The following is a 57,671-nucleotide window of genomic DNA, read 5'->3' on the forward strand; positions in this document are numbered from 1 at the left end:
GCCCCCGCCCCGCCGGGGGGGGCCGCCGCGGGGGGGGGGGGGGGGGGGGGGGGGGGGGGGGGGGGGGGGGGGGGGGGGGGGGGGGGGGGGGGGGGGGGGGGGGAGGGCGGATGGCTAGCGCCTTCGTGCCCGTGCCCCCGGCCCCGCCCCCACCCCACCCACACCCCCCAGCCCTCATGCCCACACCCACACCCGCACCCCCAGCACGCAGCCCACCCCTTGCCCTCACCCCCGGTCATCCGGCACTCACGAGCGGACGCCCCGGGCCCCCACCGGCCCACATCGCAAACGCAGTACGGGCTCGTGCCACGTCTCCCGTGGTCTTCGACTCGACCATGCGGTCCGTGGGTCCGTGGGTCCGCAACCCACGCGGCCCGCCCGGCCTGCGCGCCGGCCTGCGTCAGCCCCACCCACACCCCACGGCCCGCCCCGAAGCCGGCCCGCCCTCTCACTGCGCACGCCGGGTCGCGTCCGACCCGACGCCCGTTGCCATGCGGCTCCCGGCCCGACACCTCCCACCGCGGACCGGCGTGCCAATCCCACGTCATAGGAACTCCGGAGGCTCCTGCCTGCTCAGCCCCTCGCTCAGCCCGGCCACCTCCGCCTGCTCAGACCCCCATGTCAGCCGCTACTCGACCGCTCTTGACCGCCGCCACAAGGTCCGCGTGATCCGCTTCCATACGGTCCGCATACGCCACCGCGAACGCCGCTATCGCCTCGTCCAGTGCCTCCCCCTTGCCGCAGTACCCGGCCACCAGCCACGGGTCCACGCTGTGCGCATGCGCCCGCGCGAGGAGAGCGCCGGTCATCCGTGCGTAGTCGTCCATCTGGTCTTCGGTCAGCTGCGCCGGGTCCACGCTTCCCTTGCGGTTGCGGAACTGCCGGACCTGGAAGGGCACCCCGTCCGATCTTCCGCTCCCCGGTATGTCCTGCACCCTTGTCCAGCCCAGCAGCACGTCGCTCACGACCTGCATCTGGCGTTGTCCACGGACCACCCGACGGCCCTCGTGCGTGACCGACGGCACCGCAAAACCGGCCTTCTCCACGAAGGGCGCCAGCACCGAGGCGCGCGCCTCCTTCACCTGGAGCACCAACGGCTCGCCCCGGTGATCAAGGAGCAGCACCACGTACGAACGGAGCCCCACGCTGCCGGTCCCGACCACCCGGAAGGCCACGTCGTGCACGGTGTACCTGGCGAGCAGCGGCAGCCGGTCCTCGGGGAGCGTTTCCAGATAGTCGGTGAGTGAGGAGGCCACCGCCGCCGCTTCCGCGTCCGGCACCCGCCGCAGCACCGGCGGCGCGTCCACGAACCGCAGTCCGCCGTCCGGCCCCTGCTCGGTGGCCTTCGCCGCGAACCGTGCGCTGGTGTTCTTACGTGCCTTGGCTGAGACCCGCTCCAGCGTCCCCAGCAAGTCCCGGGCGTCGGCATGCGAGACGAGTTCCTCGTCCGCGATCGCGTTCCACGCCTCTATGACCGGCAACTTCGCCAGCAGCCGCATCGTGCGCCGGTACGCGCCCACCGCGTCCTGCGCCGCCTTTCGGCAGCCGTCCTCATCGACGCCCGCCTCCCGTCCCGCCAGGACCAGTGAGACCGCGAGCCGCTTCACATCCCATTCCCACGGGCCGTGCAGGGTCTCGTCGAAGTCGTTGAGATCGATGACGAGGCCGCCGCGCGCGTCACCGTAGAGCCCGAAGTTGGCGGCGTGGGCGTCACCACAGATCTGCGCGCCGATGCCGGTGACCGGGCCGGCGGCGAGGTCGTAGGCCATCAGGCCGGCTGAGCCGCGAAGAAAGGCGAAGGGGCTGGCGGCCATCCGTCCGACCCGTATCGGCGTCAGCTCCGGCAGCCGTCCGGCATTGGACTCCTCGACTGCCGCCACCGCGTCCGGCCGCCCGACCGGGGCCGGCAGCTCGGCCTGCTCGGAGCGGCGCAGCCGCTCCCGCAACGCGCGGCCGACGGCCTTGGGCGATTCCTCCTGCCCGTCCGTCTTCGCGAACCCCGGTACGTACGGCACACGCGACATCACGCGCCACCTCCCCCTTCACGGCCTGCGTCCATCCGGCCCGACCGGCCGGTTCCTTGCGTTCGTCCATGACCGTACCGACAAGGGGCAGGAGACGGCAGGGCCTGTGGATAACTCTCCAAGGAGGGTGCTCGGAGAAGGCTGTTGAGCGAGCCGGACGAGGCGCGACGCCATCGAAGCAAGAGGTCAGAAAGCCGGCACGGGGCAGTTCCAGGGAGGAGCGGACGAGGCTCGGAGCGGAAGCAGCGGACGCCCCGACGGAGCGAAAACCGGGGACGCCCCGGGCAACGCCAGGCGTGCGGCCGCCAACCCGATGCCGGACGCCAACTCGATGCGGGCCGCCAACTCGATGCGGGCCGCTGCCCGGAGCTACACCCCCACAGCCTCCTCCATCTCCTCCTCCGACTCAGCCGACCCCTCCATCTGCCCCGACTGCCGTGTCTGCCCTGTCTGCCCTGTCTGCCCTGTCTGCCCTGTCTGCCCCGACTGTTCCATCCGCCGCCGCTGTTCCGTCTCTTGCCTGGCGGCCCGCTCGGGCACCGTGGCCGCCACGGCGGCCGCCGCCACCGCCGCGGCATTGGCGGCCGAGGTCGCCTCGTCCGTACGCCGCTTCCTCTCGGCCAGGCCCGCCACGCCGACCATCAGCAGGCCGACGACCAGCCATCCGGCCAGCGTCCATATGTGTCCGGCCAAGCCGTGGTCGGCGAAGTAGACCTGGCTGCGGGTGCCCTCGACGAAGCCGGCGCCGTTCCAGAACGAGTGCAGCGCGGCGAAGAAGCCGTTCTGCATCTCGGGGCGGAAGATCCCGCCGGAGGAGGTGAAGTTGAGCATCACGAACAGCGCCATCACCCCGAGCGTGGTCCAGCGCTTGAGGAAGGTGTGCAGACCGGTGCCGATCAGCAGGATGCCTGCGGAGTACAGCCAGCCCATTCCCCACACGCCCCACAGGCCGTGGTCGACGAGGTGGAAGACCGGACCGGCGAACGCCGTCCCGATGAGGCCGACCACGAAGGACGTGCCGACCGCCAGCGCCGCGCGCAGCCGCAGCGGCAGTACGGCTCCGGCGCCGCCGATCACCGCGACCGAGGCGTAGGAGCCGATGCTGATCGCGACCAGCAGGAAGAAGATGCCCTGGCCGGTCGGATCGTCCTTGGCGGTCGGTGCCACGTCGGTCACCTTGAGCGGGGCGCCCTGTTGTGCGGCGAGCGGGGTGAAGATCTTCTGCACCACGGACGCGCTGGTGTCGGATCCCGCGGTCGCGACGAGCAGTTCGGGACCGGAGTCCCGCGCGTCACCGGTCGCGCCGCCGGTCGCGCCGCCGGCGTCCACCTTCGCCTTCATCACATACGCGCCGAAGATGTCCTGGTGCTTGAGCTGGTCCATGGCGGCCCCCCGATCGCCGACCGTCCTCACCTCGAGGTCGCCATGTGCCTTGTCGTTGATCGACTGGGCGAGCAACTGGCTGCTCCGGCCCGACCCGACGATGGCGACGGGCAGGTGGTGCGGTGCGGGGTTCGCGAAGGCACCGAGGTACGCCAGGCCCATGCCGATGCACATCAGCAGTGGCGTGATCAGGTGCGTCAGGACGTGGCGCAGCCCGGCGGAGTTGCTGGAGCGGTGTGCGGCCGGCCGCTCCGTCCGGAGGGCGGCTCGGTCGGCGCTGCGGGGATCGTTTCGGCGGTGGTCGGGACGGTGTGCCGAACTCATGGGCGGGCCTTCTCAGCTAGTCGAGTCGGTTGGGTCGAATCCGTTGGGTCGAGTCGGTCGGGTCGAGTCGGTTGGTCATCGGTGGCATGGGCTGTCGCGAGCGGCTGCCTGCTGCCTGCTGCCTGCTGCCGACCGCTGCCATCTGCCGGAACAGCGGTCACACCGCCGTACGCCGCCGCCGTACGCCGCCGTCGTGCGCCGCTGGGAGGGGCAACGCCCGGCATCGCGCGGGGGCGGGCGACACGGCGCGGCTTGGCGAGGGCGCGGCATACCCGCCGGGAGCTGACCGGCCCAGGCAGGCCGCCCCAGGCCCACAGAGTTGGCAATTACAACCATCAACTCACGTTGTACTATACAACTACTTCGACGAAAGGCAACTCCGTGCCCCACCGCGACACGTCCGTCGAGACCATCCAGCAGGAGATGACCGCGTTCGCCAGGCGGGCCCGCGCGACCGCCGCACGGATGCATCCCGAGCTGTCGCTGGTCTCCTACACCCTGCTTGCGCACCTCGACGACCAGCACGGATGCCGCGCCACGGACCTCGCGGCGCACTACCTCCTGGACAAGTCAACGGTCAGCCGACAGATCGCCGCACTGGAGAAGCTCGGCTTCGTCGAGCGCCGCGTCGACCCCGACGACCACCGCGTCCAGGTGCTGCACCCCACACAAAAGGGCGCCGAGGTGCTCGCCAATGTCACCGCCAGTCGCCGCCAGGCGTTCCACGAGCGGCTGGCTGACTGGGACCCGGCCGACCTCGACCGCTTCGCGACGTATCTGCAGCGCTACAACGCCGCACAGGAACGACTCGGCTGACCCGCCGAACCGACCCCACCGGGCACCGACCCGCACCGCCCCACCACACTCGAGCCTCGCACCCCGGACCCCGGACCCCGGACCCCGGACCCCGGACCCCGGACTCCGGGCCCGGACCGCGAGCGCCCTACCCCCGTCCCCGCCCCCGGAAGGCGTTACTTCCGAAACCTCTCCGGGCACTGACCGCCGTCGGCGAGGTACAGCTCGGCCCATCGCGACAGCTCCTGGAGCGCGGGCTCCATCGCCAGCCCGGCCTCCGTCAGCCGGTAGGCGACGCGCAGCGGCGGCCCCGCGTCCACCTCGCGTACGACCAGACCGGTGGCCGCCAGCTCCATGAGGCGGTCGGACAGCATGCGCTCACTGATCCCGGAGATCGCCCGCCGCAGGTCGGCGAAGTGCACCGGCCCCGGCATCAGGGTGGCCACGATCAGGCCCGTCCAGCGCTTCCCGAACAGTTCGAAGACGCGCGTCATACCGACGTCGACCTGTCTGCACGTCGTCTCACTGTGGTCCGCCATGAGCCCAGGGTACCGCTTTGATGTTGGCTGCTGCAGAAAAGTAAGGAGCTGTGCTATTAATAGGGACGTACGGAATTCAACAAGTGCGCCGAGCATCGCCCGGCCGCGACCCTAAGGACCGATCCCCATGGCGACCCTCCTGCACATCGACTCCTCCGTCTTCCCCGAGGGCGGCTCCGCCTCCCGCTCGGTGACCGCCGCCTTCCGCAAGGCTTGGGAGGAGCAGCACCCCGACGGCACCGTCATCTACCGCGACCTGGGCGCAGCCCCGCTGCCGCACCTCGATGCCACCGCCGCCTCCGCCGGCTTCGCCGACCCCGCCACCCACTCCCCCGAGCAGCAGACCGCCTTCGCCGTGCGCGTCGAGCTCGCCGAGGAGCTGGAGCGGGCCGATGCGGTCCTGATAGGCGCCCCGATGTACAACTTCACGATCCCCTCCACCCTGAAGGCGTGGCTGGACCAGGTGATCATCATGGGCCGCACGTCGGGCGCCGAACCGAGCGCCAAGGGCACCCCGGTCACCGTCGTGGCCAGCCGTGGCGGTTCCTACGCGCCGGGCACCCCCCGCGAGGAGTTCGAGTACGTGCAGAACTACCTCCAGGCGGTCCTGGGGGCCGGCCTGGGCCTCGACGTCGACTTCATCGTCCCCGAGCTGACGATGGCGCCCGTGAACCCGGCGATGGCCGACCTCGTCCCGAAGTACGAGATCTCCCGTGACAAGGCCCACGAGGACGCGGCGACCAAGGCCAAGGCCCTCGTCGAGCGCTTCACCGCCTGAAACCGTCACCGGAAACCGGCAAACCGCAATCCGACCGCCTGTCGCCTGCCGCTGCCGCCAACCACCAAGCGCCAAGCGCCAACCGGCGATGGGGCCCGGGCCCCGGGCCCAGACGGCCGCCCCACGTCGGCCCGCCCCGGCGCCCGGGTCGACAGACAGCCTCCCGGAGCACGCGGTGAGGGTGGGGGGTGACGACCGCGCCGCCCCCCCACTCCCACTCCCACCCCACTCCCACCCCCACCACACCCTCGGCCGGAAGGCTCACCCCGGCCCTATCCCAGCCCCTACCCCAGCCCCTGCCCCGGTGCCCGCCCCACGGCCACCGTCACCAGTGCCCCCGCCGCGAGCGCGCCGCCCAGCCACATCACACCGGTGGCACCCCAGCCGTCCGCCGCCCGGCCGCCGACCAGCGCGCCCAGCGCGATGGCACCGTTGAAGACCGCGACGAAGAGGCCGGAGGCCGCCTCCCCGGCGTCCGGTGCGGCGGCCATCAGCCAGGTCTGTGTGGCGACCGAGACACCCCCGTAGGCCAGCCCCCACAGGGCCACGACGAGCCCCGCCCCGGGCACCCCCGCGCCGCGCCCCAGCACCGGCAGCAGCAGCACGGCCACCGCCAGCACCGCGCAGATCACCAGCAGCGTGGCCCGCGGTGCGCGCGCCGCGCCGGCGCCGGCCACGAAGTTCCCGATGAGCCCGGCGACACCGAAGGCCAGCAGCAGCGTGCCGATCTGGCCGGCGCCGGCCCCGGCCACCTCTTCCAGCACCGGCCGCACATAGGTGTACGCGCCGAAATGCCCCGTCACCAGCAGGGCCACCAGCAGCAGTCCGGTGCGCACCGACGCCCGGCGGAAGAGCGTCAGCACCCCGCCCAGCCGTACCGCCCCGGTGGCCGGCAGCGGCGGCAGCAGTACGGCGATCGCCACGGCCACCGCGGCACAGACCGCGGCCACCGCCGTGAACGACGCACGCCAGCCGCCCAGTTCACCCACGAACGTCCCGGTCGGCACTCCGAGCACGGATGCCGCAGCGACTCCGCTGAACACCAGGGAGGTGGCCGCCGCCACCCGCCGCTCCGGCACCAGCCGCACCGCCAGCCCCGCCGCTATCGCCCAGACACCGCCCATCCCCACGCCCACCAGCACGCGCGCCGCCAAGAGCACCGCGACGTCGTGCGCGGCGGACGCGAGCAGGTTCGCCACCGCCAGCGTCGCCATCAGGGCGATCAGCACCGCCCGCCGGTCCAGCCGCCCCACCAGCCAGGTCACCAGCGGCGCCGCCACCGCCGCGACCAGCCCGGTGGCGGTCACCGTCAGACCCGCCGTCCCGTCAGAGATCGCCAGGTCCCGGCCGATCGGCGTCAGCAGCCCCACGGGCAGCATCTCCGACGTCACCACGGTGAACGTCCCGGCCGCCAGCGCACCCACGGCGGGCCAGCCGCCCCGCGCACACCCCAACCCCCTTGGCCGCGCGTCCCGTTCGACCGCCCGGCCCGTATCCTCCGTCTGCGTCATGCCCCCAGCCAACTCGCCCGCCGAGCCGGGAACAACGGCGAAGTCCTCAGCCTTCCATGAGCAGGACTCATCGACCGGACCCCCGGCCCGTCCGCCACCGAAGGACCCCATGACGCCATGCCCCCCGAGCGGCCCCCGCACGCCCGTCCCCGGCCTCGAACTCCGTGAGCTGGAGTGCTTCCTCGCGCTCTCCGAGGAACTCCACTTCGGCCGCACCGGGAAGCGCCTGTACGTCTCCCAGAGCCGCGTCAGCCAGCTGCTGAGCGCCCTGGAGTCCCGCATAGGTGCCCGCCTGGTCGAGCGCAGCAGCCGCCGCGTGCGCCTCACCCCGCTCGGCGAGGAGTTCCGTACGTCCCTGCGCCCCGCCTACGACGCGCTGCACGCCGCCGTCGGGTCCGCGCATGCGGCCGCCCGTGGCATCGAAGGACGGCTGACGATCGGCTTCCAGGGCACCGCGGACGAGGGGATCATGCGGGCGATCGACGCCTTCCACGCCCGCCACCCGGGCTGCGACACCGAGATCGTCGAAATACCCCTCTGCGACCCCTTCGGCGCGCTGCGCAGCGGCGCGGTCGATGTCGCCGTCACCCTGCTCCCCGTTGCCGAGCCGGATCTCGCCCTCGGTCCGGTCTTCGCCGCCCAGCCGCAGACCCTGGCCCTGTCCGTACGCCATCCTCTGGCGGCCAGGGAGCACCTCACCGCCGAGGATCTCGCCGAGGTCGCCCTGATCTCCCCGCACGCGCCCGCGCCCGCCTACTGGCGCGCGGCCCAGGCCCCCACGGCGACGCCCGCGGGCCGCCCGATACCCGCCGGCGCCGGCGTCAGCACCCTGCAGGAGGGCCTCACCCTCGCCGCGGCCGGCCGCGGCGGCATGCTGCTCTGCCGCCCCACCGCCGGCTATCACGGCCGTGGCGACCTCGCCTTCGTCCCCGTCATCGGCCTCCCGGACTCCGTCTTGGGCCTCGTCCACCACCCGGCCCGTGAGACGGCACGCATCCGCGCCTTCCGCGCGATCGTGACGGAGACCACACGCAGTCCGCAGACCCCGCGCCCCACGAACGACATGAACGCCCCACGCACCGTGGACGACTGGGATGTGATGAGCACCGCGCAGGCCCAAGGCTCCGCCGGCTCCGCCCTCGCCTGACGAGCCCCCACCGAACCGCTCGCCGCGCCCGTACCCGCGCCTGTGCCTGTGCCTGTGCCGCACATAACAGGTGACATACCCGACAACAAAAGACCCCCGGTCTCCGGATTTCTCCGGAGACCGGGGGTCTCATCTGTGCGCGAGGGGGGAGTTGAACCCCCACGCCCTTTCGGGCACTGGAACCTGAATCCAGCGCGTCTGCCTATTCCGCCACCCGCGCATGGGTGCTGCCGGTTGATTCTCTCACGTGATCCGGGCTGTTCCGTCCGGGTCTTGTTCGAGCGCCTGCCGACATCCAGAAGATTAGCACGGTGTTGAGGGTGCCTTCACACGCCTTTCCCCCAGTCCCCGCAGGTGCGGTCGCCGCCGGGCCGCCGGCCGCTCTCACCCGGGCATTCGCCGAGCACGCCCCCCAGGGTTCACACTCGCGGTGTCCGCCGCCGGGGGAAGCCACTCCCGGCGGGACGCACCGGGGCCGTGCCCCGGGGCGTGGCCGGAAGGGCGCTTCACCCCCGCCCGGCCGGACGGCTCGGCGGTTGCGGGACACTGTGTGGGGGGCACATCTACGATCGCAGTGCTTGAAGGCGGGCAGAGAGACAGGCAAGGTCCGGGCAACCCTGTGAGGGGCGACACTCGTCCTCCCAGCGGGAAAGGGGAACCAGCCGATTTCCCGACGCGTGGATACGATCAGTAAGCAGTATCAGGACGACCCGATCAGGCCGACCCAGACGAAGGCTGAGGAAGGAGGTGCCCCGTGGGAGTACTGAAGCGTTTCGAGCAGCGTCTCGAAGGTCTCGTCAACGGCACCTTCGCCAAGGTGTTCAAGTCCGAGGTGCAGCCCGTTGAGATCGCCGGCGCGCTGCAGCGTGAGTGCGACAACAACGCCACCATCTGGAACCGCGACCGCACGGTCGTCCCCAACGACTTCATCGTCGAGCTGAGCACGCCCGACTTCGAGCGGCTCAGCCCGTACAGCGGCCAGCTCGGCGACGAGCTCTCCAGCATGGTCCGCGACTACGCCAAGCAGCAGCGGTACACCTTCATGGGCCCGATCAAGGTTCATCTGGAGAAGGCCGACGATCTCGACACCGGCCTGTACCGCGTCCGCAGCCGTACGCTCGCCTCCAGCACATCCCAGGAGCCGGAACAGGCGGCCGGACAGCGCGCTCCCGCGGCGCCGCGGGGCGGTCAGCCCGGCGGCGGCCACGTGGCCGCGCCACCCATGCCGTCGTCCCCGCCTCCCGGCGGCGCACAGCCCGTACCCCGTGCGGCACCGCCCGGTGCAGGACCGCAGCCCCATGCGCAGACCCGGCGCTGGATCGAGATCAACGGCACCCGCCACCAGATCTCGCGACCGACGCTTGTGCTGGGCCGCAGCACCGACGCCGACGTACGGATCGACGACCCGGGTGTCTCCCGGCGTCACTGTGAGATCCGGGTCGGAACGCCCCCCACGATCCAGGATCTGGGTTCCACGAACGGCATCGTGGTAGACGGGCAGCACACCACTCGCGCTAGTCTCCGCGACGGCTCACGAATCGTCGTGGGCAGTACCACCATCGTTTACCGGCAAGCCGAAGGGTGAAGCGGGGGCAATGTCAGAGCTGACCCTCACGGTCATGCGGTTGGGTTTCCTCGCCGTACTGTGGCTGTTCGTCATCGTGGCCGTTCAGGTCATCCGCAGCGATCTGTTCGGCACGCGCGTCACACAGCGCGGTGCCGCGCGGCGCGGCGGGCAGGAGCAGCGCGCGCAGCGGCAGGCCGCCGCGCCGCAGCAGCAACAACCGCGCCGCCAGGAGGGCGGCCGGGGCAACAACCGCCAGCGCCGTGGAGCGCCCACCAAGCTGGTGGTCTCCGAGGGGTCGCTGACCGGCACCACCGTCGCCCTCCAGGGCCAGACGATTTCGCTGGGCCGTGCCCACGACTCCACGATCGTGCTGGACGACGACTACGCGTCCAGCAGGCATGCCAGGATCTACCCGGACCGTGACGGCCAGTGGATCGTCGAGGATCTCGGTTCCACCAACGGCACGTACCTGGACCGGACCCGACTGACGACCCCGACACCGATTCCGCTGGGAGCCCCGATCCGCATCGGCAAGACCGTCATCGAGCTGCGGAAGTAGTACGACAATGAGCGAGCGGAGCGAGCGAACCGAGGCGGTCCACTCGACGGACCCGGGTGTGCTCCCGACCGGAGGGTGGGCAGTGTGGCTCGAGGAGATCGGCCGTACCCCGAACCGACGGGTGAGGTGCGCATGAGTCTGTCACTGCGCTTCGCCGCCGGATCGCACAAGGGCATGATCCGCGAGGGCAACGAGGACTCCGGTTACGCCGGGCCACGTCTGCTGGCCATCGCCGACGGCATGGGCGGTCAGGCCGCCGGTGAGGTCGCCTCGTCCGAGGTGATCTCCACTCTCGTCCAGCTCGACGACGACGTTCCGGGTTCGGACATCCTCACCTCGCTCGGCACCGCCGTGCAGCGTGCCAACGATCAGCTCCGGGTGATGGTCGAGGAGGATCCCCAGCTGGAGGGCATGGGCACGACGCTCACCGCCCTGCTGTGGACGGGACAGCGGCTCGGCCTCGTCCACGTCGGTGACTCGCGCGCGTATCTGCTGCGCGACGGCGCACTGACGCAGATCACGCAGGACCACACCTGGGTGCAGCGGCTCGTCGACGAGGGCCGGATCACGGAGGAGGAAGCCACCACCCATCCGCAGCGGTCGCTGCTGATGCGGGCGCTGGGCAGCGGTGATCATGTCGAGCCCGATCTGTCGATCCGCGAGGTGCGGGCCGGCGACCGGTATCTGATCTGCTCGGACGGGCTGTCCGGGGTGGTCAGCCACCAGACGCTGGAAGAGACCCTCGCCAGTTACCACGGGCCGCACGAGACGGTGCAGGAGCTGATTCAGCTCGCGCTGCGCGGCGGCGGGCCCGACAACATCACCTGCATCGTCGCCGACGTCCTGGACGTGGACGGCTCGGACACGATGGCCGGGCAGCTCAACGACACCCCGGTGATCGTCGGTGCCGTCGCCGAGAACCAGAACCAGCTCAGCGACCCGAGCACCCTGCAGACGCCCGCCGCCCGCGCCGCCGAGCTGGGCCGCCGGGACGGCACCCCGACACCTCCGGGAGGCACCTTCGGTCCGCCCGGCAGCGGTGGCCCGGAGGTCGGAGGCCCACCGCAGGGGTCCTTCGGGGCATTCACCGACGAGGACTTCCTCAAGCCGCAGCGGCGAGGGAAGTGGCTCAAGCGGTCGCTGTTCATCGCGCTCGCGCTGGTCGTGGTCGGCGGCGGGCTCTACGGCGGCTACCGCTGGACGCAGACCCAGTACTTCGTCGGCGCCAAGGACAATCATGTGGCGCTGTACCGCGGCATCAGCCAGGACCTGGCGTGGATCTCGCTGAACGACGTGGACGAAGACCACCCCGAGATCGAACTCAAGTACCTACCGGTCTATCAGCGCAACCAGGTCAAGGCGACGATCCCGGTCGACACCCGTGTCCAGGCGGGCGAGAAGGTCACCGAGCTCGGCAAGCAGGCCAACGCCTGTCTGGCCAAGGAGCAGCGGGAGGCCGCCGCCGAGGAAGCGGCCCGCAACAAGGGCCGGGGACAGGCCGGCGGTACGTCGGGTGGCAAGACCGGTTCGGGTGGCAAGACCGGCTCGGCCGGCAGCACCCCGAAGCCCGGCGGCACCTCGAAGCCCGGCAGCACCACCAAGCCCGGCACGACCGACAAGACGAAGTCGGGCAGCAGTGTGCCCGACGCGCTCTCTGCGTCCGGCTCTCCCACACCCACCACCAGCCAGGCCCCCTCCGAGGAGCAGCAGAAGCTGGAAAAGAATTGCAGCACCCAGCAGTGAGGGCGTAGGGGGCCGGAGATCTCATGAGCAGTACCACCAACACCACGACCATCGGCACCATCGGAGCCCCGAGCCGCCGCAACACCGAGCTGGCCATGCTCGTCTTCGCGGTGATCATCCCGGTGTTCGCGTACATCAACGTCGGGCTGGCCAAGGAGGAGTCCGTCCCCGCGGGCGTGCTCGGCTACGCGCTGGGCCTCGGCCTGCTGGCAGGGGTGGCGCACCTGGTCGTGCGCAAGTGGGCGCCGTACGCGGACCCGCTGATGCTCCCGATCGCCACTCTGCTGAACGGTCTCGGCCTGGTCTTCATCTGGCGCCTGGACCAGGAGCCGCAGATCAGCACCCCCCAGCTGGGCGGCGCGATGGCACCCGGGCAGCTGATGTGGTCGACGCTGGGTGTCGCGCTCTTCCTCGGCGTTCTGATCTTCCTCAAGGACCACCGTGTCCTGCAGCGCTACACCTACATCTCGATGGTGGTCGCGCTGGTCCTGCTGATTTCGCCGATCTTCTTCCCGGCCCGCTTCGGCGCGCGCATCTGGATCACCATTCCCGGCGTCGGTTCGCTGCAGCCGGGTGAGTTCGCGAAGATCATCATCGCGATCTTCTTCGCGGGCTATCTGATGGTGAAGCGGGACGCGCTGGCGCTGGCCAGCCGCCGTTTCATGGGGCTGTACCTCCCGCGTGGCCGCGACCTCGGCCCGATCCTGGTCATCTGGGCGCTGAGCCTGATGATCCTCGTCTTCGAGACCGACCTGGGCACCTCGCTGCTCTTCTTCGGCCTCTTCGTGATCATGCTGTACGTCGCCACCGAGCGCACCAGCTGGATCGTCTTCGGTCTGCTGCTCAGCGGCGGCGGCGCGGTCGCCGTGGCCACCTTCGAGTCGCACGTGAAGGTCCGCGTCCACAACTGGCTCAACCCGCTGGAGCTGCTCAACGGCGGTGTCACCGAGACCGCGCAGGCGATGTACTCCTTCGGCTCCGGCGGCATCCTCGGTTCGGGCCTGGGACAGGGCTACTCCCGTCTCATCGGAGGTATCGCGCCGAAGAGCGACTACATCCTCGCCACCGTCGGCGAGGAGATCGGCCTGGCCGGGCTGATGGCCATCCTGCTGCTGTACGGCCTGCTCATCGAGCGCGGTATCCGTACGGCGCTGGCCGCACGTGACCCGTTCGGCAAGCTGCTGGCGATCGGTCTGTCGGGCGCCTTCGCGCTGCAGGTCTTCGTCGTCGCCGGCGGTGTGACGGGCCTGATCCCGCTGACGGGTATGACGATGCCGTTCCTCGCCCAGGGTGGTTCGTCCGTGATCGCGAACTGGGCGCTGGTCGCGATCCTGCTGCGGATCAGCGACACCGCGCGCCGGCCCGCTCCGGCGCCCGCCCCCTCCACCGACGCCGAGATGACCCAGGTGGTCCGCCCGTGAACAAGCCCCTGCGCCGGGTCGCGATCTTTTGCGGCCTACTCGTCCTCGCCCTGCTGGTCCGCGTCAACTGGGTGCAGTTCGTCCAGGGCGACGAGCTCAAGAACGATGCGCACAACCGCCGGGTGGCCATCGAGCGCTACAGCACGCCGCGCGGCGACATCATCGTCGACGGCAAGGCGGTCACCGGGTCGGCGACGACCGACAGTGGCGACTTCAAGTACAAGCGGACGTACAAGAACGGCAAGATGTGGGCGCCGGTCACCGGCTATGCCTCGCAGGCCTTCGACGCCAACCAGCTGGAGAAGCTGAACGACGGCATCCTCTCCGGCAGCGACGACAAGCTCTTCTTCAGCCGCACGGTCGACATGTTCACCGGCGGCAAGCAGAAGGGCGGCAACGTCGTGACCACGCTGGACGCCAAGGCCCAGAAGGCGGCCTTCGACGGGCTGAAGGGCAAGAAGGGCGCGGTCGCCGCGATCAACCCGGAGACCGGCGGGATCCTGGCGCTGGCCAGCACCCCCTCGTACGACCCCTCGACGTTCGCGGGCAACACCGACAAGGACGCCAAGGCGTACAACGCGCTGCAGAAGAAGAACGACTCGGACGAGCCGATGCTCAACCGGGCACTGCGCCAGACCTACCCGCCCGGCTCCACCTTCAAGGTCGTCACGGCCTCGGCGGCGCTGGAGAACGGCCTCTACGACGACGTCGACTCCAAGACGCGTTCGCCGCTGCCGTACACGCTTCCCGACACCTCGGGCATCGAGCTGAAGAACGAAGGCAACATCCCGTGCGAGAACGCCAGCCTGCGTGAGGCACTGCGGCTGTCCTGCAACACGGTCTTCGGCAAGATCAGCGCCGATCTGGGCAACAAGAAGATGAAGACCGAGGCGGAGAAGTTCGGCTTCAACAACTCGCAGATCGACACTCCGGTCCGGGCCGCGGAGAGCATCTTCCCCTCGGACAACCGGCCGCAGAACGCGATGGCGGGCATCGGCCAGGCGTCCAACCGCGCCACGCCGCTGCAGATGGCCATGGTCGCCTCGGCCGTCGCCAACGGCGGCAAGCTGATGAAGCCGTACATGGTCGAGCAGCTGGAAGCCCCGAACCTCAATGTGGTGCAGAAGCACACGCCGCAGGTGATGAGCAACCCGCTCTCGCCGGAGAACGCGCAGAAGGTCCAGAGCATCATGGAGACCGTCGTCAAGACGGGCACGGGGCAGAGCGCGCAGATCCCCGACGTCACCGTCGGCGGCAAGACCGGCACGGCCCAGCACGGCGAGAACAACAAGGACAACCCGTACGCCTGGTTCATCTCCTACGCGAAGACCGCCAAGGGCACTCCCGTGGCGGTCGCGGTGGTGATTGAGGGATCCGACACACTCCGCAATGACATCGCCGGCGGCAAGCTCGCAGCTCCGGTCGCCAAGAGCGTCATGGAGGCGGTACTCGAGAGCAACAAGTGACGCGGGTCGTGCCAATACCGGTCGGATATCAGGTTGCGGCAGCGACCCGGTCCGGCACGGCGCGCCGGGTACCGTATGCCCGGACAGCACACCGCCGGACCACACACGGGTGCGGTCAGGACTGACGGAGAGGGCTGGAGAAGCTTATGGAAGAGCCGCGTCGCCTCGGCGGCCGGTACGAGCTGGGGTCGGTGCTCGGCCGTGGTGGCATGGCGGAGGTCTACCTCGCCCATGACACCCGTCTGGGCCGCACCGTCGCTGTGAAGACGCTGCGGGTGGACCTCGCCCGTGATCCGTCCTTCCAGGCCCGGTTCCGCCGTGAGGCCCAGTCGGCCGCCTCGCTGAACCATCCGTCGATCGTCGCCGTGTACGACACCGGCGAGGACTACGTCGACGGGGTCTCGATCCCGTACATCGTCATGGAGTACGTCGACGGCTCGACCCTTCGTGAGCTGCTGCACTCCGGCCGGAAGCTGCTGCCCGAGCGTTCGCTGGAGATGACGACCGGCGTGCTCCAGGCGCTGGAGTACTCCCACCGGGCCGGCATCGTCCACCGTGACATCAAGCCGGCCAACGTCATGCTGACGCGCACCGGCCAGGTCAAGGTCATGGACTTCGGTATCGCCCGCGCCATGGGTGACTCCGGGATGACGATGACGCAGACCGCGGCGGTCATCGGCACCGCTCAGTACCTCTCACCGGAGCAGGCCAAGGGCGAGCAGGTCGATGCGCGCTCCGACCTGTACTCCACGGGCTGTCTGCTGTACGAACTGCTCACCGTACGGCCGCCGTTCATCGGTGACTCGCCGGTCGCGGTGGCGTATCAGCACGTGCGGGAAGAGCCGCAGAAGCCGAGCAACTTCGATCCCGAGATCACGCCGGACATGGATGCGATCGTCCTCAAGGCGCTGGTCAAGGATCCGGACTACCGCTATCAGTCGGCCGACGAGATGCGTGCCGACATCGAGGCGGCGCTGGACGGCCAGCCGGTCGCGGCGGCCTCCGCGATGGGTGCGGGCGGCTTCGACCAGGACCAGCCGACCACGATGCTGCGTCCGCAGGACGGCGGTCCGAAGACTTCGATGCTGCCGCCGATGAACCCCGACGACGGGGGCTACGGCTATGACGACCGCGCCGAGCGGCGGCGGGGCGGCGGCCAGAAGAAGAGCCACACCTCGACGATCCTGCTGGTCCTCGCGGCCGTTCTCGTCCTGGTCGGTGCGATCTTCATCGGCCGGGCGATGTTCGGCGGCAAGACCACCAATGGCAAGCAAGAGGTGATGAACCTCACTGGCAGGACGCAGGACGAAGCCGAGAGATTGGGGAAAAACGGCGACTTCAAGGTTGCCGTGGGCGGCCGAAAGGCCTGCACCAACGTCAAGAAGAGGCAGATCACCTCGCAGAGCCCGGAACCCGGCAAGGACATCGACAAGAACGACACGGTGACCGTGGTCCTGTGCACGGGGCCCGCCAAGGTGACCGTCCCCGACGTCACCAATTTCTCCTTCGAGAAGGCGCGGGAGGAGCTCAGGAACAAGGGCTTCACCAACGTCCGCAAGGAATTCAAGGTCTCGGACCGTACGCCCGGCGTCGTCCTCGAGCAGGACCCCGCGGCACAGAGCGAGGCGACCAAGGACTCCCACATCACGCTGACGGTCGCGCAGGAGCCCGAGAAGGTCGATGTCCCGAGCGTCGTGGACAAGAGCTTCGAAGAGGCCCAGAAGCAGCTGCGAGACCTGGGCTTCGAGGTCACCAAGACCGAGCAGGACGCCCCCGACCCGACCAAGGTCGGCAAGGTGCTCACACAGAGCCCGGAGGCCGGCACCAAGGCCAAGCCGAAATCGACCATCAATCTGACGGTCGGCAAGGCCTCCGCGCAGACGCCGGTGCCCAACGTCGTCGGTCAGAAGGTGAAGGACGCGAAGCAGACGCTGCAGCAGGCGGGCTTCAACAACATCCAGTTCGCCGACGGCAGTCAGCAGGACGACAACGCCCTGGTGATCACGCAGGACCCGGCGGCAAGCACCCCGTCCGACCCCGCGAACACGACCGTGAATCTGACCACCGCGGGTGGCGGGGACAACGGTAACGGGGGCAACGACGGCGGCGGCATCTTCGGCGGTGCCTTCGGCGGGCACTAGCGGCCCCGCAGAGTCGTACGACTGAGCCCCGGCCGCCCTTGAGAGGGCGGCCGGGGCTCAGTCGTACCTGGGCCCGGTGCTCGGCCCGGCGCCGGGACCTAGCGGAGTTCCTTGGGCGGTGTGCGGTCCGCGTCGACCTTCTCGGTGCGCTCCAGCTCGCCCCACACGACGTAGCGGTAGTTCGAGGTGTAGACCGGGGTGCAGGTCGTCAGCGTGATGTAGCGGCCGGCCTTCTGCTTGCCGGACTCCTTGGGGATGTCGTCGAGGACGTCCACGTTGTACTTCGAGGTCTGGCTGAGCACGGCGTAGACCTTGTAGATGTACCAGGTGTCCCGGGTCTCGAAGACGATCGGGTCGCCGTCCTTGAGCTTGTCGATGTTGTGGAACTTCGCGCCGTGGCCGTCGCGGTGGGCGGCGAGCGTGAAGTTGCCCTTCTCGTCCTTCGGCAGCTCCGACTTGGTCGGCTTGGTGTAGTAGCCGGCCACACCCTCGTTGAGGATCCGGGCGTTGGTGCCCTTCTCCACCAGCACCTCGCCGGCATCCATGGCCGGGACGTGCAGGAAGCCGATGCCGTCCTTGGTGTCCAGCTCGCCGGGTCCCTTGGGGCCGCTGTGGCCGCCCGCGGCCCAGTGATCGCGTACCGCGTCGCCCTGCTTATGGGCCTCGCGGTCGGCAAGGACGTTGGTCCACCACAACGAGTAGGCGACGAACAAGCCGAGGACCACTCCGGCCGTGATCAATAGCTCACCGATGACGCTGACGACCGAGGCGACGATCCGTCGTCCGCGACGCGACTTCGGGGGCGGCTCGGAGGGGTCGGTGTCCCCGTCGTGGTCGGTCGCAGTCACCGCGTCATACCCCTCTTACGTTCGTTCAGCCGGTGAGCGCTTTCGGTTCGCCCTTGCTCCGCGGTCGCTCGTCGACCATCTTGCCCCAGACGATCATCCGATAGGTACTGGTGAATTCCGGGGTGCAGGTCGTCAGCGTGATGTAGCGTCCGGGGCCGGTGAATCCCGAGCCGGGCGGCACGGGGCCGATCACGCTGGTGTTGCTCGGTGAGGTCTGCGGAAGGATGCTCTCCATCTCGTACGTGTAGTACGCGCTCTGAGTCTCGACCACGATCTTGTCGCCCTTGGTGAGCTTGTTGATGTAACGAAACGGCTCGCCGTGAGTGTTGCGATGGGCTGCCACCGAGAAGTTGCCCTTCTTGTCCCAAGGCATCGCCGTCTTGATCCCGCTGCTCTTGTCGTAGTGGCCGACCATGCCGTGATCGAGCACGTTGTGCTTGTCGATGCCCTCCGCTATCGGCGCCTTCACATCGAGCTTCGGGATGTACATGATGCCGAAGCGCTCACCGGCCGCGAGGTTCTTCTTTTCGCCGCCGCCCTTTTGCCACTCGTGCTGGAGGGTGGTGGTGGCGCCGCCGGCCTCCTCGCCGGCCATCACATTCGTCCACCACAGCTGGTACGTGACGAACAGCAGCATCAGGACGCCGAGGCTGATGAACACCTCGCCCACCGCGCGACTGACGATCAGGCTGAGGCTCTCCTTGGCGGCTCGTGCGGCGCGGCGGGCCTCCAGCCGGGAGGTGGGGGCGGGAGGCGGTTCGGCGGCGACGGAGGTGGCGGCGGAGGTGGCGGCGGAGGTGGCCTTGGCGGCCGCCGAACCGGCACCGCCGTGCCGGGCACGTCTGCCGCCCCGTTTGGCGGCCTCCTGTGCAGCCTTACGCCGCGCCGCACGGCCACCGGACGCAGGCGGCGCGTCTGTTTCACGTGAAACGTCGCCACTGCCCGTTGTTTCACGTGAAACAACGGCGCCGTCACGACCCGCGCCCGGCTCCTCGGCCTGGCGAAGCGCCATGGTCTCGTCGTCCGTCTGCGTCCCGGCGAGGGGCGGGGGTACCGGAGCGGGGGCCGGGGGCCGGGGCGCCGCGTACGGCTTGCGCATCGGCTCGGCGGCCGTGCCGGATTCCTGTCCGGTTCCGTGACCGGTCCCGTCGCCATGTCCCGGAGCGTGGCCGTGGGCGGTCGGCTCGGGGCCGAAGTTGCGGGGCCAGTGGGACGCGGCCCCATAGGAGCCCGGCCGGGGGCCGGGCAGGGGGACCGGTGGGCCGGGGTGCTCGTCTTCGCGTTGCGGCCGGAACCAGGGTGAGCCGTCGCTCGCGGCGTGCCGGCCCGCCGTGTCGTTCGCGGCGTGGCGGGCCGGCCGCTCGGGCCTCTCGTACGCTCCGGGTTCGGGCGCCGGTGTCGCCTGGCCCGGCAGCGGATCGTTCAGCGGGTCGTCGAGCTGCCCGACGGCCGCCTCGAACGCGTCGGGGTGGCCGTACGGCTCCGACGGGCCGTAGGGATCCTGCGGCCCGTCGGGCTGCTCGGACGCATACGGCTGGGCCGGGTCGTACGGCTCGTAGGGTCTCTCCTCACGCTCGGGGCGCAGGGCCGTCACCCTCCGGCCTTGCCGACCACCGGGGCCAGCCCCGTGGAGCGCTGCACAGCCTCCTCGTCGCCGCATTCCACGAGCCAGTTGGCCAGCATCCTGTGTCCCCACTCCGTCAGGACCGACTCGGGGTGGAACTGCACGCCCTCCACCGGAAGTTCACGGTGCCGCAGGCCCATGGGGATCCGTCCGCCGGGGGCGTCCGTGGACTCGGTCCAGGCCGTGACGGTCAGTTCGTCGGGGACGGTGTCGGGTTCGACGGCCAGGGAGTGGTAGCGCGTGGCCGTGAAGGGGGAGGGCAGACCGGAGAACACCCCGGCGCCCTCGTGGGTGACGAGCGAGGTCTTGCCGTGCAGAAGCTCGGGTGCCCGGTCCACCACGCCGCCGTAGGCGACCGCCATCGATTGCATGCCCAGACAGACGCCGAACACCGGGACCCCGGTTTCGGCGCAGTGACGGACCATGTCGACGCAGACGCCGGCCTGCTCGGGCGTCCCGGGCCCGGGCGAGAGCAGGACGCCGTCGAAGCCGTCCTGGGCATGCCGCGGCGCGACCTCGTCGTTGCGCAGTACCTCGCACTCGGCACCGAGCTGGTAGAGGTACTGGACGAGGTTGAAGACGAAGCTGTCGTAGTTGTCGACGACGAGAATCCGTGCGGTCATCGGAGTGCCGCCATCCCTTCATTGACCGTGACGTCGTTGAAGGGGAGCAGCGGCTCCGCCCACGGAAAGACGTACTGGAAGAGCACGAAGACGACCGCCAGCACCAGCATCAGTGAAATCAGCGCCTTCACCCATGCGTTGCCCGGCAGATGCCGCCAGATCCAGCCGTACATGCGCTCGCTGTCCCCTTGCCGATGCCGATGACGATGTCGATTGCCCCACCAGACTAAGGGGCGAGGGTGGGCGCAGGGGGTCAGCCGGTCAAAGCCGACGGCCTTCCCTGTTCGACGGGTTGGGTGGCGTCCAGGTGTGCCCAGGCGATCAGCCGGTGGCTGTGGCCCCATTCCGGCTCGCAGGTGGTCAGTGTGAGATAGCGTCCCGGGCCGTTGTAGCCGGACCGTGCCGGTACGGGGTCGATGACGCCGGTGTCGCCGGGCAGCGTCGTGTAGGGCCGGTTGTCGATGCGGTAGGTGAACCAGGTGGTGCCGTCGGTCAGGACCACGGCGTCGCCGGGGCGCAGCCGGGGGAAGTCCTTGAAGGGGTCTCCGTAGGTGCGGCGGTGTCCGGCGACGGCGAAGTTGCCGACCCGGCCGAGCCGCGCGGTGCGGTCGTAGTGGCCCAGGCCGCGTTTGAGGGTGTCGGTGGCGGTGCCCTCCAGGACGGGTTTGGCCCAGTCCGCGCCGAGGCGCGGGATGTACATCACGGCGAAGGAGGAGCCCGCTTCGTAGCGGCGGGGCGGCTTGGCGCGGGTGGGTGCGGGGGCGCTGTCGTGGGAGGCGATCGGGCCGGTCGACCACTGTTCCTGGAGTCTGGCGATCTCGCCGTCCATCGTGCTGTCGGCCCGGACACCGGTCCAGAAGAGCACGTAGACGACGAAGAGCACGATGAGGGTGCCGGCGGTGACGCAGGTTTCGCTGAGTGCCCGTACGATCCACCGCACCGTGCTCCGGCTCCGCAGCGTCATTCGGCCCCGCCCCTCCCGCCGCCCGCGGGATGCGGGCTAAGGCTTCACAGGCTGTGCGTAGTGCAGATCCACTGTGCCGGAGTAGCCGGCAAGAGTCACCGCCTCGTGCTGGTCCACCTTCCAGCCCAGGCCGTAGGCGTTGACGTACTGCAGATAGTTCTGGATGGCGGGTGAGGCGGTCAGCGCCTTGTTCAGTGCCGTGCGGTCGCCGACGGCGGTGACGGTGTAGGGCGGGGAGTAGACCCGGCCCTGGAGGATCAGGGTGTTGCCGACGCAGCGCACGGCGCTGGTGGAGATCAGCCGCTGGTTCTTGACCCGGATGCCCTTGGCGCCGCCCTGCCACAGGGCGTTGACCACAGCCTGCAGGTCCTGCTGGTGGATGACCAGGTCATTGGGCTGGGGCTCGGGGATGCCGGGGATCTTGGCGGTGGCGTTGGGCGGGGCGTCGGTGAGGGTGACGGTGACGCCGGGTCCGGTCAGCGGCTTGGTGCCGGCGTTCTTCTCGAGGGCCTTGAGCTTGGCGTCCTCGGCCTTGGAGCTACCGTTGTCGCGTTGGGCGAGGGCGTCGACGCGTTCGCGCAAGGTGGCGTTACGGTCGTCCTGGGCACCGTTTTTGTGGCTGCGTTCCTCGATGAGGTCGGACAGTCGCAGCATGGAGTCGTCCGAGCGGAGGTTGGTGCCGCGTGCGGTGTCGAAGCTCAGCCAGAACAGCAGGCCGGCGAGTGCGAAGACGGTGAGCGTGAGGAGCCGTGCCGGCCGCAGGCGGGTGCGGGCGGGGCGACCTGGGGAGTCAGCGGAATTGCTCAACGTACCCTTACTCCTTACGACGCCGCGGAAGCACTACGCTAACGGACGCCCGGGCGAGGAATCGCGCCCCGTCGTTTCCTTCCCGGCACCCGTCCGTACCGCCCCCTCGCAGGTGGGGGCACCGCCCGCTCGAGCGCCGTCGAGAGTGGCGGAGCAGCGCATCGACAGGAGTGTTCCTCGTGCCGAAGTCACGGATCCGCAAGAAGGACGACTTCACGCCGCCACCGGCGGCGAAGACCACCAGTCTGAAGATGAATTCGGGCCGTGGCTGGGTCGCGCCGCTGATGCTGGCGATGTTCCTGATCGGGCTCGCCTGGATCGTGCTGTTCTACGTCTCGGAAGGCGATCTTCCGATCAGGGCGATGGGCAACTGGAACATCGTGTGCGGCTTCGGCTTCATCGCGGTGGGCTTCGGCGTCTCCACGCAGTGGAAGTAGGGCCTGCCCGGCCGTAGCAAGCCCTGCCCAAGGCCATCCACACCGTTATCCACAGCCGGGGAAAACTTCAGAAGATCTGTGGATAACCCTCGGGGGGTTGACGCCGGTGTGACCGGCGGCAACCATCCCCGTGCCCCGCCGCTCCTAGTCCTTACTGGGGAAATGCAGCTCAGCGCGGAGCGGAACGAGTGTTCCCCACAGCTTGCACAAGATCCGGCACGCACTGTGGACAACCTGTCCCGTCGGACCCCCGCAAGCGGTACGGGCCGCTCAGCCCACCAGCTGGAGCGTGCGTACCCACACCACCGCGACGATCACCAGCAGCGCCACCGCGCACGTCGCGACGTGCACCGGCTTCCGGTGCTCGCGCGGCGCGTGCACCATGCCGTACGCGACCGCGGCGCCCACCACCAAGCCGCCGACGTGCGCCTGCCAGGAGATGTTCGGCCAGACGAAGGTGAAGACCAGGTTGAGGCCGAGCAGGATCAGCACCGGCTTCATGTCGTAGTTCAGCCGGCGCATCAGGACGGCGGTGGCACCCAGCAGCCCGAAGATCGCGCCGGAGGCACCGAGGGAGAAACCCGTCGGCGACGCGAGCAGATACGTCAGGGCGCTGCCGCCCAGGCCGGAGAGCAGGTACAGGACGCTGAACCGGAGCCGGCCGAGCGCGGCTTCCAGCGGCGGGCCCAGCCACCACAGCGAGAGCATGTTGAACGCGATGTGCGGGATCTCCTGGTGCAGGAACATCGCGGTCACCAGGCGGTACCACTCCCCCTCGGCGACCCCCTGGGGCAGATAGCCGGAAGGGCTGCGCCCGAACAGGACCAGTTCGTTCAGCAGCTGGCCGCTCTTGTCGACCTGCACCGCGATGAAGACGGCGAGGTTGATGCCCATCAGGATCAGGGTGATCAGCCGCGGATTGGCGGCGACGGTGCCGCCCGCGATGGTGCGAGGGGCCGCCGCGCGCGCCGTCCGTCCGGCACCGCTGTGGACGCACTCCGGGCAGTGGAAGCCGACCGAGGCACTGACCATGCAGTCCGGGCAGATCGGCTTGTCGCAGCGGGTGCAGCGGATGCCGGTCGTCCGGTCCGGATGGCGGTAGCACGCCGGCAGCCCCTCACCGTCGTGGGCGTTCTTCGGCTCCTGTGGGCTGCCTGGCACCTGGTCCATCGTCCCCTCGTCCTTCTTCTCCGTCCAGGAGCGTAAAACACACCGCCCCGCCCGGTGTACGACCGGGCGGGGCGCAATGGTTCCCCGGAGCGGGACGCTGTCGGCCGACTCCGGTCCGTGGGCCCGCTCAGCGGGTTTCGATGACGACCGTCTCGATGACGACGTCCTGCACCGGACGGTCGGTCCGCGGGTTGGTCTGGGTGCCGCCGATGGTGTCCACGACCTTCTTGCTGGCGTCGTTGGTGACCTCGCCGAAGATGGTGTGCTTGCCGGTCAGCCACGCGGTGGGCGCGACGGTGATGAAGAACTGCGAGCCGTTGGTGCCCGGGCCGGCGTTCGCCATGGCGAGCAGGTAGGGCTTGTCGAAGGCCAGGTCGGGGTGGAACTCGTCCGGGAACTGGTAGCCCGGGCCGCCGGTGCCGTCGCCCAGCGGGTCGCCGCCCTGGAGCATGAAACCGCTGATCACACGGTGGAAGACCGTGCCGTCGTACAGCTTGTCCGTGGACTTCTTGCCGGTCGCCGGGTGCGTCCACTCCCGCTCGCCGCCGGCGAGCTCGACGAAGTTCTTGACCGTCTTGGGGGCGTGGTTCGGCAGAAGCCGGATCTCGATGTCGCCCTGGTTGGTCTTCAGGGTGGCGTAGAGCTGTTCAGCCACGATCTACCTTCCATAAGTCTTCGCTGGCGGTTGACGATCCTCGCACGGACCGGTCCGCCCGTCGCCCGCCACAAGCGGCCACGCCCTTCGCGCGTATTTTCACCCGCCGTCCGGCCGCCGACCGGCGGTGGAGCCGTCCTCCGGGTCGTACACCTGCCCCGGATTTCGACGGGTGTGCCAGGACAACGGGAATCGGGCGCGCAGGGCGCCAAACCGTGGCATTGTCGTCATAAGGCTCCGGAAGGTCCCCGATGACCCGGATGCCCGGTCTTACATGCCGTACGGCGTGCAAGCGGGCATGATCTTGAATCGGGTGGACAGGCGACACAACAGACATGGGGGACCACCCCCAAAGCCCCGGACACGCCACCGAGGAGGAGGATCCCGTGACCCGCAAGGACAGCGTGCGCGCGGCGACCGGTACGGCCAAGGACAGCGTGCGGCACGCCGCGGAGGTGGTGGCTCCGTATGCCGGTACGGCCAAGGAGGCCGCCGTGCACTACGCGCATGAAGCCCGTACGCGCATGGGGCCCAAGGTCGCCGAGGCCGCGCACCAGGCCCGGTCGCAGTACGACGCCCACCTCCAGCCGCGCCTGGAACACGCCCGTGACGCCCTGCCGCCCAAGGTCGACGCCGCGGCCGGCCGGGCCGCCCGGCGGACCCGCAAGGCCGCCCGGCAGGCCGCCGAGTACACCGCGCCCCGGCTGGAGAGCGCGGTGAGCTCGGCCCGTGCGGCCGCCGATCCGGTCCGCGAGGAAGCCCTGGCCCGCGGCAGTGCCGCGCTGGCCGCGCTGCGCGGGCAGGTGACGGCCGCCGAGATCGCCAAGCTCCAGAAGAAGCACAGCCGCCGCTGCCGCACCGGGAAGGCCGTGAAGCGGCTGGCCATCCTGGGCATCCTGGCGGGCGGCGCGGTCGCCGCCTGGAAGTGGTGGGACAAGCAGGCCAACCCCGACTGGCTGGTCGAGCCGCCGGCCCCCACCGAGGTCGGCGAGCGCGGCCGTCTCAACGCCGTGGACGGCAGCGAGGGCGCCTCACTCGACCCCGAGGTCCAGGCCAAGCAGGACGAGGACCAGGCCGACGAGCGCGGCCGCGGCGGCAGCACCGCCTGACGCCGCCGGCACCACACCGACGGGCCGTGCCCGCCACCCTCTCAACAGGGCGGCGGGCACGGCCCGTTGGCGTCTGCGCGCCCCGGCGACGAAGGCCCGGACGCCACCCGCCGCCGCGGCCCCGCGCGGCATTACGCTCCGTCAGCTCCGTGCGCCCACCCAGGTGAAACACGCGCCTTCGAGGTCACCAAACGTGCCGAAAAGCATATTGGCGGGTTACCTCGTGCCTGCCCACCGGTCGTGACGCACAGCGCCACGACCGCTGCCGGAGCATTGCGGAGGAGTACCGTCATGTCGTCGCGTTTCGTCAAACGGTCCATCGAAGCGAGCCTGTCCGTGCTGATCGTGCTGGTGTGCGCCTACGGCCTCACCGCTCAGGCCGCTGCTGCCGCCGCTCCGCCAACCGCTCCAGCGGACACCGACTGGGAGCGGGTCGCCGCCTGCGAGAGCAGCGGCCGCTGGCACATCAACACCGGAAACGGCTACCACGGCGGACTGCAGATCGATTCCACCACCTGGCGTGCCTACGGTGGCCGCGACTTCGCCCCCCGCGCCGACCTCGCCTCCCGGACACAGCAGATCGCGGTCGGGGAACGTATCGCCGAGGACCGCGGCATGGCGCCGTGGCCCAACTGCGGGCGCTTCGGTCTCTTCGGTGACAACCAGAACGAGGCCCGGGGAACCACCGCCCGTCACCGGCATCCGTCGGCGAACCGGCACTCTTCGTCCCAGGCACACCGGACCCCGTCGGCGGCCCACCCGCACAAGCACCACCGCATCCACCGGGGCACCGGCACCAGGGCCGGCAACGCCTTTGTCGTGCAGCGGGGCGACTGCCTCTCGGTCATCGCGCGCCAGCAGCACGTCCCCGGCGGCACCCAGGCCCTGTACGACCTGAACAAGAACACCCTGGAGCAGGGCCCGGACCACATCTACCCGGGGCAGCACCTGCGGCTGAGCCGCTGAGCGGACGCGGGCGCCGGGCCCTCGCGGCACCACCGGCGCCCGCCGACCGCACCAGTCCGTGCTGCCCAACAAAAAACCCTCTGACCTGCGTTTATGCAGATCAGAGGGTGTTGGGCGGTGGAGCCTAGGAGAGTCGAACTCCTGACATCTGCCATGCAAAGACAGCGCTCTACCAACTGAGCTAAGGCCCCTTCGCGGACCAGGGTACCTGGTACCGGGCGCCTTTCCCGACCGGGTATCGCCGTGCCCCGCCCCCCTCCGTAGGATGCGTCGCGAGATTCGCGGCAGCGAAGCGCGATCGGGGAGACAGGGGAGACGCATGGACGCAGCACAACAGGAAGCCACCGCGCGGGCCCGGGAGCTGCAGCGCAGTTGGTACGGGGAGCCTCTGGGTGCACTGTTCCGCCGTCTCATCGAGGATCTCGGCCTCAACCAGGCCCGGCTGGCCTCCGTACTCGGCCTGTCCGCTCCGATGCTGTCGCAGCTGATGAGCGGGCAGCGCGCGAAGATAGGCAACCCGGCCGTGGTGCAGCGCGTCCAGGCGCTGCAGGAACTGGCCGGACAGGTCGCGGACGGCAGTGCCAGCGCCGCCGAGGCCACCGACCGCATGGACGAGATCAAGAAGACGGCCGGCGGTTCGGTACTGAACAACACCACGCAGCAGACGTCGTCCACCGGGGCGACCACCGTACGTCGCGTGGTGCGCGAGATTCAGTCGCTGCTGCGCTCGGTCTCCGACGCCGGCGACATCATCGATGCGGCGAACACCCTCGCCGCCACGCATCCCGAACTGGCAGAGTTCCTCAGGGTCTACGGTGCCGGCCGCACCGCGGACGCGGTCGCGCACTACGAGGCGCACCAGAGCTAGCCACAGCGGAGCTTGCGGAGCACGGGAGCGGGACGGGGCGTCATGGGTGAGATCTTCGCCGGTCGGTACGAGCTGATCGACCCGATCGGACGAGGCGGTGTCGGTGCCGTCTGGCGCTCCTGGGACCACCGCAGGCGCCGCTACGTAGCCGCCAAGGTGCTGCAGCAGAGCGATGCGCACACCCTGCTGCGCTTCGTACGGGAACAGGCGCTGCGGATCGACCATCCGCACGTGCTGGCCCCGGCGAGCTGGGCCGCCAACGACGACAAGGTGTTGTTCACCATGGACCTGGTGAACGGCGGCTCGTTGGCCCATCTGATCGGTGACTACGGCCCCTTGCCGCCGCGGTACGTGTGCACGCTGCTGGACCAGTTGCTGGCCGGACTGACCGCGGTCCACGCCGAGGGGGTCGTGCACCGGGACATCAAACCGGCCAACATCCTGCTGGAGGCCACCGGCACCGGACGCCCGCATCTGCGGCTGAGCGACTTCGGTATCGCGATGCGCAAGGGCGAGCCGCGGCTCACCGAAACCAACTATGTGGTGGGCACGCCCGGTTACTTCGCGCCCGAGCAGATGCTGGGCGCCGAGCCGGACTTTCCGGCGGACCTGTTCGCGGTCGGCCTGGTGGCGCTGTATCTGATCACCGGCACCAAGCCGGACGCCGAGGCGCTGGTCCGGCACTTCGCCGAGCACGGGGTCCCGGACGCTCCCCAGGACGTCCCGGAACCGCTGTGGCAGGTGCTGGCCGGTCTCGTGCATCCGGACCCGGAGTCGCGGTTCAGGACGGCCACGGGGGCACGCAAGGCGATCCTGTCGGCGGCCGAGTTGCTGCCGGACGCGACGATCGAGGACGAGATCGTCGAGGTCTTCGACCACATAGGGCCGCTGCCCAGCGGGTTCGGGCCGTCCGGGCCGTTCGCTTCGCGCGGCGGAGCCGGGAGCGCGGCCGACGGGCCGGGCTCACCGTCGGACACCGGGAGCTTCCCGCTCGCACCGCCGGATTCGAGCCTGCCGGTGCCGCAGCAGCCGAGCACCCCGCCGACTCCGACGCCCACCCCGGTGCCGGGCGCGGCTCAGGGGAGCACGCCTCCGGACCACGGGCTGCCCGTCGCACCGGCCACGCCGTCGGCACCGATGCCGTCGTACGAGCCGACGGTGGCCGTCCGGCCGGAGATGTCGGCGACCCGGCCCTATACGGCGGGCCCGTACCCAGTGCCCCATCCGCCGGCCGGGGTGCCTGTGCAGCAGGCGCCGACGGGACCGGCGACGCCTGCCGCGGGGGCTCCGGTCGCCGCACGGGCCGCTTCGGTGTCCGTCCCGGAAAGGCGTCCGGGACCGCCCGCGAAGGTGGCGGTCCCGGTACTGATCGTCGCACTGCTGTGCATCGCGGTGGGCATCTGGGCGCTGTCGGTCTCCTGACGGGCCGGGCGGCCGGGCGACTACCAGTTCTGCGGAGGACCGAACTGCTGCTGTTGCCCTCCGTGTTGGCTCTGCTGCGGCGGTGCGGGCTGCCCCTCCTGCGGAGGACGCGCCGCAGCGGCCCCGGGCGCTCCCGGAGAAACGACCCGGCGCCGGGCCACGAGGGTCCAGACGCCCAGCCCCACCAGCAGCACCACTCCGGTGCCGATGCCGGCGTAGCCCACGGCCCGCAGGGTGTTGTTCCCGCCCGCCGCCTCCTCGGCCCGGCCCGTCCTGGCCATCTCCCGGTCCGCGTCGGTGACGGTGAACTCGGGAGCCGGTCCGGCGTACGCCGGACCGGCTTTCGCCTCGTTGCGTACGTCCACCCTCAGGATGAAGTCGGTGCCCTTGGGGAAGTACCGGGTGGCATGGGAGTTCAGGGTCACCTCGAGGTAGTACCAGCCCGCGAACCGCATCGCCTTGACGGCACTGGTGGTGGTGAAGCGGTTTTCATAGGCGATGGGGGCGGTGAATTCCTTCACGGTGGTCGGCTTGCCGTCGTACAGGACGAAGTTGTCGCCGCTCACCAGGCCGCGTGCGGGGTTGAAGACGCTCAGCCCGAAGCCGTCCCTGACAGAGCTGCTGCCGGGGGCGGACGCGTTCGGCAGCTCCGCACGCAGGTTGAGCCGCTGGCCCCAGTCCACCGGCACCCGATAGAAGCGGGTCTCGCCGGGCCGGATGCGGTCCTTCCATACGCCGCCGGTGACCGAGGCCGCGTCGTTGAAGCCGGTGCCGCCCGTGGCGGGCTGTGTGGTGGGGTCGGTGCGGGGCGGCGGTGTCCGGGTGGGCCAGTTGCCCTCGGCCGGCGCGGAGGGTGCGGTGCCTTTGAGCCCGGGTTCGGTCACGAACCTCAGCTCGATGGGCCAGTCCTCGGGCCCGGAGGTCTCCGGCCCCTTGCGGGTGACCACGACGTAGTACAGCCCGGCCGCCTGGCACTGGGTGCGGTCGCCGCCGACGAGTCGCTCGGCGTAGTCGCCGATGGGATAGGGCGTTCCGTCGCCGTGGAAGGACTGCGAGGACTCCGATGTACAGGAGGCGCCGTCGCTGTCCTGGATGTCGACGGTCAGCTTGTCGCTGTAGTCCTCGACCTTGGTGCCCGGGCGGGGCGCGGCGACCACCGAGACATAGGCACTGGATCTGGCGTCCAGCTCGATGCGGTAGTACTTCTCGGTGTTGCGGTCGATGCGGTCGGTGCCCAGCCCCGGCTTGATCTGTGAAGCGTCCGTGGCGATGGCGGCGCCCTTGATCGCGGTGGCGCCGCGTGCCGTCCGGTAGTGGGGAAGGCCCTCCGCGGAGGCCACTCCCACCGCCCCGGGCAGCACCGCCACCATGCCCAGTGCCGTCAGTACGGCGAGCCCTCGGGTCGTGCCCCGCCCCGTCACCACGAGCCACCCCTCATCGCATCCGCATCGCCGCCGCGCGGTTTCCTGCGGGCCCGCAGATAGGCGACCGCGAGACCGGCCAGCAGCAGTACGCCGATACCGCCGGAGACGGCCGCGACCACCGGGCCGGCCGCCCATCCCGCCCTGCCGTCCTGCGTGCCGTCCGCCGAAGCACCGGAGGCGTCGTTCCTGGCGACCACCGCACCGGCCTGCGGACCGGCCTTCGCCTTGCCCAGGACGGCGACCCGCAGCACCACGCCGATGTGCGGGTTGCGCGCGATCTCGGAGGCCTTGGCGCCCAGGGTCACCGCGATGTAGAAGTTGCCCTTGTCGTGCACGGGGGTGACGTTGGGGTGGTTCTCGTAGCGGTTGGTCCAGGCGACCGGGACCGTCCCCATGCTGAGCGACGCCGGGTGTCCGTTGTAGGGGACCTGCGGGCCGAACTCCCCCGTGCCGCTGCCGACCGGCATACGGGCCGGGGTGTAGACCTGTGTGCCGCCGTAGGAGGTGGTGGCGCTGAAGCCTCTGACCGTCGGCTCGTTGGCGAATTCCACGTCGTAGCGCAGCTGCTGTCCCCAGCCGACCGGCACCTTGTACCAGAGGGTCTGCGAGGGAAGAACCTTGTCCCGCCAGACGCCCTGGGTGAGGGTGCGGGCGTCGTTGAAGCCGGTGCCACCGGAGACGTCCTTGGGAGCGCTGGTGGGCAGTGCGGCGTCCTTGCCGCCCGCACCGTACTCCGGCTCCGACTGTGCGGGCGTGACGCCCTTCTTCAGCGGATGTTCCACGTGAAACATCACCTCGAGCGGCCAGGGCGAGGCATCCGATCCCTTGGCCGCCTTGCGTTCCACGACGAACCAGTAGCGGCCGGCCTTGTCGCAGCCGGCGGTGCCGTCCTGGGAGGGGACACGGCTGAGGCCGGAGGTGAGCGGGGTGGCGCCCTCCCGCTGGCCGAACAATTCGGTGGTGGATCCGCAGGTGCTGTCGATGTCGTGGACGATCTCGGTGTGCAGGGAGTCGAGGGAGTCGACCGCCGCACCGGGCTGGGGCACGACGGTCGCCGAGAAGTCGGCCGTGGAGACGGCGTCCAGGTCGGTGGCGTAGAAGCGCCTTTCGTTGGGCCCGATGCTGTCCAGGTACTGCCCGGGGGCGATGCCGGGCGCATTCGCGTTGGTGGGTGTCCCCTGAACCTTGTCGCCCTTGAACCGGTAACCGTCCGCCGAGAGTTGGCCGGCCCGCTGGAGCTGACGGGCGAGCGCCTTGGCGTCGGGGGCGTCGTAGTACTGGCCGTTGCCCGACTTGGCGATGCACTCCAACTGCTGCCGGGCCCGGCCGGCGACGTGGAATCCGATGGCGTCGATGTGCAGATCGACGCCGGACGCGGCGAGTTGGGCGGCGACCTTGCACGGCGGCGGGGTGACGCAGTTGTCCTCACCATCGGAGATCAGCAGGATCGTGCGCTTGCCGATCGCCCCTGTGGACGCCTTGGGCAGGTCGTGAGCGGCCTTTTGAAGGGACAGCCCGATGGGAGTGTCCCCCTTGGGCCGGACGCCGCTGACGGCCCGCTTGAGGCCCGCCCGGTCGAGCGGGGACACTGGCTGGGCGAGCCGGGTGTCGTCGCAGCCCTTGGCCCTGTCGGAGCCGTAGAGCCGCAGGCCGGTCGGATAGCCGGCGGGGAGCCCATCGACGACCGTGCCGACGGCCTTACGGGCGGCGTCGATCCGGGTGGCGCCGGAGCCGTCCTTTTCGGCCATGGAGCCGGAGGAATCCAGCACCATCACCATGCCGTTGCCGTTGCCGTTGCCGTTGCCGGATGGCGCGGCCGGTGCGGCCTGCGCGGGCGGCGTCGCCTGGAGCGGCGCGGCGGCGAGCGCCAGCAGCAGTCCACCGAGCAGCACCACCGCCCCCCTGCGGCGTCGTCGTGCCATATCCCTCGTCCCCCTTGCGTACCGCGTGTCTCGTCCCGCACATCAACGCACACCGGGATACCACGCACATCACCTTTGCTGCTGCAAGCTAGTAATGTGCTAACGCAAATTCAAGGGGGCCGGCGTCACGGCACTGCAACAACACCGACCCACCGCCAACGCACCTGCGCGCGACGTCATCCCACGGCGCCCTGCGCATCCCACAATGCACGAGACCCCGGCTGCCAGAGGCAACCGGGGTCCGTACGAACTGCTGTGCGTTGGGGTCTCACACACCCGAACCTGCGGGCACGGAGTCGGTCGCCTCCGTCCACAGATCCTGCTCGGCGCGATCCGCCTGGATCTGGCGGTACACGAGGAGCCCGCCGATGGCGGCCAGTGCGACCAGGAGAAGCTTCTTCACCGCGCGACCTCGTCTTTCGTTGACGTAGGGGACCTATGTCGGCCGATGATACACACCGGCCGATACCGATCGGTTATCAAGGCCGCACTCGACCGCAACCGGAACCCACGGCGTCGGCGGAGCCCCAACTTCCCTTTTCCGCAGGACGAATCGGCCCGGCCCCGCACCCGCTCTCCCGCGGGATACAAACGCATCGGCCCGGCCGGAGAAATCTCCGGCCGGGCCGATTGTGCAGTGCGGCTACCAGGACTTGAACCTGGGGCCTCTTCCTTATCAGGGAAGCGCTCTAACCGTCTGAGCTATAGCCGCGCGTTCGCTGCACCGAAAGATTAGCGCACTTCAGAGGCGTTCCCAAAATCGGTTCCGATGACCGTCCGACGAGCCCGCCACCAGCGGCTCTACTCGTCCTCGGCGAGGGTCAGCTCCACCCCGCCCACGAACCCCGCGGACAGGTTGTAGATGAACGCACCAAGCGTCGCCAGGGCCGTCGCCAGCACCACGTCGATCACCGCGATGATCGACGTGAACAGCAGCACCCGGGGCAGCGAGAGGAACGACTGCAGATCGAAGCCGCCGCCGTCGCCCGAGCCCGTGGCCTCGCTGATCGTGCCGCCGACGGTGGAGAAGACGCCCATCGCGTTCATCACCATCCACAGCACCGAGGCGGCCACCACCGTGCACACGCCCAGGGCGATGGACAGCAGGAAGCTGACCTTCATCACCGACCAGGGATCGGCACGCGCCACCCGCAGCCGGGCCTTGCGGGTGCGCGGCACCGTGCCGGCGCCCGTGCGGGGCTTGCGCACCGACTGACCGCTACCGGTGCCGCCGCCCGCGGGGTAGGCCTGCGGCGGCTGGTAGGGCTGCGCCTGGCCTCCCTGGTGCTGCGGCTGGGCCTGCGGCTGATGCTGCGGTTGGTGCTGCGGCTGCGGCTGACGGGTATCGGTCACGGTTCCCCCCTTGTCGGAGCCCTCGTCTCGGGGGCTTTCGGACGCGGCAGAGCCACGGGCGCCGTCTTCCGTCACGGTCGCGGGTCCGGACGGGGAGCCGTTCCCGGCTCCCGATCCTCCCGCTGCAGCGCCCGTGGCTCCACTCACGACCTACTCCTCGTGCTACTCCGCCGCGGGCTGCTCGCCCTCGGCCGCCGCCGGCTCGGTCCCTGCGACCGCCTCGGTCTCCTCGGTCTCATCGACCCCGTCGACCTCTTCGGCCTCACGACCGGCCTCGGCGTTCCGTGCGATGCCGACAACGGCATCTCGCTTGCCCAGGTTGATCAGTTGGACGCCCATGGTGTCACGGCCGGTCTCCCGTACCCCGTTGACCCGCGTACGAATCACGCCACCGCCCAGGGTGATCGCCAGGATCTCGTCGTTCCCCTCGACCACCAGGGCGCCGACCAGCGAACCACGATCCTCCACGATCTTGGCGGCCTTGATCCCGAGGCCGCCACGGCCCTGGACGCGGTACTCGTCCACCGGAGTGCGCTTGGCGTAGCCGCCGTCCGTCGCGGTGAACACGAACGTCCCGGCGCGCACGACGTTCAGCGAGAGCAGCTGGTCGCCCTCGCGGAAGCTCATGCCCTTGACGCCGGAGGTGGCCCGGCCCATCGGGCGCAGCGCCTCGTCCGTCGCCGTGAACCGGATCGACTGCGCCTTCTTGCTGATCAGCAGCAGATCGTCGCTCTCCGACACCAGCTCGGCGCCGATCAGTTCGTCGTCCGAGCCGTCCTCCTGCTCGCGCAGGTTGATCGCGATCACACCGCCGGAGCGGGGCGAGTCGTAGTCCTTGAGCGGGGTCTTCTTCACCAGGCCGGCCTTGGTGGCGAGCACCAGGTACGGCACGGCCTCGTAGTCGCGGATGGCCAGGATCTGCGCGATCTGCTCGTCCGGCTGGAAGGCGAGCAGGTTGGCCACATGCTGACCGCGCGCATCGCGGCCCGCGTCCGGCAGCTCGTACGCCTTGGCACGGTAGACCCGGCCCTTGTTCGTGAAGAACAGCAGCCAGTGGTGGGTGGTGGAGACGAAGAAGTGGTCGACGATGTCGTCTTCCTTGAGCTTCGTGCCCCGCACGCCCTTGCCGCCGCGCTTCTGCGAGCGGTAGTCGTCGGTCTTCGTCCGCTTCACATAGCCGCCACGGGAGATCGTGACGACGATGTCCTCCTCGGCGATCAGGTCCTCGATGGACATGTCGCCCTCGAAGGGCACCAGCTTGGAGCGCCGGTCGTCGCCGAACTTCTCGACGATCGCGGCCAGTTCCTCGCTGATGATCTGGCGCTGGCGCTCCGGCGAGGCCAGGATCGCGTTGTACTCGCTGATCTTGCGCTGCAGCTCGTCGTGCTCGGAGGTGATCTTCTGGCGCTCCAGGGCGGCCAGCCGGCGCAGCTGCATCTCCAGGATCGCGTTGGCCTGGATCTCGTCGATGGTCAGCAGGCCCATCAGGCCCTCGCGCGCGACGTCGACCGTCTCGCTGCGCCGGATCAGCGCGATGACCTCGTCGATGGCGTCCAGGGCCTTGAGCAGACCGCGCAGGATGTGCGCCCGCTCCTCGGCCTTGCGCAGCCGGAACTTCGTCCGGCGGACGATGACCTCGATCTGGTGCGTGACCCAGTTCCGGATGAACGCGTCCAGGGAGAGCGTGCGCGGCACGCCGTCCACCAGGGCGAGCATGTTGGCACCGAAGTTGGTCTGGAGGTCGGTGTGCTTGTAGAGGTTGTTGAGGACGACCTTGGCGACCGCGTCCCGCTTGAGGACGATGACCAGGCGCTGGCCGGTGCGCGAGGACGTCTCGTCGCGGACGTCCGCGATGCCGCCGATCTTGCCGTCCTTGACCAGGTCGGCGATCTTCTGCGCGAGGTTGTCCGGGTTGGTCTGGTAGGGCAGCTCGGTGACCACCAGGCACTGGCGGTTCTGGATCTCCTCGACGGCGACCACCGCGCGCATCGTGATGGAGCCGCGGCCGGTGCGGTACGCCTCCTCGATGCCCTTGCGGCCCACGACCAGCGCGCCGGTGGGAAAGTCGGGGCCCTTGATGCGCTCGATCAGCGCTTCCAGCAGCTCCTCATTGGATGCCTCGGGGTGCTCCAGCGCCCACTGGGCGCCGGCCGCGACCTCGCGGAGGTTGTGCGGCGGGATGTTCGTCGCCATACCGACCGCGATGCCGGCGGAGCCGTTGATCAGCAGGTTCGGGAAGCGCGCCGGCAGGACCGTCGGCTCCTGGTTGCGGCCGTCGTAGTTGTCCTGGAAGTCGACGGTCTCCTCGTCGATGTCCCGCAGCATCTCCATGGAGAGCTGCTTCATCTTGCACTCGGTGTACCGCATGGCCGCGGCCGGGTCGTTGCCCGGGGAACCGAAGTTGCCGTTGGAGTCCACCAGCGGCATCCGCATCGACCACGGCTGCGCCAGGCGGACCAGGGCGTCGTAGATCGAGGAGTCGCCGTGCGGGTGGTACGTACCCATGACGTCACCGACGACGCGGGCGCACTTGTAGAAGCCCTTCTCGGGGCGGTAGCCGCCGTCGTACATCGCGTACAGGACGCGGCGGTGCACCGGCTTGAGGCCGTCGCGCACATCGGGCAGCGCACGCGAGACGATGACGGACATCGCGTAGTCGAGGTAGGAGCGCTGCATCTCCGTCTCGAGCCCGACGGGCTCGACGCGCATGCCCACGCCTTCGATGGCGGCGGGCGCGCCCTCGGCGGTCACGCCGTCCGGGGTCACAGGAGGGTTCTCGTCGGCCATTGCTGTTCAAAGTCCTTTCGAGCTGCGGCTGTTGTGAGGGCCGACAGGGCTCAGATGTCGAGGAAGCGGACGTCCTTGGCGTTGCGCTGGATGAATGAGCGGCGTGCCTCGACGTCCTCGCCCATCAGCACCGAGAACAGGTCGTCCGCGCGGGCGGCGTCGTCCAGCGAGACCTGACCGAGGACACGGTGGTCGATGTCCATGGTCGTGATGCGCAGCTCCTCGGCGTTCATCTCACCGAGGCCCTTGAACCGCTGGACGGAGTCGTCCTTGATCCGCTTGCCGTTCTGCTTGCCCAGCTCGATCAGCGCGTCCCGCTCCGCGTCGGAGTAGGCGTACTCGAAGTCGTCCCGACCCCACTTGATCTTGTACAGCGGCGGGCGGGAGAGGTAGACGTGGCCGGCCTCGACCAGCGGGCGCATGAAGCGGAAGAGGAAGGTGAGCAGCAGGGTGTTGATGTGCTGGCCGTCGACGTCGGCGTCCGCCATCAGAATGATCTTGTGATAGCGGAGCTTCTCGATGTCGAAGTCCTCGTGGACCCCGGTGCCGAAGGCCGAGATCAGCGCCTGGACCTCGTTGTTCTGCAGGATCTTGTCGACCCGCGCCTTCTCGACGTTGAGGATCTTGCCTCGGATCGGGAGGATCGCCTGGTACTGCGGGTTGCGGCCGGACTTGGCCGAGCCGCCGGCGGAGTCACCCTCGACGATGAAGATCTCGCACTTCGTCGGGTCGTTGGACTGGCAGTCGCTCAGCTTGCCCGGCAGCGACGCCGTCTCCAGCAGGCCCTTGCGGCGGGTCAGATCGCGCGCCTTGCGGGCCGCGACCCGGGCGGTGGCCGCCTGGATGCCCTTGCGGATGATGTCCGCGGCCTCGTTGGGGTTGCGGTCCAGCCAGTCCGTGAGGTGCTCGTGCACGACCTTCTGGACGAAGGTCTTCGCCTCGGTGTTGCCCAGCTTCGTCTTGGTCTGGCCCTCGAACTGCGGCTCGCCGAGCTTGACCGAGATGATCGCCGTCAGACCCTCGCGGATGTCCTCGCCCGTGAGGTTGTCGTCCTTCTCGCGCAGCAGCTTCTTGTCGCGCGCGTACCGGTTGATCAGACCCGTCAGCGCCGCGCGGAAGCCCTCTTCGTGGGTGCCGCCCTCGTGGGTGTGGATGGTGTTCGCGAAGCTGTAGACACCCTCGCTGTACTGGGTGTTCCACTGCATCGCGAGCTCGACCGAGAGCAACCGCTCCTTGTCCTCGGCCTCCACGTCGATGACCGTCGGATGCACCAGTTCGCCCTTGCGGGAGTTCAGGTACTTCACGAAGTCGACGATGCCGCCCTCGTAGTGGTAGCGCACCGTGAGGGGCTTGCCCTCCTCGTCCACATGGTCCGCTCGCTCGTCCGTCAGGGCGATGGTCAGGCCCTTGTTGAGGAATGCCATCTCCTGGAAGCGCCGCGACAGCGTCTCGAAGCTGTAGTCGGTGGTCTCGAAGATGTCGCCGTCGGCCCAGAACGTCACCGAGGTGCCGGACTCGTCCGTGGCCTCGTTCTTGGCCAGCGGCGCGGTCGGCACACCGAGCTTGTACTCCTGCGTCCAGCGGTAGCCGTCCGTGCGGACCTCGACCGCCACCCGCTGCGACAGCGCGTTCACGACGGAGACACCCACGCCGTGCAGACCACCGGAGACCGCGTAGCCGCCGCCGCCGAACTTGCCGCCGGCGTGCAGCACCGTCATCACGACCTCGACGGCCGGCTTGTTCTCCGACGGCACGATGCCGACCGGGATACCGCGGCCGTTGTCGACGACGCGGACGCCGCCGTCGGGCAGGATCGTCACGTCGATGGTGTCCGCGTGACCGGCCATCGCCTCGTCGACGGAGTTGTCGACGACCTCTTGCACGAGGTGGTGCAGACCACGCTCGCCCGTCGAGCCGATGTACATGCCAGGGCGCTTACGGACCGCGTCCAGGCCTTCGAGGACGGTGATCGCGCTGGCGTCGTACGACTTCTCCACCGAGGAGTCGCCCATGACGCCGGCAGGAACCCCCTCTTCGGTAGAAGCCGTGTTGTTCTCGTTGAGGTCGCCGGAGTCGGCCACGAAGCGCCCTTTCTGGCACAGCACAAGCCCTTCCGCGCCTGTGGGGCAACCCCAGAAAAGACAGGCGAGAACGGCTGCGTCGTTCGACATGTTCCGCGAGTGGGCGGGATTGCCACCAGTCTACCGGTAGCGCTGACACTCATGGGGGTTTGCAGGCGCCTGAGTCGTCATGTGCCGCCCTGAACTGACGTCCGCCGACTCCCCATATTCGAGAAGGGGCCTCAGGACGCTCACACGGGCACTCAGCGCTTCCGGCTGTCAACCGGCCGCTACCGTGAGCGGAGTCTCACCCGTCCCACTGGCGCACAGGCGTCGCCCGGCTCAGCCGTAGGTGTCGCCGGGGCCCTTGCTCCCCGGTGCCCGCAGGGGTCCGTAGCGCCGCGCGGGGCCGCCGGGACCCAGCACCTTGATCAGCTTCACCGTTCCCTGGCCGAGGTCCTGGTTGAGCCGAGCCACCAGCTGCGGCGCCAGCAGCCGAAGCTGCGTCGCCCACACCGTGGAATCGCACTGCACGGTCAGCACCCTGGCGTCCTCGTCGTACCGCTGCGGCTCGCAGTGCTGCGCCACCTCGGGCCCGACCAGCTGCGGCCAGCGCCCCATGACCCCGCCGACCGCCGCCGGCGTCTCCCAGCCGCGCTCGGTGATCAGCCGGTTGATCGCCGCACCGAGCGGCAGCGGATCGCGGCCGTCCGCGCGCGCACCCGAGCGCAGCCCGCCGCGCCGCGCCTGCTTCTTCTGCTGCGCGGCCGCACCCCGGGCCCGCGCCTGCTCCTTGGCGGCCACCAGCGCCTGGCGGGCCAGATCCACTCCGGACAGCTCCGGTGCACGGGGCCGCTCCGGCTCCGGGGCGCTCACGGGGCCACCTTCTGCGCGGTCCCGTCGGAGACCGCGTAGCGCGCCCCGGCCAGCACGCCCGGCACATCGTCGTCCACCGCCGCCGTCACCAGCACCTGCTCGCCCGGTGCCACCAGCTCCGCGAGCCGCTCACGCCGCCGCGCGTCCAGTTCCGCGAAGACGTCGTCCAGGACGAGCACCGGCTCATTGCCCTCGGCCCGCAGCAGGTCGTACGAGGCCAGCCGCAGCGCCAGCGCGTACGACCAGGACTCGCCGTGGCTCGCGTACCCCTTGGCGGGCAGCTGCCCCAGCTTCAGCACCAGATCGTCGCGGTGCGGGCCGACCAGCGTCACCCCGCGCTCGATCTCGCCCTTGCGGGCCTCGCCCAGCGCCGACAGCAGCACGCCGTAGAGCTCCTCACGACCGGCCGCCGCGGCCATCGCCTCGCCCGCCGACCCGCGGTACTCCAGCGCCAGCGGCCCACCGCCGGGCGCCAGCTGCTCGTACGCCTTGTCCGCCAGCGGCTGCAGCGCGCCGATCAGATCCAGCCGCTGCGCCAGCAGCTCGGCACCGGCGCGGGCCAGGTGCTGGTCCCAGACGTCCAGCGTCGACAGGTCCATCTGTCGCCCGCCGTGCCGCCGCGCCAGCGCCGCGGTCTTGAGCAAAGTGTTGCGCTGCTTGAGCACGCGGTCGTAGTCGGAGCGCACCCCCGCCATCCGCGGCGAACGCGCCGTGATCAGCTCGTCCAGGAACCGTCGGCGCTCCCCGGGGTCCCCCTTGACCAGGGCCAGATCCTCCGGCGCGAACAGCACCGTCCGTACGATCCCCAGCACGTCCCGAGGCTTGACCTGCGAAGACCGGTTGATCCGGGCGCGGTTCGCCTTGCCGGGGTTGAGCTCCAGCTCCACCAGCTGCTGCCGCTCGCCCTGGACGACCGCGGCCCGGATGATCGCCCGCTCGGCGCCCATCCGCACCAGCGGGGCATCCGAGGAGACGCGGTGGCTGCCGAGGGAGGCCAGATAGCCGACGGCCTCCACCAGGTTGGTCTTGCCCTGGCCGTTGGGGCCCACAAAAGCCGTGACGCCCGGGTCGAGCGGGACCTCGACCCGGGCGTACGAGCGGAAGTCGGCGAGCGAGAGATGCGTGACGTGCATGACGTGGTGCGCCGACCTCCCAGGGCTGCTGGCTGTAGCTGGCTTACTTCTTGTTCTCCACCGCGTGGCCACCGAACTGGTTGCGCAGCGCGGCGATCATCTTCATCTGCGGGGAGTCGTCCTGACGGGATCCGAAGCGCGCGAAGAGCGAGGCCGTGATCGCGGGCAGCGGCACGGCGTTGTCGATCGCGGCCTCGACGGTCCAGCGGCCCTCACCGGAGTCGGCGGCGAAGCCGCGCAGCTTCTCCAGGTGCTCGTCGTCGTCGAGGGCGTTGACGGCCAGGTCCAGCAGCCAGGAACGGATGACCGTGCCCTCCTGCCAGGAGCGGAAGATCTCGCGCACGTCCGTGACGGAGTCGACCTTCTCCAGCAGCTCCCAGCCCTCGGCGAAGGCCTGCATCATCGCGTACTCGATGCCGTTGTGGACCATCTTCGCGAAGTGGCCGGCGCCGACCTTTCCGGCGTGCACCGCGCCGAACTCGCCCTCGGGCTTGAGGGCGTCGAAGATCGGCTGCACCTTGGCGACGTCGTCCTTCTCGCCGCCGTACATCAGCGCGTAGCCGTTCTCCAGGCCCCACACACCTCCGGAGACGCCGCAGTCGACGAAGCCGATGCCCTTGGCCTTGAGCTCCTCGGCGTGCTTCTCGTCGTCGGTCCAGCGGGAGTTGCCGCCGTCCACGACGATGTCGCCGGGCGCGAGGAGCTCGGCCAGCTCGTCGATCGTCGACTGGGTGGCGGCACCGGCCGGCACCATGACCCAGACGACTCGCGGACCCTTGAGCTTGCCCACAAGCTCCTGGAGGCTGTTGACATCCGCCAGTTCCGGGTTGCGGTCGAATCCGACGACGGTGTGGCCGGCGCGGCGAATGCGCTCGCGCATATTGCCGCCCATCTTGCCGAGACCGACGAGGCCGAGCTCCATCAGAGACCCTCTTTGCACGTAGTCGTTGCTGTTGTTCCCGAGTCCGAGCCTACGCCCGCGACCTCGTGCACAGCTGTGGGCTCAGCCGCTCATCGGGGGCCTGTCAGCCAGTCGCCGCAAGGGCTCCGATGAGCGGCCGGGCGCTCGGGTTCGCCGTCCTCAGCCCGACAGCCGGACGGGCATGATCAGGTACTTGTACGCGTCGTCCGCCTCGGCGTCCTTGGCGGGCCGACCGCTCAGCAGCGCGGGCTTGGTGGACGTCGTGAAGGACAGCTGCGCCACCGGGGAGTCGATGGCCGACAGGCCCTCCAGCAGGAAGCCCGGGTTGAAGGCGATCGAGATGTCGTCGCCGTCCAGGTCGGCGTCGACCCTCTCCACAGCCTGTGCATCGTCGCTGGAGCCGGCCTCCAGGATCAGCACACCCTGCTCGAAGCTCAGCCGCACCGGGGTGTTCCGCTCGGCCACCAGCGCCACACGCTTGACGGCCTCGACGAACGGGGCGGTGTCGATCACGGCGACCGAATTGAACTCGGTCGGGAAGAGGGTGCGGTACTTGGGCAGGTCGCCTTCCAGCAGACGCGTGGTCGTGCGGCGCCCGGCACCCTCGAAGCCGATCAGCCCCTCGCCGGCGCCCGAGCCGGACAGCGCCAGCGTGACGGTGTCGCCGCTGCTCAGCGACTTGGCGGTGTCCAGCAGGGTCTTGGCAGGGACCAGCGCGACCGCGGAGGCGTCCGGGCTCTCCGGCTTCCACAGGAACTCACGGACGGCGAAGCGGTAGCGGTCGGTGGAGGCCAGGGTGACGGTGTCGCCCTCGATCTCGATCCGTACGCCGGTGAGCACCGGCAGGGTGTCGTCGCGACCGGCCGCGATGGCCACCTGGGCAGCGGCGGCGGCGAAGACCTCGCCGGGGACGGTGCCGGTGGCGGTGGGCATCGCCGGCAGCGACGGGTACTCCTCCACAGGCAGGGTGTGGAGGGTGAAGCGGGAGGAGCCGCAGACCACGGTGACCCGTACACCGTCGGTGGAAATCTCCACCGGGCGGTTGGGGAGCGCGCGGCAGATGTCGGCGAGCAGGCGGCCGGAGACGAGGACCGTGCCCTCTTCGTCGACATCCGCTTCCACAGAGACCCGAGCGGAGACCTCGTAGTCGAAGCCGGAGAGGCTCAGGGCGCTGTCCTCCGCCTTCAGCAGCAGGCCCGCGAGGACGGGCACCGGCGGACGGGCCGGGAGGCTCTTGGCCGCCCAGGCCACTGCCTCCGCGAGTACATCGCGCTCCACCCGGATCTTCACCGGAAACCGCCTCCTGCTGTTGCTGGCTTGCGCCCTGCTGGCCTTCTTCGTCGGCTGGGTTGCCGGAGACCAGTCTGACGCACGCAACCGACAGTCGGTGCGGCTCGGGGTCAAGTCGGCTCGGCCCGCTCCAGGCGCTCGCCGCCCAACTTGTGCACAGCCCCCGCTTTCAAGCGAAGTCCACGGTAGATATCAGTGGTCGTAGTAGTAGGGCCTGTGGAAACGGTGGACAACTGCTTCTGCGCAGGTCAACACCGTTTTTTTGTCCACCGGCCCTGTGGGCGGCAGCAGTGGATAAGCGGGCGGTTCTGTGGACCGCGGAAAGTTCTGCACACCCGATGCACAGGGGGCGGGCGGTTCTCCCCAGTGTCATCCCCAGCTTTACCCCGGTTCCCCACAGCCCAACCAACCCACTTGATGTGACGGCTTTCACTCGGCCCGGTGAGAGCGGGTGTTGCGTTGCCGAACAGTGGACGAAGGTGTGGAGAAGCCGGGGATCACTGGGGACAACAGGGCTTCTCCTGTGGGCGGCCGGTGGACAAGCCGAGCACCCCGCTGTGGACGAAATCTCTGTCCACAGCCTGTGGATTGTGGTTGGCCACAATTCCACACCCGGCTGACCTCCGCTGATGCCCTGCCGGGACGGCTGCCTGTGGATTCCCCAGGGATAACTCTGCTCTCCCCAGGGTGTGGAGGAAAGATTCTTGCCCAATCTGTGGAGGAAGGCCGTGACCGGGTCCGGAATCGAACACGCGAGGCGCGCTCCCCAGACTCGGGACGGCGACGGGACGGGTCCGGGACGGGTTCGGGACCGCGACGGGACGGGTTCGGGAGGGCGTACGAAGGGGATCGGAGCCCTTCCTCGGACGTCTGGGGGCGGCCGCTGACGACGAAGGGCGCTCCGGGAACGTCTCCCCGGAGCGCCCTGGGCGCGTCTGGTACGGCCGGCCTCAGCCGTTCTTGATGCGGTTGGTGAGCTCGGTGACCTGGTTGTAGATGGAGCGGCGCTCGGCCATCAGCGCGCGGATCTTGCGGTCGGCGTGCATCACGGTCGTATGGTCCCGGCCGCCGAACTGCGCGCCGATCTTCGGCAGGGAGAGATCGGTCAGCTCCCGGCACAGATACATGGCGATCTGGCGGGCGGTGACCAGCACCCGGCTGCGCGAGGATCCGCACAGGTCGTCGACGGTCAGCCCGAAGTAGTCGGCGGTCGACGCCATGATCGCGGTGGCGGTGATCTCCGGTGCGGCGTCCTCGCCGCCGGGGATCAGGTCCTTGAGCACGATCTCGGTCAGCCCCAGGTCCACCGGCTGTCGGTTCAGCGAGGCGAACGCCGTGACCCGGATCAGCGCGCCCTCCAGCTCGCGGATGTTGCGCGAGATCCGGGACGCGATGAACTCCAGCACCTCCGGGGGAGCGTTCAGCTGCTCCTGCACCGCCTTCTTCCGGAGGATCGCGATCCGGGTCTCCAGCTCGGGCGGCTGGACGTCGGTGATCAGGCCCCACTCGAAGCGGTTCCGCAGCCGATCCTCCAGGGTGACCAGCTGCTTGGGCGGCCGGTCACTGGAGAGCACGATCTGCTTGTTGGCGTTGTGCAGCGTGTTGAAGGTGTGGAAGAACTCCTCCTGCGTCGACTCCTTGCTCGCCAGGAACTGGATGTCGTCGACCAGCAGGATGTCCATGTCGCGATAGCGCTTGCGGAACGCGTCCGCCTTGCCGTCGCGGATGGAGTTGATGAACTCGTTGGTGAACTCCTCCGAGCTCACGTACCGCACCCGGGTGCCCGGATACAGGCTCCGCGCGTAGTGCCCGATGGCATGCAGCAGGTGGGTCTTTCCGAGGCCCGACTCCCCGTAGATGAACAGGGGGTTGTACGCCTTGGCCGGCGCCTCGGCGACGGCGACCGCGGCGGCGTGCGCGAAGCGGTTCGACGCACCGATGACGAAGGTGTCGAAGAGGTACTTCGGGTTCAGCCGTGCGGTCGGCTCACCCGGCCCGGTGGCGGGTGCGGGCTGCGCGGCGAGCGGGCTGGGCGCACCGCTGGGCGCGGGCAGAGCGGGGCCGCCACCGGGCCGGCCGGTCGGCTGGTGCTCGGACAGGTCGCGGCGCGGCGCGCGGTAGTCGTTCTGCTGCTGTATGTGCGAGGGGGGCGGCGAGGCGTACGGGTCGCGTTCGGGGAAGCCGCCCAGGTGCTGCTGCTGCCAGCCGTAGCCGTCCCGGGGGCCGGGGCCGCCGCCCATGGCGGTGGGGTGCTGCGGCCAGGCGCCGGGTTCGTGCCGGGGCTGGGAGTAGTCGGGGTAGGCCGGCCGGACGCTGGGCAGCTCGTCGTTCTGGCGGCCGTAGCCCTGCCGGTTGTCGTGCCTGCCGTCGTGCCGACTCTCGTGCCGGTTGTCGTGTCGGCTCTCGTGCCGGTTGTCATAGCCGTCGTATGCGTCGTGCTGCTGCGTCTGATGCGACGACTGGTGCTGCGGCTGCTGCTGGTGCTGTTGCACCTGCTGCTGTCCGTGCTGTTGCTGCTGCGGCGCGGGGGGTGCGGACTGCGCCGGCGGCTCCTCGGCGGAGTCGTCGACGGTGATCGCGATCCGGATGGGCCGCCCGCACTCGTGGCTGAGGGCCTCGCCGATCAGCGGCGCGAGCCGGCCTTCGAGCACGCCCTTGGCGAATTCATTGGGGACGGCGAGCAGCGCGGTGTCGGCGACCAGCGCCAGCGGCTGGGTGCGCTTCAGCCAGTCCTGATCCTTGGGCTTGAGGCCGTCGGCCTCGGCACGCAGGAGGTGGTCGAGTACGCGCGGCCACACTGCGGCAAGATCGGCGGGGACTTCAGCCACAAGGCACGCTCTCTCACAGTCCCACGAATGTGTGATTCTCAGGACGGGCGGGAAGGAATCGGAGTTCAGCAACGGTAGTCAGGCCGGGCCTGCGGATTCAAGTTGTTGTCCACAGGCTGTGCATAGTGTGTCCTGACAAGTGCCTGTCTGGAGCGGTCAGGAGCTGGTTTGACCGGATGGCGTAGCCGCGCGTACCGTGACCAGGTCGAGTTGTCGATGGCTGCTGCCGCCTGCCTCCGATGGGCAAAGATCGCTCTGGGTGATCGTGAAGCGGTGCACTTGGGCGTTGCGAGCTACTCGTGGGCGCACGGTGACAGCCAGCGACGCCCCACATCTGTCTCGCCTGAGACAACAAGCATTCCTGGAGCCCCCGAGTGAGCAAGCGCACCTTCCAGCCGAACAACCGTCGTCGCGCGAAGACCCACGGTTTCCGCCTGCGTATGCGGACCCGTGCCGGCCGCGCGATTCTCGCGACCCGCCGTGGCAAGGGTCGCGCCCGCCTGTCGGCCTGAGCAGCCTGATCTAGGTCCATGACGTGCTGCCTACCGAACATCGGCTGAGGCGGCGCGAGGACTTTGCGACCGCGGTACGCCGGGGACGCAGGGCCGGTCGCCCGCTCCTGGTCGTACATTTTCGTAGCGGTTCAACGGACCCGCACGCGTCGGGGGAACGTGTTCCCCCGACGCGTGCGGGTTTCGTCGTAAGCAAGGCCGTTGGCGTCGCCGTCGTCCGCAACAAGGTCAAGCGGAGACTTCGCCATCTCATGCGCGATCGGCTGGACCGGCTGCCCGCCGGTAGCCTGGTTGTCGTACGGGCCCTGCCCGGCGCGGGCGCAGCGGAACACGACCAGCTGGCCCGCGACCTGGACGCCGCGCTTCAGCGGCTGCTGGGAGGGGTGCCGAAAGGCTGCAATCCCACCGGGGAAAACCCCCGGAACCCCGGACGGGACCCGGGAGGGAGTGCACGGTGAAGTACCCACTGCTGCTTTTGATCAAGATCTATCAGTGGACCATCAGCCCCCTGTTGGGACCGGTCTGCAAGTACTACCCGTCGTGCTCGCACTATGGCTACACGGCCATCGACCGGCATGGCGCGGTGAAAGGGACTGCGCTGACTGCCTGGCGCATCCTGCGCTGCAATCCGTGGTCGCTCGGTGGGGTCGACCACGTCCCTCCCCGGAAGCGTCCGGTTTGGCATCAGCGGCTGAGGAGCCGCCTGGGCGGGCCCACCGTCCCTGAGCCTGTCGCCCAGCCCGAGACTCAGCCCAACGCCCAAGGAGCCTGATTCGTGGACACGATCCTCGGTCCCCTCTATATCGCTGTTTCCTGGATCATCGTCCAGTTCCACTCGTTCTACAGCCTGATCTTCGATCGGAACAGTGGCGCGGCGTGGGGTCTGTCCATCGTCTCGCTGGTGGTGCTGATCCGTATCTGCCTGATCCCGCTCTTCGTGAAGCAGATCAAGTCGACGCGGAACATGCAGGCGCTTCAGCCGAAGATGAAGGCGATCCAGGAGCGCTACAAGAGCGACAAGCAGCGCCAGTCCGAAGAGATGATGAAGCTCTACAAGGAGACGGGCACCAACCCGCTCTCGAGCTGTCTTCCGATCCTGGCCCAGTCGCCGTTCTTCATCTCGCTGTACCAGGTCCTCAACCACATCGCGCAGAACAAGACGGTCGGCGTCATCGACCAGTCGCTGCTGGAGAGCGCGCAGAAGGCGCACATCTTCGGTGCTCCGCTGGCGGCCAAGTTCATGGACAGCGCGGCGAAGATCCAGAGCCTCGAGGCTTCGGTCGTCAACGTCCGCGTGGTCACGATCATCATGATCGTCCTGATGTCGGCGTCGCAGTTCTACACGCAGCGCCAGCTGATGACCAAGAACGTCGACCTCACGGTGAAGACGCCGTTCATGCAGCAGCAGAAGATGCTGATGTACGTCTTCCCCATCATGTTCGCCGTCTTCGGCATCAACTTCCCCGTCGGTGTTCTCGTCTACTGGCTGACCACCAACGTGTGGACCATGGGCCAGCAGATGTTCGTCATCCGTCGGAACCCCACTCCCGGCAGCCGGGCCTACACCGAGCGCCAGGAGCGACTGCGCGCCAAGGGCAAGCTGGTCGAGGACCCGGCCGAGGTCGAGGCGAAGAAGGCTGCCGAGGAGGCGCGTCACAACCGCCAGCAGCCCAAGCGCCAGCCGAAGGCCAAGCGGCAGCATTCCACGACCGGTACCGCTGCCTCCGCCGGCGGCGGCACGCAGAACCGCACGCGGGCCGGCTCGGCGAACGGCGCATCGTCCGGCCAGGGTGACGAGAAGAAGCAGTCGCTGGAGAAGAAGGCCCCGCAGGACAGCACGGAAAAGGGCGGCGCGTCGGCGAAGGGCGCCACCGCCTCCGGGTCCCGCAACACCAAGTCCGGACAGCGCAAGGGCCAGCAGCGCCCCAAGCACCCGTCCAAGAAGTAAGAGGAGTCCTTTCGTGACGGACACGACCCCTGCTGCCAAGGGCACCGACACCCTGTCCCGCCTGGAGCAGGAAGGCGAGATCGCGGCCGACTACCTCGAGGGTCTGCTGGACATCGCCGACCTGGACGGCGACATCGACATGGACGTCGAGGCCGACCGCGCCGCAGTGTCGATCATCAGCGACTCGACCAGCCGCGATCTGCAGAAGCTGGTCGGCCGTGAGGGCGAGGTGCTGGAGGCGCTGCAGGAGCTGACCCGGCTGGCCGTGCACCGCGAGACCGGCGACCGTAGCCGTCTGATGCTGGACATCGCCGGCTTCCGCGCGCGCAAGCGTACGGAGCTTGCCGAGATCGGCGCCAAGGCGGCGGAGGAGGCCAAGGGCACCGGTCAGCCGGTGAAGCTGGACCCGATGACGCCGTTCGAGCGCAAGGTCGTGCACGACGCCGTGGCCGCGGCCGGGCTGCGCAGCGAGTCCGAGGGCGAGGAGCCGCAGCGCCGAGTGGTCGTTCTCCCGGCCTGATCCTTCAGCGCCTCAGGTTTTTGGCCCCGTCTGCTCGCAGACGGGGCCAATGTTGTCAGCGTTCTGTGTTATTCCGGGATGTATCCCCGGTTCCCGGCAGGAAAAGCAGTGCAGAGGAAGGGCGGTTCCCGTGACGGAGGCAGCAGCGGAGCTCCCTCCCGCGCCGAAGGCGGCGCAGGAGGTATTCGGTGAGCGCTTTCCGGAGGCTGTGCGGTACGGCGAGCTTCTCGCCGACGCGGGAGTGCGGCGGGGGCTGATCGGCCCGCGTGAGGTGCCGCGGCTGTGGGAGCGGCACCTGCTGAACTGCGCGGTGCTCTCCGAGGTGGTTCCCGAGGGCGTTTCGGTCTGCGATGTGGGTTCGGGGGCCGGTCTGCCCGGCATCCCGCTGGCGCTGGTGCGTCCCGACCTGAAGATCACGCTGCTGGAGCCTCTGCTGCGGCGTACGAACTTCCTGCAGGAGGTCGTCGAGCTGCTCGGTCTGGATCATGTGACGGTGGTGCGGGGCCGGGCCGAAGAGGTCATGGGCAATATGCCTCAGGTGCACGTGGTGACGGCGAGGGCAGTGGCGCCGCTCGACCGGCTGGCCGGCTGGGGCGTTCCTCTGCTCCGCCCCTACGGCGAGATGCTGGCTCTCAAGGGCGATGCCGCGGAGGAGGAGCTCAAGGGGGCTCGTGCGGCGCTGAGCAAGCTGGGTGTGGTGGAGACCTCGGTGGTGCATGTGGGTGAGGGCATCGTGGATCCGCCGTCGACGGTGGTGCGGGTTGAGGTCGGCGAGAGTCCTGGCGGTGTGCGCTTTGCCGCCAAGCGGGCGAAGGCTGCGCGGACGGGCCGAGCGACGAAGGGCGCTCGCCGGCGGCGGTGAGGTGAAGTGCCGGCTGATGCATGCCGCATGGGCCATGACAGTGCGTGGCCCAGCGGGCGGCATGTGGCGCGACCGCCCGTTGCGTGCGCATGGCGTGATGGCCGGAGATGTCCCATGAACACGAGCCCTGGCTTGCCGTAGTGAGGCAGTCAGGGCTCTCGTGGGTACTGGACGTAGAACTCGTTGGTGTCGTCAGCAGTGTCCTTGAGGTGCGCCTGGCCGTGGTTGCTGTTGAACCGGTAGGCGTGCGGCGTTCCGCTCCGGGTGTGGTCGCCCCTGGGGCTGTGTGCTTTTCGATCTTGAGGGGAGCGCTGGCGTGGGCGCCTTCGCATGGCGTTTCACTAGAACCTGCATGGTCCGAATGGTGAAGGATCGCAACATGCCAGCGGCTGAGCCATCACGCTCCCTGGCGTGGGTGCATCGTGTTTCACGTGAAACATCGTTCTCTGCTCCAAGGGATCATTGACCGTGGTCGCGCGGCCGCCGCGCCGCGCGACCGTAAGCCCACAAGGGTCACGGAAGTATCCACAGAAGTGGATTCGTCCACAGGAGAACGGACCTCACTGGTTCACGACACCGAAAGCATGGCAGGCTCTGACCATTGCGAGCCTGATGTCGAGGAGAGTGAATCCGTGCGGTCCGACGCCAATATCGCGGGACCGATGGCCGATCCGGTCCCCGGTCCCCGTAACGAGTCGTTCGGGGACGACGTTTCACGTGAAACGCCGCCCCCGATGGACGACACCCCGATCGGTCGTGCAGCTCAGCTGGCGGTGGAGGCTATCGGCCGCGCAGGCGACGCGCTGCCCCGGCCCGAGCAGACCCGGGTCATGGTCGTTGCCAACCAGAAGGGCGGGGTCGGCAAGACCACGACCACCGTGAACCTGGCCGCTTCGTTGGCTCTGCACGGGGCGCGAGTTCTGGTGGTCGACCTCGACCCCCAGGGCAATGCCTCGACGGCTCTGGGGATCGACCACCATGCCGAAGTGCCATCGATCTACGACGTGCTCGTGGACAGCAGGCCGCTCTCCGATGTGGTGCAGCCGGTGGTGGATGTGGAGGGTCTGTTCTGTGCGCCCGCCACGATCGACCTGGCCGGCGCGGAGATCGAGCTGGTCTCGCTGGTGGCTCGGGAGAGCCGGTTGGACCGAGCCATCAAGGCGTATGAGCAGCCGCTGGACTACATCCTCATCGACTGCCCGCCCTCGTTGGGCCTGCTGACCGTGAACGCGTTGGTTGCCGGGGCCGAGGTGCTCATCCCCATTCAGTGCGAGTACTACGCGCTGGAGGGGTTGGGGCAGCTGCTGCGGAACGTTGACCTGGTGCGAGGGCACCTCAACCCCAAGCTCCATGTCTCGACCATCCTGCTCACCATGTACGACGGTCGTACTCGGCTGGCCTCTCAGGTCGCGGACGAGGTGCGCAGCCATTTCGGCAACGAGGTGCTCCGGACGAGCATCCCCCGCTCGGTGCGTATCTCGGAGGCCCCCAGCTACGGGCAGACGGTGCTTACCTACGATCCGGGATCCAGTGGTTCACTCTCCTATCTCGAAGCGGCCAGAGAGATCGCCTTGCGTGGGGTTTCGCAGACCGGCGGTCAGGGCCTGGCCGTCAACTATGAAGGACAGCACAGCATGTCGGAGGGGACCCAGTGAGCGAACGACGTAGAGGGTTGGGCCGTGGGCTCGGTGCGTTGATCCCCGCGGCACCGCAGAGCACGGACAACGCCGGGCCTGCGGTGGGACGGGGGGCGACGTCACCGTCGGCCGTACCGGTATTGACACCCGACCGGGGCGTGGCGGCCGCCAAGGTCGCCGCACTGCCCGCGAACGGTGTTTCACGTGAAACAGAGGCATCGGCCGATCCGGAGACGATGCCTCAGGGCGTGTCAGAGGTCGCGGGCGCGTACTTCGCCGAGGTGCCGCTGGATGCGATCACACCGAACCCGCGTCAGCCGCGGGAGGTGTTCAACGAGGATGCTCTGGCCGAGCTGGTGGTCTCCATCCGAGAGGTCGGTCTGCTCCAGCCTGTGGTGGTCCGTCACACGGGGCCGGAGCGGTATGAGCTCATCATGGGTGAGCGTCGCTGGCGCGCGTGCCGTGAGGCAGGGCTGGAGAAGATCCCTGCCATCGTCCGGGCAACGGATGACGAGAAGCTGCTGCTCGATGCGCTTCTGGAGAATCTGCACCGGGCACAGCTCAACCCGCTGGAAGAGGCGGCCGCGTATGACCAGCTGTTGAAGGACTTCGCCTGCACGCATGACGAGCTGGCCGACCGGATCGGGCGGTCGCGTCCGCAGGTCACCAACACGCTGCGGCTGCTGAAGCTGGCGCCGTCCGTCCAGAGCAGGCTCGCGGCAGGTGTCCTCTCCGCAGGACACGCCCGTGCGCTGCTTGCCGTGGAGGACCACGACGAGCAGGAACACCTCGCGCACCGTGCCGTGCGGGAGGGGCTGTCGGTGCGCTCTCTCGAGGAGATCGTGAAGCTGCTGGGATCGGATCCCAAGAGCGCGAACAAGGCGAAGCAGCCGCGTGCGGGGGCCCGGGTGTCTCCGGCACTCACCGGTCTCGCCACCCGGCTGTCGGACCGTTTCGAGACCCGGGTGAAGGTCGACCTGGGGCAGAAGAAGGGGAAGATCGTCGTCGAGTTCGCCTCAATGGACGATCTGGAGCGGATTCTCGGCACTCTGGCCCCCGGCGAGGGCCCGGTGCTGGGCTCGTCGCTGGTGGACGAGGGCGACGACGAGAAATGAGCTGACGGCGTTGGCCCATTGGGCGGGCCGGGTTTCGGATTCCATACCGGAACACGGCCCGCCCTTTGCCGTCTGTCGGTACCCGCGCCCGTAAAGGGTGGATACGATGCAATCGGGTATGGCACGCATCCACGAGGAGAGGCCATGCGATCAGTGAGCCGCACCGGACTGTTGGCGGCGGGGTTCGGCCTCGCTGCCGTCGGAGGGTTCGTCGGCGGTCTGCTCAGGGAGCAGGCGGCGCTGACAGCGCTGCGCGGTGCGGCAGGCGAGGGAAGTGAGGACCTGGCTTCATGGGCCGTCGGCTCGTACCGCTCACGCTGGACAACCTTCCGGATCTCCCCAAGCGCTGCCGCTCCTGTGTCTTCTGGGAGCTCGACCCCGTCAGCGGTGAAGCCGCAGTAAAGGCAGGCCGTCCAGAGCTGGAGAAGGAAGCCTGGATCTCGGCGGTGCTGCTGGAGTGGGGATCCTGCGGGCGGGTGGTCTATGTCGACGACGTCCCTGTCGGGTTCGTGATGTACGCCCCGCCGGCCTATGTGCCACGGTCGACGGCCTTTCCCACCAGCCCGGTGTCGGCGGATGCTGTGCAGCTGCTGACGGCTTCTCTGATGCCCGGTTACCAGGGCCAGGGGCTGGGCCGGGTGATGGTGCAGACAGTTGCCAAGGACCTCATTCAGCGTGGCTTCAAGGCCATCGAGGCCTTTGGTGATGCCCGCTGGACCGAACCTGCCTGTGTGCTGCCCGCCGAGCACCTTCTCGCCGTGGGGTTCAAGACCGTACGCCCCCATGCGCGTTTTCCACGGCTGAGGCTAGAGCTGCGAGCCACTATTTCGTGGAAGGAAGATGTGGAGCTGGCGCTTGACCGTTTGCTGGGTGCCGTTCAGAAGGAACCCGCGTTGCGGCCCCTGTAGAGCTTGTCGGCGCGCTCCCGGTGCCGCGTGGATACGTGAAACGGGCCCGCCCCCTATGTAGGGGCGGGCCCGTTTCACGTGAAACAACGAGATGGGGCTCAGGCGAGGTAGTCCGCCAGCTCCCGCTCGATCCCGGCCTTCGGCTTGGCACCGACGATCGTCTTCACGACCTCGCCGCCCTGGTAGACGTTCATGGTCGGGATGGACATGACGCCGTACTTCGCGGTGGTCGCCGGGTTCTCGTCAGTGTTCAGCTTGGCGATGACGATCTCGTCGTGCTCGGAGGCAATGGCCTCCAAGGACGGGGCGACCTGGCGGCACGGGCCGCACCAGGTGGCCCAGAAGTCGACGAGAACGGGCTTGTCGCTCTTGAGGACGACCTCTTCGAAGTTGGCGTCCGTCACGGTCACCGTGGCACCGGCCATGGCAATCTCCTTACTGAGTGGGTGGCAAAAGCTTGGGGGATGGACAGGTTCAGGCGGAGACGGTCTTCTCCGGCTCGGCCGATTCGCTGTCCGACAGCGCAGCGAGGAACCGCTCGGCGTCGAGGGCGGCGGAGCAACCCGTGCCGGCCGCGGTGATCGCCTGGCGGTAGGTGTGGTCGACGACATCGCCGGCGGCGAAGACGCCGGTCAGGTTCGTACGGGTGCTGGGTGCCTCGACCGTGAGGTAGCCCTCGCCGTCCAGGTTCAGCTGGCCCTTGAACAGCTCGGTCCGCGGGTCATGGCCGATCGCGATGAACAGACCGGTCACCGGAAGCTCAGAGGTCTCACCGGTCTGGACGTTGCGCAGGGTCACGCCGGTCAGCTTGTTCTCACCGTGGACCTCGGCGATCTCGCTGTCCCAGACGAACTTGATCTTCGGGTCGGTGAAGGCACGATCCTGCATGGCCTTGCTTGCCCGCAGGGTGTCGCGTCGGTGGACGACCGTCACGGAGTTGGCGAAGCGGGAGAGGAACGTGGCCTCTTCCATCGCGGTGTCGCCACCACCGATGACGGCGATGTCCTGGCCCTTGAAGAAGAACCCGTCGCAGGTCGCGCACCAGGAGACGCCACGGCCGGACAGCTCGTCCTCACGGGGGAGCCCGAGCTTGCGGTGCTGGGAGCCGGTGGTGACGATGACGGTCCGCGCCCGGTGGACGGTGCCCGCCGTGTCGGTGACGGTCTTGATCTCCTCGGTGAGGTCGACCGCGACGATGTCGTCCGGGACGAGTTCGGCGCCGAAGCGCTCGGCCTGGGCGCGCATGTTGTCCATGAGGTCCGGCCCCATGATGCCGTCGCGGAAACCGGGGAAGTTCTCCACGTCGGTGGTGTTCATCAGCGCGCCTCCGGCGGTGACGGCACCTTCGAAGACCAGCGGCTTCAGGGACGCGCGGGCGGTGTAGAGCGCTGCGGTGTAGCCCGCGGGCCCGGAGCCGATGATGATCACGTTGCGGACGTCGCTCACGGGTGTCTTCCTTGTCTCTGCCGACTGCTTGCTGGGGTCTCGGAACTCTCACCCCACCCAACGGATCCTAAGGGGCGAGCATTCCCGCAGTGCCACAGCGCACGCTTCGCCTTTCAGTCTCGCTGGTACGAGCGGGTCAGCAGGACCTTGCCGGGAGCCGGCGGGGTCGCGGAGACGCACGAGGCGGAGACCACGTAGGCGGAGACGCGTGACGGGTCGGAGGGGTACGGCAGTACCACGAGGTAGGCGTCCTTGCCGTGGTAGGTGCTGTGGCTCGATGCCAGCGGAGCTTCCGGGCGGCCGATGCCATGGCGCACACATGAGGGGACGGTGTCGGCGTTACCGCGAAGCGGTGTCTCGGGTGAACTGCGGGTGCCGATCTCCGGGGACTTCTTCCCATGCTTCGCCTCGAGCAGACCGTGGACGTGCGCTTCAAGGGAAGCCGAGGTCAAGGCCGTGCTGCCGGGGCTCTGCTCGGCGGATGCGCTCGTACGGTCGTGATGAGTGGCCTGCGGGCCGTCGGTGGCGGCCTTCTGGAAGAGCAGACCACCCATGCTGACGACCGCCGCGGCCGCTGCCGTCCCCAACAGGATCCGGGGCCAGCGCCGCGACCGGGACGATCGGGCGGCTGATGTCCGCCTACCGGGCCCGGAGGCGCCCCGGGGATGGCCTGCAGGTCGATCCGGCGGCGTGTTGCGTGTGGGCGATTCCACATCGGTTTCACGTGAAACCGACGCGCGCACGGTGGACGTTTCACGTGAAACAAGAGTCCCCGTCGCGGGATTCGTGGCATCCAGCAGCGCCTCGGCGGCGAGGGCCGCATCGATGCGGCCGGCGACATCGGCGGGCATTCTGGCCGGTCCGGGGAGCGTGCCGAGCAGCCCCCGGATTTCCTCCAGGGACGCGTATACATCCGCGCACAGAGGGCAGCTGCCCATATGGAAGCGGAGCTCCATGGCGCGGGACGGGGACAGTAGCCCGTCCGTGAGCTCGGAGATCTCGGAGACCTCCGGGTGCTCCTCCGAGCCGGTCGTCGACGTCACGCTCGCCCACCTCCGCCCTTCACGGCGCCTGTGTCATTCGGTCCTGCCGTCGGTGGGACGGATGGCCCCTGCGCCCGGTTCCTTCCCCTGTGCATCGGCTGGTTATCCCCCGCGTCGGCGCGCAGATGGGTGACCAGAGGAAGGAGCCGAGCGCGGCCTCGGGCACAGCGGCTCTTTACCGTTCCGGTAGGGACGCCGAGGATCTCGGCGGCCTCGGCGACGGGGTAGGCCTGCATATCGACGAGGACGAGCGCGGCACATTGTTCCTCGGGGAGGGTGCGCAGTGCGGCGAGGAGCTGACGGTGCAGGTCCTGGCGCTCGGCGGGGGCGGCGGCGGATTCTTCTGGTTCGAGGAGCTGTTCCAGTCGTTCCGTCTCGGCTACGGGGGAGGTGCGCCGGGAGGCGGCCTTGCGGGCGCGGTCCAGACAGGCGTTCACCGTGATGCGGTGCAGCCAGGTGGTCACGGCGGACTGACCACGGAAGGTATGTGCCGCTCGATAGGCCGAGACCAAGGCGTCCTGCACGGCGTCGGCGGCCTCTTCACGATCCCCGAGGGTGCGCAGTGCCACGGCCCAGAGCCGGTCGCGGTGGCGTCGGACGATCTCTCCGAACGCATCGGGGTCGCCCTTCACGTGCAGGGCAAGGAGATCGGCGTCGGTTGGTGTCGAAGCCTCGTCGCTATCGGTGGACACGGGCCCCCCGGCCGTAGCTGCTGATCTCGGGTCCATTGAAGCCCGCCCGATCAGGAAAGTAAATGGCGATGAAATCGGGGCCCCGGCCGTTCCGTTCGGCCGGGGCCCCGCGATGTTTCTGAATGCCGCTGAGCGTGCTCGCGGTCTCAGCCGGTGAAGGAGACCTCTGTCACGCCCTGCTTGTAGCCCGCCTCGCTGTAGTTCTCCGTCGGGGCGTAGGGCATGGCAGTGATCCAGACAAGCACGTACCGGGACTTCGCCGGCTTCTTGAGCTTGACCTGCGCCGTCGTCTGCGACGTCTGTGCGGTGCCCAGCTTCTGCAGAGAACTCAGCGGCTCCGATGACGAGAGGGAGTTCGCCGCGTACAGCGTCACGGTGGTCTGCTTGCCGGCGTAGTGCAGGCCGATCGATGCGCTGCTTATGTGGTGCTCCGAGCCCAGGTCGTAGACGAGGCCGACGCCCTGCTTGAAGGCCGGATTCAGTTCGGGGCCTTCCTTGAAGGTCCGGGTGCGCCAGTAGGTGTCGGGATTCCCGTCGTGGGTGTCGTTGGCCTGGTCGGGGTGCTGCGGCTTGCCGTCCGGGTAGTACTCCCCGGCGTTAACGATCTTGATCGGCTTGCCGCTCTGCTTCTTGTCCTTGCCCACGGTCGTCTGCGAGTTGCCCGGGGCCTCCTGGTCGCCCTCGAGCTTGAGCAGGGTGTCCGCGAGCTGCCAGCTGCCCAGCCCCAGCGCTGCGATGAGCAGCGCGGAGACCGACCACTTCAACGCCTTGCCGGTGCGGCTCTGCAAGGGTGGCGGAGGTGTGGGGATCACCTGCGTCGCCCGGCCGGGCTGGCCGTTGTGGGCCGGCGGCTGGCGGTAGCTGCCCTGCTGGTAGCCGGTGCGCTGGTAGGGGGGCGGTGTGCTGAAGGCGGTCTCCGGCGGACGGATGCGCGGCATCGCCGCGACGGCCTTGGCGAGCTCCTCCGGAGTGGTGCAGGGCTGCTCCTGCCGGGAGGCCGTGGCGCCGTCGTTGACGAGGGCGCGCATGGCGAGTTCGGAGAGCCCGCGGTGGACTCCCGCACGCACCTGGTCGGGAGCGATCAGACCGACACCCTTGGGTAGGCCGGTGAGGCCGTAGGCGTCGTTCTCGTACGGCCAGCGCTGGGTCAGTGAGGCATACAGGAGCGCACCGATCGCCTCGGTGTCCGTGCGTTGAGGGTGATCACAGGTGATGCCACGCAGCGCGGCCATGACGGCCAGACCGCGGATGCGGTACTGCCCGGACTCCGTCCGCAGCACCGAGCCGGGGGTGATCCGCAAATGCGACAGGCCCTCGCGGTGCGCGGCGGCCATGGCCTGGGAGACCTGGCTGACGAGCTGGTAGGCATCGTGCGGTTCGAGCGGGCCGCTCGCGAGGACCGTGGTGAGTTCGGTGGCGTCCGGCAGCCATTCGTGGACGACATAGACCAGGTCGTTCTCCTCGACGGCGTCGAGGACCTGCACGAAACGGGGGTCGCCGAG

The 57,671-nt window shown here is 69.2% G+C and carries 50 protein-coding genes, 3 tRNA genes and 1 pseudogene (1 of these 54 running past the window's edge); 23 read left to right on the forward strand and 31 right to left on the reverse strand.

Annotated features, from left to right (window positions below; translation table 11 throughout):
* Positions 1-608: 608 nt before the first annotated feature.
* Together ACGFML_RS17895 and ACGFML_RS17900 are read right to left on the reverse strand one after the other, a co-directional pair.
* Positions 609-2,024, reverse strand: coding sequence for a DUF2252 domain-containing protein (locus ACGFML_RS17895; RefSeq protein WP_393544713.1), 1,416 nt, complete (start codon positions 2,022-2,024; stop codon positions 609-611).
* A 369-nt stretch (positions 2,025-2,393) separates the two neighbouring features.
* Positions 2,394-3,731, reverse strand: a complete 1,338-nt coding sequence (locus ACGFML_RS17900) for an ABC transporter permease (RefSeq protein ID WP_393544715.1) — start codon at positions 3,729-3,731, stop codon at positions 2,394-2,396.
* 381 nt (positions 3,732-4,112) lie between these two features.
* Here ACGFML_RS17900 and ACGFML_RS17905 point away from each other — a divergent pair, with 381 nt between their 5' ends.
* A complete protein-coding gene (locus ACGFML_RS17905) occupies positions 4,113-4,547 on the forward strand; it encodes a MarR family winged helix-turn-helix transcriptional regulator (protein WP_393544717.1) in 435 nt (144 codons plus the stop codon).
* Between the two features lie 155 nt (positions 4,548-4,702).
* On the opposite strand, the gene ACGFML_RS17910 is transcribed toward ACGFML_RS17905, so the two are convergent.
* Positions 4,703-5,065, reverse strand: a complete 363-nt coding sequence (locus ACGFML_RS17910) for a winged helix-turn-helix transcriptional regulator (protein ID WP_393544718.1) — start codon at positions 5,063-5,065, stop codon at positions 4,703-4,705.
* A 127-nt stretch (positions 5,066-5,192) separates the two neighbouring features.
* Here ACGFML_RS17910 and ACGFML_RS17915 point away from each other — a divergent pair, with 127 nt between their 5' ends.
* Positions 5,193-5,843: an FMN-dependent NADH-azoreductase gene (locus ACGFML_RS17915; protein ID WP_393544720.1), complete on the forward strand. Its 651-nt coding sequence runs from the start codon at positions 5,193-5,195 to the stop codon at positions 5,841-5,843.
* 284 nt (positions 5,844-6,127) lie between these two features.
* On the opposite strand, the gene ACGFML_RS17920 is transcribed toward ACGFML_RS17915, so the two are convergent.
* The gene (locus tag ACGFML_RS17920) at positions 6,128-7,354 is read right to left on the reverse strand and encodes an MFS transporter (RefSeq protein ID WP_393544721.1); all 1,227 of its coding nucleotides are present in this window, start codon (positions 7,352-7,354) and stop codon (positions 6,128-6,130) included.
* A gap of 109 nt (positions 7,355-7,463) precedes the next feature.
* On the opposite strand from ACGFML_RS17920, the gene ACGFML_RS17925 reads away from it, so the two are divergent.
* Entirely contained in the window at positions 7,464-8,501 is a 1,038-nt protein-coding gene (locus ACGFML_RS17925; RefSeq protein ID WP_393544723.1) for a LysR family transcriptional regulator, read from the forward strand.
* Between the two features lie 136 nt (positions 8,502-8,637).
* Here ACGFML_RS17925 and ACGFML_RS17930 read toward each other — a convergent pair.
* A tRNA-Leu gene (locus tag ACGFML_RS17930) sits at positions 8,638-8,721 on the reverse strand.
* Positions 8,722-9,255: 534 nt separating this feature from the next.
* Between ACGFML_RS17930 and ACGFML_RS17935 the strand changes: the two genes are divergently transcribed.
* From ACGFML_RS17935 to pknB, 6 genes are all read left to right on the forward strand, one after another.
* Positions 9,256-10,086, forward strand: coding sequence for an FhaA domain-containing protein (locus tag ACGFML_RS17935; protein ID WP_393544725.1), 831 nt, complete (start codon positions 9,256-9,258; stop codon positions 10,084-10,086).
* A 10-nt stretch (positions 10,087-10,096) separates the two neighbouring features.
* A complete protein-coding gene (locus tag ACGFML_RS17940) occupies positions 10,097-10,627 on the forward strand; it encodes an FHA domain-containing protein (RefSeq protein WP_393544727.1) in 531 nt (176 codons plus the stop codon).
* Positions 10,628-10,759: 132 nt separating this feature from the next.
* Positions 10,760-12,370, forward strand: coding sequence for a PP2C family protein-serine/threonine phosphatase (locus ACGFML_RS17945; protein WP_393544728.1), 1,611 nt, complete (start codon positions 10,760-10,762; stop codon positions 12,368-12,370).
* A gap of 23 nt (positions 12,371-12,393) precedes the next feature.
* Positions 12,394-13,791: an FtsW/RodA/SpoVE family cell cycle protein gene (locus ACGFML_RS17950; RefSeq protein ID WP_393544730.1), complete on the forward strand. Its 1,398-nt coding sequence runs from the start codon at positions 12,394-12,396 to the stop codon at positions 13,789-13,791.
* On the forward strand, positions 13,788-15,257 hold the full coding sequence (locus ACGFML_RS17955) for a peptidoglycan D,D-transpeptidase FtsI family protein (protein ID WP_393544732.1): 1,470 nt from the start codon (positions 13,788-13,790) through the stop codon (positions 15,255-15,257). The genes ACGFML_RS17950 and ACGFML_RS17955 overlap by 4 nt, the downstream gene beginning before the upstream one ends.
* Positions 15,258-15,403: 146 nt before the next feature.
* A complete protein-coding gene (pknB, locus tag ACGFML_RS17960; RefSeq protein WP_393544734.1) occupies positions 15,404-17,398 on the forward strand; it encodes a Stk1 family PASTA domain-containing Ser/Thr kinase in 1,995 nt (664 codons plus the stop codon).
* Between the two features lie 98 nt (positions 17,399-17,496).
* On the opposite strand, the gene ACGFML_RS17965 is transcribed toward pknB, so the two are convergent.
* The 6 genes from ACGFML_RS17965 to ACGFML_RS17990 form a co-directional block, all read right to left on the reverse strand.
* Positions 17,497-18,246: a class E sortase gene (locus tag ACGFML_RS17965; RefSeq protein ID WP_393544735.1), complete on the reverse strand. Its 750-nt coding sequence runs from the start codon at positions 18,244-18,246 to the stop codon at positions 17,497-17,499.
* A 25-nt stretch (positions 18,247-18,271) separates the two neighbouring features.
* Entirely contained in the window at positions 18,272-19,840 is a 1,569-nt protein-coding gene (locus ACGFML_RS17970; protein ID WP_393544737.1) for a class E sortase, read from the reverse strand.
* On the reverse strand, positions 19,837-20,493 hold the full coding sequence (locus ACGFML_RS17975) for an aminodeoxychorismate/anthranilate synthase component II (RefSeq protein WP_393544738.1): 657 nt from the start codon (positions 20,491-20,493) through the stop codon (positions 19,837-19,839). The genes ACGFML_RS17970 and ACGFML_RS17975 overlap by 4 nt, the downstream gene beginning before the upstream one ends.
* Positions 20,490-20,666, reverse strand: a complete 177-nt coding sequence (locus ACGFML_RS17980) for a hypothetical protein (protein ID WP_393544740.1) — start codon at positions 20,664-20,666, stop codon at positions 20,490-20,492. The genes ACGFML_RS17975 and ACGFML_RS17980 overlap by 4 nt, the downstream gene beginning before the upstream one ends.
* Positions 20,667-20,746: 80 nt before the next feature.
* A complete protein-coding gene (locus tag ACGFML_RS17985) occupies positions 20,747-21,457 on the reverse strand; it encodes a class E sortase (protein ID WP_393544742.1) in 711 nt (236 codons plus the stop codon).
* A 36-nt stretch (positions 21,458-21,493) separates the two neighbouring features.
* On the reverse strand, positions 21,494-22,264 hold the full coding sequence (locus ACGFML_RS17990; protein WP_393544744.1) for a DUF881 domain-containing protein: 771 nt from the start codon (positions 22,262-22,264) through the stop codon (positions 21,494-21,496).
* A gap of 179 nt (positions 22,265-22,443) precedes the next feature.
* Here ACGFML_RS17990 and crgA point away from each other — a divergent pair, with 179 nt between their 5' ends.
* Positions 22,444-22,701, forward strand: a complete 258-nt coding sequence (gene crgA, locus ACGFML_RS17995; protein ID WP_393544746.1) for a cell division protein CrgA — start codon at positions 22,444-22,446, stop codon at positions 22,699-22,701.
* Positions 22,702-22,971: 270 nt separating this feature from the next.
* Here crgA and ACGFML_RS18000 read toward each other — a convergent pair whose 3' ends face one another.
* The gene (locus ACGFML_RS18000) at positions 22,972-23,871 is read right to left on the reverse strand and encodes a rhomboid family intramembrane serine protease (RefSeq protein ID WP_393544747.1); all 900 of its coding nucleotides are present in this window, start codon (positions 23,869-23,871) and stop codon (positions 22,972-22,974) included.
* A gap of 127 nt (positions 23,872-23,998) precedes the next feature.
* Positions 23,999-24,526, reverse strand: a complete 528-nt coding sequence (locus ACGFML_RS18005) for a peptidylprolyl isomerase (RefSeq protein WP_393544749.1) — start codon at positions 24,524-24,526, stop codon at positions 23,999-24,001.
* Positions 24,527-24,912: 386 nt separating this feature from the next.
* Here ACGFML_RS18005 and ACGFML_RS18010 point away from each other — a divergent pair, with 386 nt between their 5' ends.
* Complete coding sequence (locus tag ACGFML_RS18010) at positions 24,913-25,635, forward strand: DUF5324 family protein (RefSeq protein WP_393544751.1); 723 nt, start codon at positions 24,913-24,915, stop codon at positions 25,633-25,635.
* 291 nt (positions 25,636-25,926) lie between these two features.
* Positions 25,927-26,601 carry a transglycosylase family protein gene (locus tag ACGFML_RS18015; protein ID WP_393544753.1) on the forward strand — a complete coding sequence of 225 codons (675 nt, stop codon included), beginning with the start codon at positions 25,927-25,929 and terminating at the stop codon, positions 26,599-26,601.
* 118 nt (positions 26,602-26,719) lie between these two features.
* Here ACGFML_RS18015 and ACGFML_RS18020 read toward each other — a convergent pair.
* Positions 26,720-26,792: transfer RNA gene (locus tag ACGFML_RS18020), tRNA-Ala, on the reverse strand.
* Positions 26,793-26,920: 128 nt separating this feature from the next.
* On the opposite strand from ACGFML_RS18020, the gene ACGFML_RS18025 reads away from it, so the two are divergent.
* Both ACGFML_RS18025 and ACGFML_RS18030 read left to right on the forward strand, forming a co-directional pair.
* Positions 26,921-27,469 carry a helix-turn-helix domain-containing protein gene (locus ACGFML_RS18025; protein ID WP_393544755.1) on the forward strand — a complete coding sequence of 183 codons (549 nt, stop codon included), beginning with the start codon at positions 26,921-26,923 and terminating at the stop codon, positions 27,467-27,469.
* Between the two features lie 42 nt (positions 27,470-27,511).
* A complete protein-coding gene (locus ACGFML_RS18030; protein ID WP_393544757.1) occupies positions 27,512-28,891 on the forward strand; it encodes a serine/threonine protein kinase in 1,380 nt (459 codons plus the stop codon).
* 20 nt (positions 28,892-28,911) lie between these two features.
* On the opposite strand, the gene ACGFML_RS18035 is transcribed toward ACGFML_RS18030, so the two are convergent.
* The 12 genes from ACGFML_RS18035 to dnaA all read right to left on the reverse strand — a co-directional run bounded on the left by ACGFML_RS18035 (position 28,912) and on the right by dnaA (position 45,486).
* Entirely contained in the window at positions 28,912-30,315 is a 1,404-nt protein-coding gene (locus ACGFML_RS18035) for a hypothetical protein (RefSeq protein WP_393544759.1), read from the reverse strand.
* Complete coding sequence (locus ACGFML_RS18040; protein ID WP_393544761.1) at positions 30,309-32,237, reverse strand: VWA domain-containing protein; 1,929 nt, start codon at positions 32,235-32,237, stop codon at positions 30,309-30,311. Before ACGFML_RS18040 ends, ACGFML_RS18035 begins: the two co-directional genes overlap by 7 nt.
* Before the next feature lie 268 nt (positions 32,238-32,505).
* A complete protein-coding gene (locus ACGFML_RS18045; protein ID WP_003958712.1) occupies positions 32,506-32,640 on the reverse strand; it encodes a DLW-39 family protein in 135 nt (44 codons plus the stop codon).
* Between the two features lie 235 nt (positions 32,641-32,875).
* Positions 32,876-32,949 (reverse strand) — tRNA-Ile (locus tag ACGFML_RS18050).
* A gap of 89 nt (positions 32,950-33,038) precedes the next feature.
* A complete protein-coding gene (locus tag ACGFML_RS18055; protein WP_393544763.1) occupies positions 33,039-33,737 on the reverse strand; it encodes a DUF3566 domain-containing protein in 699 nt (232 codons plus the stop codon).
* A 15-nt stretch (positions 33,738-33,752) separates the two neighbouring features.
* Positions 33,753-36,377: a DNA gyrase subunit A gene (gene gyrA / locus ACGFML_RS18060; RefSeq protein WP_393544765.1), complete on the reverse strand. Its 2,625-nt coding sequence runs from the start codon at positions 36,375-36,377 to the stop codon at positions 33,753-33,755.
* A 50-nt stretch (positions 36,378-36,427) separates the two neighbouring features.
* Positions 36,428-38,458: a DNA topoisomerase (ATP-hydrolyzing) subunit B gene (gene gyrB, locus ACGFML_RS18065; RefSeq protein ID WP_393544767.1), complete on the reverse strand. Its 2,031-nt coding sequence runs from the start codon at positions 38,456-38,458 to the stop codon at positions 36,428-36,430.
* A gap of 321 nt (positions 38,459-38,779) precedes the next feature.
* Positions 38,780-39,313 (reverse strand): DUF721 domain-containing protein, encoded by a 534-nt coding sequence (locus ACGFML_RS18070; protein ID WP_393544768.1) that lies wholly within the window; start codon positions 39,311-39,313, stop codon positions 38,780-38,782.
* On the reverse strand, positions 39,310-40,446 hold the full coding sequence (gene recF / locus ACGFML_RS18075) for a DNA replication/repair protein RecF (RefSeq protein ID WP_393544769.1): 1,137 nt from the start codon (positions 40,444-40,446) through the stop codon (positions 39,310-39,312). The genes ACGFML_RS18070 and recF overlap by 4 nt, the downstream gene beginning before the upstream one ends.
* Positions 40,447-40,489: 43 nt before the next feature.
* Positions 40,490-41,368: a phosphogluconate dehydrogenase (NAD(+)-dependent, decarboxylating) gene (gene gnd / locus ACGFML_RS18080; RefSeq protein ID WP_393544771.1), complete on the reverse strand. Its 879-nt coding sequence runs from the start codon at positions 41,366-41,368 to the stop codon at positions 40,490-40,492.
* A gap of 159 nt (positions 41,369-41,527) precedes the next feature.
* Positions 41,528-42,658 (reverse strand): DNA polymerase III subunit beta, encoded by a 1,131-nt coding sequence (gene dnaN / locus ACGFML_RS18085; protein ID WP_393544773.1) that lies wholly within the window; start codon positions 42,656-42,658, stop codon positions 41,528-41,530.
* Positions 42,659-43,608: 950 nt separating this feature from the next.
* Positions 43,609-45,486, reverse strand: coding sequence for a chromosomal replication initiator protein DnaA (dnaA, locus tag ACGFML_RS18090; RefSeq protein WP_393544774.1), 1,878 nt, complete (start codon positions 45,484-45,486; stop codon positions 43,609-43,611).
* A 374-nt stretch (positions 45,487-45,860) separates the two neighbouring features.
* Here dnaA and rpmH point away from each other — a divergent pair, with 374 nt between their 5' ends.
* From rpmH to ACGFML_RS18135, 9 genes and pseudogenes are all read left to right on the forward strand, one after another.
* On the forward strand, positions 45,861-45,998 hold the full coding sequence (gene rpmH, locus ACGFML_RS18095; protein WP_030354375.1) for a 50S ribosomal protein L34: 138 nt from the start codon (positions 45,861-45,863) through the stop codon (positions 45,996-45,998).
* Positions 45,999-46,021: 23 nt separating this feature from the next.
* A pseudogene (gene rnpA / locus ACGFML_RS18100) lies at positions 46,022-46,381 on the forward strand (ribonuclease P protein component); the annotation flags it as partial.
* A 71-nt stretch (positions 46,382-46,452) separates the two neighbouring features.
* Complete coding sequence (yidD, locus tag ACGFML_RS18105) at positions 46,453-46,770, forward strand: membrane protein insertion efficiency factor YidD (protein WP_006604423.1); 318 nt, start codon at positions 46,453-46,455, stop codon at positions 46,768-46,770.
* Between the two features lie 3 nt (positions 46,771-46,773).
* Complete coding sequence (yidC, locus tag ACGFML_RS18110; protein WP_393544776.1) at positions 46,774-47,946, forward strand: membrane protein insertase YidC; 1,173 nt, start codon at positions 46,774-46,776, stop codon at positions 47,944-47,946.
* A 13-nt stretch (positions 47,947-47,959) separates the two neighbouring features.
* Positions 47,960-48,466, forward strand: a complete 507-nt coding sequence (locus ACGFML_RS18115; protein WP_393544778.1) for a protein jag — start codon at positions 47,960-47,962, stop codon at positions 48,464-48,466.
* A 130-nt stretch (positions 48,467-48,596) separates the two neighbouring features.
* On the forward strand, positions 48,597-49,328 hold the full coding sequence (gene rsmG / locus ACGFML_RS18120) for a 16S rRNA (guanine(527)-N(7))-methyltransferase RsmG (RefSeq protein ID WP_393544780.1): 732 nt from the start codon (positions 48,597-48,599) through the stop codon (positions 49,326-49,328).
* 584 nt (positions 49,329-49,912) lie between these two features.
* Positions 49,913-50,983 (forward strand): ParA family protein, encoded by a 1,071-nt coding sequence (locus ACGFML_RS18125; RefSeq protein ID WP_393544782.1) that lies wholly within the window; start codon positions 49,913-49,915, stop codon positions 50,981-50,983.
* Complete coding sequence (locus ACGFML_RS18130) at positions 50,980-52,080, forward strand: ParB/RepB/Spo0J family partition protein (protein ID WP_393544784.1); 1,101 nt, start codon at positions 50,980-50,982, stop codon at positions 52,078-52,080. Before ACGFML_RS18125 ends, ACGFML_RS18130 begins: the two co-directional genes overlap by 4 nt.
* A 290-nt stretch (positions 52,081-52,370) precedes the next feature.
* On the forward strand, positions 52,371-52,988 hold the full coding sequence (locus tag ACGFML_RS18135) for a GNAT family N-acetyltransferase (RefSeq protein ID WP_393544786.1): 618 nt from the start codon (positions 52,371-52,373) through the stop codon (positions 52,986-52,988).
* A 98-nt stretch (positions 52,989-53,086) separates the two neighbouring features.
* Here the strand turns inward: ACGFML_RS18135 and trxA are convergent, their stop codons facing one another.
* The 5 genes from trxA to ACGFML_RS18160 all read right to left on the reverse strand — a co-directional run.
* Complete coding sequence (gene trxA, locus ACGFML_RS18140) at positions 53,087-53,413, reverse strand: thioredoxin (RefSeq protein WP_393544788.1); 327 nt, start codon at positions 53,411-53,413, stop codon at positions 53,087-53,089.
* Between the two features lie 49 nt (positions 53,414-53,462).
* Positions 53,463-54,434: a thioredoxin-disulfide reductase gene (trxB, locus tag ACGFML_RS18145; protein ID WP_393544789.1), complete on the reverse strand. Its 972-nt coding sequence runs from the start codon at positions 54,432-54,434 to the stop codon at positions 53,463-53,465.
* A gap of 113 nt (positions 54,435-54,547) precedes the next feature.
* Entirely contained in the window at positions 54,548-55,477 is a 930-nt protein-coding gene (locus ACGFML_RS18150) for an anti-sigma factor family protein (RefSeq protein ID WP_393544791.1), read from the reverse strand.
* On the reverse strand, positions 55,474-56,169 hold the full coding sequence (gene sigM / locus ACGFML_RS18155) for an RNA polymerase sigma factor SigM (protein ID WP_393544793.1): 696 nt from the start codon (positions 56,167-56,169) through the stop codon (positions 55,474-55,476). Before sigM ends, ACGFML_RS18150 begins: the two co-directional genes overlap by 4 nt.
* Positions 56,170-56,315: 146 nt before the next feature.
* A protein-coding gene (locus tag ACGFML_RS18160) for a protein kinase family protein (protein ID WP_393544795.1) crosses the window boundary here: on the reverse strand, positions 56,316-57,671 show its 3' portion. It continues 366 nt past the right edge of the window; the window shows 1,356 of its 1,722 coding nt (coding positions 367-1,722); its start codon lies off the right edge, out of view; it ends in the stop codon at positions 56,316-56,318.

This window comes from Streptomyces sp. NPDC048650 (assembly GCF_043199095.1).
In the GTDB taxonomy this organism is placed as follows: Bacteria; Actinomycetota; Actinomycetes; order Streptomycetales; family Streptomycetaceae; genus Streptomyces.

Excerpts from the sequence above, each read along its gene's own strand:
- ACGFML_RS17910 (WP_393544718.1), bottom strand. The coding sequence starts at position 5,065 with ATGGCGGACCACAGTGAGACGACGTGCAGACAGGTCGACGTCGGTATG.
- ACGFML_RS18030 (WP_393544757.1), top strand. The coding sequence starts at position 27,512 with ATGGGTGAGATCTTCGCCGGTCGGTACGAGCTGATCGACCCGATCGGA.
- gnd (WP_393544771.1), bottom strand. The coding sequence starts at position 41,368 with ATGGAGCTCGGCCTCGTCGGTCTCGGCAAGATGGGCGGCAATATGCGC.
- ACGFML_RS17925 (WP_393544723.1), top strand. The coding sequence starts at position 7,464 with ATGACGCCATGCCCCCCGAGCGGCCCCCGCACGCCCGTCCCCGGCCTC.
- ACGFML_RS18135 (WP_393544786.1), top strand. The coding sequence starts at position 52,371 with ATGGGCCGTCGGCTCGTACCGCTCACGCTGGACAACCTTCCGGATCTC.
- ACGFML_RS17940 (WP_393544727.1), top strand. The coding sequence starts at position 10,097 with ATGTCAGAGCTGACCCTCACGGTCATGCGGTTGGGTTTCCTCGCCGTA.
- ACGFML_RS17945 (WP_393544728.1), top strand. The coding sequence starts at position 10,760 with ATGAGTCTGTCACTGCGCTTCGCCGCCGGATCGCACAAGGGCATGATC.
- ACGFML_RS17895 (WP_393544713.1), bottom strand. The coding sequence starts at position 2,024 with ATGTCGCGTGTGCCGTACGTACCGGGGTTCGCGAAGACGGACGGGCAG.
- ACGFML_RS18000 (WP_393544747.1), bottom strand. The coding sequence starts at position 23,871 with ATGGACCAGGTGCCAGGCAGCCCACAGGAGCCGAAGAACGCCCACGAC.
- ACGFML_RS17915 (WP_393544720.1), top strand. The coding sequence starts at position 5,193 with ATGGCGACCCTCCTGCACATCGACTCCTCCGTCTTCCCCGAGGGCGGC.
- recF (WP_393544769.1), bottom strand. The coding sequence starts at position 40,446 with ATGCACGTCACGCATCTCTCGCTCGCCGACTTCCGCTCGTACGCCCGG.
- ACGFML_RS17900 (WP_393544715.1), bottom strand. The coding sequence starts at position 3,731 with ATGAGTTCGGCACACCGTCCCGACCACCGCCGAAACGATCCCCGCAGC.
- pknB (WP_393544734.1), top strand. The coding sequence starts at position 15,404 with ATGGAAGAGCCGCGTCGCCTCGGCGGCCGGTACGAGCTGGGGTCGGTG.
- gyrA (WP_393544765.1), bottom strand. The coding sequence starts at position 36,377 with ATGGCCGACGAGAACCCTCCTGTGACCCCGGACGGCGTGACCGCCGAG.
- ACGFML_RS17920 (WP_393544721.1), bottom strand. The coding sequence starts at position 7,354 with ATGACGCAGACGGAGGATACGGGCCGGGCGGTCGAACGGGACGCGCGG.
- ACGFML_RS18015 (WP_393544753.1), top strand. The coding sequence starts at position 25,927 with ATGTCGTCGCGTTTCGTCAAACGGTCCATCGAAGCGAGCCTGTCCGTG.
- ACGFML_RS18025 (WP_393544755.1), top strand. The coding sequence starts at position 26,921 with ATGGACGCAGCACAACAGGAAGCCACCGCGCGGGCCCGGGAGCTGCAG.
- ACGFML_RS18125 (WP_393544782.1), top strand. The coding sequence starts at position 49,913 with ATGGCAGGCTCTGACCATTGCGAGCCTGATGTCGAGGAGAGTGAATCC.
- ACGFML_RS18040 (WP_393544761.1), bottom strand. The coding sequence starts at position 32,237 with ATGGCACGACGACGCCGCAGGGGGGCGGTGGTGCTGCTCGGTGGACTG.
- ACGFML_RS17980 (WP_393544740.1), bottom strand. The coding sequence starts at position 20,666 with ATGTACGGCTGGATCTGGCGGCATCTGCCGGGCAACGCATGGGTGAAG.
- trxA (WP_393544788.1), bottom strand. The coding sequence starts at position 53,413 with ATGGCCGGTGCCACGGTGACCGTGACGGACGCCAACTTCGAAGAGGTC.
- ACGFML_RS17975 (WP_393544738.1), bottom strand. The coding sequence starts at position 20,493 with ATGACCGCACGGATTCTCGTCGTCGACAACTACGACAGCTTCGTCTTC.
- ACGFML_RS17950 (WP_393544730.1), top strand. The coding sequence starts at position 12,394 with ATGAGCAGTACCACCAACACCACGACCATCGGCACCATCGGAGCCCCG.
- ACGFML_RS17985 (WP_393544742.1), bottom strand. The coding sequence starts at position 21,457 with ATGACGCTGCGGAGCCGGAGCACGGTGCGGTGGATCGTACGGGCACTC.